The 57,671-nt window shown below is 63.4% G+C and carries 37 protein-coding genes and 2 pseudogenes (1 of these 39 running past the window's edge); 25 read left to right on the top strand and 14 right to left on the bottom strand.

Features of this window, described 5'->3' with window-relative positions; translation table 11 throughout:
* A protein-coding gene (locus tag DL86_RS06865) for an amidase (protein ID WP_036259701.1) crosses the window boundary here: on the bottom strand, positions 1 to 504 show its 5' end (the start). The gene continues 873 nt to the left of window position 1, outside the view; the window shows 504 of its 1,377 coding nt (coding positions 1-504); its start codon is at positions 502 to 504; its stop codon lies off the left edge, out of view.
* Between the two features lie 109 nt (positions 505 to 613).
* Complete coding sequence (locus DL86_RS06860; protein WP_036259908.1) at positions 614 to 2,980, bottom strand: arylsulfatase; 2,367 nt, start codon at positions 2,978 to 2,980, stop codon at positions 614 to 616.
* A 338-nt stretch (positions 2,981 to 3,318) separates the two neighbouring features.
* On the opposite strand from DL86_RS06860, the gene DL86_RS06855 reads away from it, so the two are divergent.
* Positions 3,319 to 3,747, top strand: coding sequence for a hypothetical protein (locus DL86_RS06855; protein WP_342585856.1), 429 nt, complete (start codon positions 3,319 to 3,321; stop codon positions 3,745 to 3,747).
* Between the two features lie 597 nt (positions 3,748 to 4,344).
* Here the strand turns inward: DL86_RS06855 and DL86_RS19715 are convergent.
* The 3 genes and pseudogenes from DL86_RS19715 to DL86_RS06845 form a co-directional block, all read right to left on the bottom strand.
* A complete protein-coding gene (locus DL86_RS19715) occupies positions 4,345 to 4,662 on the bottom strand; it encodes a hypothetical protein (protein ID WP_156964517.1) in 318 nt (105 codons plus the stop codon).
* Between the two features lie 374 nt (positions 4,663 to 5,036).
* On the bottom strand, positions 5,037 to 5,972 hold the full coding sequence (locus DL86_RS06850) for a 1-phosphofructokinase family hexose kinase (RefSeq protein ID WP_036259699.1): 936 nt from the start codon (positions 5,970 to 5,972) through the stop codon (positions 5,037 to 5,039).
* A gap of 105 nt (positions 5,973 to 6,077) precedes the next feature.
* Positions 6,078 to 6,278, bottom strand: a pseudogene (locus tag DL86_RS06845) (ABC transporter ATP-binding protein/permease); the annotation flags it as partial.
* A gap of 1 nt (position 6,279) precedes the next feature.
* Between DL86_RS06845 and DL86_RS06840 the strand changes: the two are divergent.
* The 10 genes and pseudogenes from DL86_RS06840 to ssuD form a co-directional block, all read left to right on the top strand.
* Positions 6,280 to 6,915: pseudogene (locus DL86_RS06840) on the top strand (pyridoxal-phosphate dependent enzyme); the annotation flags it as partial.
* Positions 6,912 to 7,865 (top strand): serine O-acetyltransferase EpsC, encoded by a 954-nt coding sequence (gene epsC, locus DL86_RS06835; protein ID WP_036259696.1) that lies wholly within the window; start codon positions 6,912 to 6,914, stop codon positions 7,863 to 7,865. The pseudogene DL86_RS06840 and the gene epsC, both read left to right, overlap by 4 nt.
* A gap of 228 nt (positions 7,866 to 8,093) precedes the next feature.
* Entirely contained in the window at positions 8,094 to 9,176 is a 1,083-nt protein-coding gene (gene serC, locus DL86_RS06830; RefSeq protein WP_036259693.1) for a 3-phosphoserine/phosphohydroxythreonine transaminase, read from the top strand.
* 4 nt (positions 9,177 to 9,180) lie between these two features.
* The gene (locus DL86_RS06825) at positions 9,181 to 10,368 is read left to right on the top strand and encodes a 3-phosphoglycerate dehydrogenase family protein (protein WP_036259690.1); all 1,188 of its coding nucleotides are present in this window, start codon (positions 9,181 to 9,183) and stop codon (positions 10,366 to 10,368) included.
* 116 nt (positions 10,369 to 10,484) lie between these two features.
* Positions 10,485 to 11,441 carry a phosphoserine phosphatase SerB gene (gene serB / locus DL86_RS06820; RefSeq protein ID WP_245276280.1) on the top strand — a complete coding sequence of 319 codons (957 nt, stop codon included), beginning with the start codon at positions 10,485 to 10,487 and terminating at the stop codon, positions 11,439 to 11,441.
* 217 nt (positions 11,442 to 11,658) lie between these two features.
* Positions 11,659 to 11,796 (top strand): hypothetical protein, encoded by a 138-nt coding sequence (locus DL86_RS19710; RefSeq protein ID WP_156964516.1) that lies wholly within the window; start codon positions 11,659 to 11,661, stop codon positions 11,794 to 11,796.
* 95 nt (positions 11,797 to 11,891) lie between these two features.
* The gene (locus DL86_RS06815) at positions 11,892 to 12,839 is read left to right on the top strand and encodes an aliphatic sulfonate ABC transporter substrate-binding protein (protein WP_036259903.1); all 948 of its coding nucleotides are present in this window, start codon (positions 11,892 to 11,894) and stop codon (positions 12,837 to 12,839) included.
* A 136-nt stretch (positions 12,840 to 12,975) separates the two neighbouring features.
* Positions 12,976 to 13,812: an ABC transporter permease subunit gene (locus DL86_RS06810; RefSeq protein ID WP_051952892.1), complete on the top strand. Its 837-nt coding sequence runs from the start codon at positions 12,976 to 12,978 to the stop codon at positions 13,810 to 13,812.
* 9 nt (positions 13,813 to 13,821) lie between these two features.
* On the top strand, positions 13,822 to 14,679 hold the full coding sequence (locus DL86_RS06805) for an ATP-binding cassette domain-containing protein (protein WP_051952890.1): 858 nt from the start codon (positions 13,822 to 13,824) through the stop codon (positions 14,677 to 14,679).
* Between the two features lie 18 nt (positions 14,680 to 14,697).
* A complete protein-coding gene (gene ssuD / locus DL86_RS06800) occupies positions 14,698 to 15,888 on the top strand; it encodes an FMNH2-dependent alkanesulfonate monooxygenase (RefSeq protein WP_051952888.1) in 1,191 nt (396 codons plus the stop codon).
* Between the two features lie 207 nt (positions 15,889 to 16,095).
* Here the strand turns inward: ssuD and DL86_RS06795 are convergent, their stop codons facing one another.
* Entirely contained in the window at positions 16,096 to 16,725 is a 630-nt protein-coding gene (locus DL86_RS06795) for an FMN-dependent NADH-azoreductase (protein WP_036259685.1), read from the bottom strand.
* A 178-nt stretch (positions 16,726 to 16,903) separates the two neighbouring features.
* Here DL86_RS06795 and DL86_RS19705 point away from each other — a divergent pair, with 178 nt between their 5' ends.
* Positions 16,904 to 17,893: an AraC family transcriptional regulator gene (locus tag DL86_RS19705; RefSeq protein ID WP_036259684.1), complete on the top strand. Its 990-nt coding sequence runs from the start codon at positions 16,904 to 16,906 to the stop codon at positions 17,891 to 17,893.
* Here the strand turns inward: DL86_RS19705 and DL86_RS06785 are convergent.
* The gene (locus tag DL86_RS06785; protein WP_156964514.1) at positions 17,856 to 18,824 is read right to left on the bottom strand and encodes a LysR substrate-binding domain-containing protein; all 969 of its coding nucleotides are present in this window, start codon (positions 18,822 to 18,824) and stop codon (positions 17,856 to 17,858) included. The genes DL86_RS19705 and DL86_RS06785 overlap by 38 nt on opposite strands.
* Before the next feature lie 354 nt (positions 18,825 to 19,178).
* On the opposite strand from DL86_RS06785, the gene DL86_RS06780 reads away from it, so the two are divergent.
* The 10 genes from DL86_RS06780 (at position 19,179) to DL86_RS19700 (ending at position 32,342) form a co-directional block, all read left to right on the top strand.
* Positions 19,179 to 21,347 carry a TonB-dependent receptor family protein gene (locus DL86_RS06780; protein ID WP_036259683.1) on the top strand — a complete coding sequence of 723 codons (2,169 nt, stop codon included), beginning with the start codon at positions 19,179 to 19,181 and terminating at the stop codon, positions 21,345 to 21,347.
* Between the two features lie 124 nt (positions 21,348 to 21,471).
* Positions 21,472 to 23,247 (top strand): FAD-dependent monooxygenase, encoded by a 1,776-nt coding sequence (locus DL86_RS06775; protein ID WP_084572774.1) that lies wholly within the window; start codon positions 21,472 to 21,474, stop codon positions 23,245 to 23,247.
* A 202-nt stretch (positions 23,248 to 23,449) separates the two neighbouring features.
* Positions 23,450 to 26,248 (top strand): non-ribosomal peptide synthetase, encoded by a 2,799-nt coding sequence (locus DL86_RS06770; RefSeq protein ID WP_051952882.1) that lies wholly within the window; start codon positions 23,450 to 23,452, stop codon positions 26,246 to 26,248.
* A 39-nt stretch (positions 26,249 to 26,287) separates the two neighbouring features.
* The gene (locus DL86_RS06765; RefSeq protein WP_036259681.1) at positions 26,288 to 27,229 is read left to right on the top strand and encodes an NAD-dependent epimerase/dehydratase family protein; all 942 of its coding nucleotides are present in this window, start codon (positions 26,288 to 26,290) and stop codon (positions 27,227 to 27,229) included.
* A gap of 43 nt (positions 27,230 to 27,272) precedes the next feature.
* Positions 27,273 to 27,674, top strand: a complete 402-nt coding sequence (locus DL86_RS06760; protein WP_036259679.1) for a nuclear transport factor 2 family protein — start codon at positions 27,273 to 27,275, stop codon at positions 27,672 to 27,674.
* Positions 27,674 to 28,513: a prephenate dehydratase gene (pheA, locus tag DL86_RS06755; RefSeq protein ID WP_084572759.1), complete on the top strand. Its 840-nt coding sequence runs from the start codon at positions 27,674 to 27,676 to the stop codon at positions 28,511 to 28,513. Before DL86_RS06760 ends, pheA begins: the two co-directional genes overlap by 1 nt.
* A 46-nt stretch (positions 28,514 to 28,559) precedes the next feature.
* A complete protein-coding gene (locus tag DL86_RS06750; protein WP_036259891.1) occupies positions 28,560 to 29,606 on the top strand; it encodes a methyltransferase in 1,047 nt (348 codons plus the stop codon).
* Positions 29,603 to 30,667, top strand: a complete 1,065-nt coding sequence (locus DL86_RS06745; protein ID WP_156964513.1) for a glutathione S-transferase C-terminal domain-containing protein — start codon at positions 29,603 to 29,605, stop codon at positions 30,665 to 30,667. The genes DL86_RS06750 and DL86_RS06745 overlap by 4 nt, the downstream gene beginning before the upstream one ends.
* Positions 30,668 to 30,750: 83 nt before the next feature.
* Positions 30,751 to 32,082 carry an MFS transporter gene (locus DL86_RS06740; RefSeq protein WP_051952880.1) on the top strand — a complete coding sequence of 444 codons (1,332 nt, stop codon included), beginning with the start codon at positions 30,751 to 30,753 and terminating at the stop codon, positions 32,080 to 32,082.
* A gap of 101 nt (positions 32,083 to 32,183) precedes the next feature.
* Entirely contained in the window at positions 32,184 to 32,342 is a 159-nt protein-coding gene (locus tag DL86_RS19700) for a hypothetical protein (RefSeq protein WP_156964512.1), read from the top strand.
* A gap of 138 nt (positions 32,343 to 32,480) precedes the next feature.
* Here DL86_RS19700 and DL86_RS06735 read toward each other — a convergent pair whose 3' ends face one another.
* The 7 genes from DL86_RS06735 to DL86_RS06705 all read right to left on the bottom strand — a co-directional run bounded on the left by DL86_RS06735 (position 32,481) and on the right by DL86_RS06705 (position 39,565).
* Positions 32,481 to 33,059, bottom strand: a complete 579-nt coding sequence (locus tag DL86_RS06735; RefSeq protein ID WP_036259677.1) for a Uma2 family endonuclease — start codon at positions 33,057 to 33,059, stop codon at positions 32,481 to 32,483.
* Between the two features lie 195 nt (positions 33,060 to 33,254).
* Positions 33,255 to 34,691: a DUF3526 domain-containing protein gene (locus DL86_RS06730; RefSeq protein WP_051952878.1), complete on the bottom strand. Its 1,437-nt coding sequence runs from the start codon at positions 34,689 to 34,691 to the stop codon at positions 33,255 to 33,257.
* Between the two features lie 16 nt (positions 34,692 to 34,707).
* Positions 34,708 to 36,120 carry an ABC transporter permease subunit gene (locus DL86_RS06725; RefSeq protein ID WP_036259676.1) on the bottom strand — a complete coding sequence of 471 codons (1,413 nt, stop codon included), beginning with the start codon at positions 36,118 to 36,120 and terminating at the stop codon, positions 34,708 to 34,710.
* Positions 36,117 to 36,845 carry an ABC transporter ATP-binding protein gene (locus DL86_RS06720; protein WP_036259675.1) on the bottom strand — a complete coding sequence of 243 codons (729 nt, stop codon included), beginning with the start codon at positions 36,843 to 36,845 and terminating at the stop codon, positions 36,117 to 36,119. The genes DL86_RS06725 and DL86_RS06720 overlap by 4 nt, the downstream gene beginning before the upstream one ends.
* Before the next feature lie 335 nt (positions 36,846 to 37,180).
* On the bottom strand, positions 37,181 to 37,720 hold the full coding sequence (locus tag DL86_RS06715; RefSeq protein ID WP_156964511.1) for a hypothetical protein: 540 nt from the start codon (positions 37,718 to 37,720) through the stop codon (positions 37,181 to 37,183).
* Positions 37,721 to 37,799: 79 nt separating this feature from the next.
* Entirely contained in the window at positions 37,800 to 38,036 is a 237-nt protein-coding gene (locus DL86_RS06710; RefSeq protein WP_036259672.1) for an MbtH family protein, read from the bottom strand.
* A 77-nt stretch (positions 38,037 to 38,113) separates the two neighbouring features.
* Positions 38,114 to 39,565 carry a diaminobutyrate--2-oxoglutarate transaminase gene (locus tag DL86_RS06705; RefSeq protein WP_084572758.1) on the bottom strand — a complete coding sequence of 484 codons (1,452 nt, stop codon included), beginning with the start codon at positions 39,563 to 39,565 and terminating at the stop codon, positions 38,114 to 38,116.
* A gap of 473 nt (positions 39,566 to 40,038) precedes the next feature.
* Between DL86_RS06705 and DL86_RS06695 the strand changes: the two genes are divergently transcribed.
* The 3 genes from DL86_RS06695 to DL86_RS06685 form a co-directional block, all read left to right on the top strand.
* A complete protein-coding gene (locus DL86_RS06695) occupies positions 40,039 to 50,127 on the top strand; it encodes a non-ribosomal peptide synthetase (protein ID WP_156964510.1) in 10,089 nt (3,362 codons plus the stop codon).
* Positions 50,128 to 50,251: 124 nt separating this feature from the next.
* Entirely contained in the window at positions 50,252 to 51,238 is a 987-nt protein-coding gene (locus DL86_RS06690; protein WP_202899175.1) for a TauD/TfdA family dioxygenase, read from the top strand.
* On the top strand, positions 51,235 to 57,671 hold a 6,437-nt coding region (locus DL86_RS06685; RefSeq protein WP_156964509.1), incomplete at its 3' end, for a non-ribosomal peptide synthetase. The genes DL86_RS06690 and DL86_RS06685, both read left to right, overlap by 4 nt.

Below are 57,671 nucleotides of genomic sequence, written 5' to 3'. Positions count from 1 at the left end.
AAGACCGAGTGCCGCCGCCACCGCCGCGCCGCCACTGCTCCCCCCGCTGGCGTATTGGCGGTCCCATGCGTTGGGCGTAATCCCCGCCAACCTTGTTTCAGTCAACCCCTTCAGGCCGAACTCGGCGGTTTGAGTCTTGCCAACGATAATCGCCCCCGACTCCCGCAGGCGAGCGGCGGGAGGCGAATCCTCCGCAAGGACTTTGTCCGGCGTCGCCAGACTGCCCTTGCGGGTCGGGAACCCTTGTACGTTCAGTAGGTCCTTGAACCCGACCGGCACCCCATCGAGCTGACCCTGTGGCGCGCCGCGAGACCACCGCGCCTCGGAGGCCCGCGCCTGAGCCAATGCGGAGTGCGCGTCCACCACTCTATATGCATTGAAGTGCGGTTGAAGGAGCTCTATGCGCGCCAGAACCGCTTTGGTTACCTCAACGGGTGAAACCGCTTTGCTACGGTAGAGCGCGACAAGTTCACGGGCGCTGAGCTGGGTCAGGTCTTGCGTCACTTGGAACTCCCGTTTGAACGACGCGCCGCCACCTCTGCCGAGTGAACCCGGCGACGCCTTCTGGGCGATCGAGCCGATCCTCGGCCGAGCGCCTCCCTCACAATTCAGGTCACTTCAGATCGATCTCGACTTTTTCGACATTGCCTGTGAATGCGAATGGGCTCTCATAGGCATTGGAAACGGGAGACCCGCTGTCCTTGCCGAGGTCGAACGGCTCTGTGATTGAGCTGCCGAAACTCCCGAACTGGCTGAAATGCGCGCGCGCGACTTCGACGCCGTCGATCGACAGCGTCGCGGTCCCCGGCCGGCTCTTCGACACCAAAGCTGGGGAAAGCGAGCCCTTTGCGCTTTCTGTCAACGACCGATCGACGTCGAATTCAAAAGCGATATGCGACTTGCCTTTCGGCAGCGGCCTCGACGATGCCAAAGTCTCGTGAACTTTACCGAAAGTATTGCTCTCATAGACAAGCTTTCCGTCTTTGACGAAGAGACTGTAACCTCCGTAACGACCGCCCCTGGCGACGATCACGCCTTCTGCGGAGCCGTTGGAAGTGTCGACATCTGCGGTAAGGCGGTGCGAACGCGCGCCGACCTCCGGGATGGCGTAGGCCGGCAGTCGCTCGACGCCGGAGAGATAGGCGAAATGCGTCTTTCCCACCACCGGCGACGGCGTCGCGGCCGGCGCGGGGATCGGCACGAGCGGATAGACGCCGTTGCGGCGCGCCTCCTTATCGAACTCGCCTTTCAGCTCTTGCAGCTTCTCCGGGAGTTTACCGGCTAGATCATGCGCCTCGCTGAAATCATCGGCGACGTTGTAGAGCTCCCAACGATCGCCTTCAAATCCACCGCGAAACACTTTGGTTATGTCCGAAAACAACTCCCATGGCGCGTAGCGGCGCGCGCCCGCGACCCAGCCGTCCTTGTAGATCGCGCGATTGCCGAAAATCTCGAAATATTGCGTCGTGTGCTGGCTCTTGACCGTAGGGTCGGCGAAGCTCGCCACCAGGCTCTTGCCCTCGAGCGGCGTTTGAGCGACGCCATCGACCTTCTCGGGAAAGCCGATGCCGGCGGCTTCGTAAATCGTCGGCGCGATGTCGTTGACATGGCTGAACTGGGCGCGCACGGACTCGGGCTTCTGAACATGTCCCGTCCAGGAGACGACGAGCGGGTTGCGCGTTCCGCCGAAATGCGACGCGACCTGCTTCATCCACGGAAAGGGAGCCGTCGTCGCCCAGGACCAGCCTGCGGCATAGTGATTGTCATAGAGCGGGCTGCCGAGGTCCGAGAGATGCGATAACATTTCCGGCACGTCATCCTTCGCGCCTTGGAGCGTAGCGAAATTCGATTCGGATCCGGTCAGGCCGCCTTCCGCACTGCCTCCATTATCTCCTACAACGTAGAGCACCAGCGTATTCTCCGCTTTGCCTGCGTCCCGAATCGATTTCAGAAGTCGCCCAATCTCATCGTCGGTATGCGAAAGAAAGGCTGCGTAGACTTCCATCTGCCGCGCATACAGCTTCTTTTGTTCCGCGCTGAGCGAGTCCCAAGCTGGCAGTCCGTCGGGGCGCGGCGTGAGTTCCGCGTTGGCGGGCACGACGCCGAGCGCTTTCTGACGCCGGAAGGATTCCTCCCGCAGCTTGTCCCAGCCCTGACCGAACTTCCCCTCGTATTTAGCGATCCAATCCTTCGGCACATGCAGTGGGGCGTGGGTCGCTCCCGGCGCGAAATACAGGAAGAACGGTTTTTCAGAAGCGACCGCGTCGTGCTGATGCAGCCAATGTATCGCGTCGTCGACGAGGTCGGTCGTCAGATGATAGCCTTGTTCGGGCTTCTTGAGCGGCTCCACGGCGACGGTGTTGCGATAGAGTTGCGGCTCCCATTGGCTGGTCTCGCCGAACATGAAGCCGTAATAATATTCGAAGCCTAGCCCCGTCGGCCAACGATCGAACGGCCCGGCCGGGGTAATCTCCCAGGACGGCGTATTGTGCCATTTTCCGAAGGCGGCCGTGCTGTATCCATTGAGGCGCAAAATTTGCGCGATCGATGCCGTTTCCTTGGGCCAGACCGAATTATAGGCGGGATAGCCGGTCGCGACGTCCGCGAGATTCCCGAACCCGGTCTGGTGGTGATTGCGGCCGGTGAGCAACGCCGCGCGCGTCGGTGAGCAGATGGCTGTCGTATGGAACTGGTTGTAACGCAGCCCATCTGCGGCGAGCCTGTCGAGTTGCGGCGTCGACGCCGGGCCACCGAAGGTCGCGGACGCCGCGAAGCCGACATCGTCGAGCAGGATGAGCACGACGTTCGGCGCACCCTTGGGCGCCTGTGGCGGCGTTGGGAACGCGGCGACCGATTGCTCGCGCGTGTCGGCGATCTTGCCTCGAAACGGCGCAGTCGGCTTGGGCAATTCGTCCGCGATCGCCGGTCCAGCACTGAGAGACGCGATCCAAAGAGCAAGGAAGGTTTCGGGTAGTGACATCTTCCGCATATCCCGCCCACCTCCACGACAAGATTTCACGATGCCGCCTGAGGCGTTTCGCGATCTCGCGACCGAATCCTTAGATCCGGAGCCTATGACCCCGTTGCGCATTTGTCTATAGAAGTTATATACTTTTGGCGCAGAGCCGTGGTCGGCCTCACGAATGCGTCGCAAGGAGATGTTTCTTAAGCTTGTTGCCATCTGTGCGCCCGCGATCGCTCGTCCGCGTCGGATTGCAATAGTCCGACGCTCTCGGTCTGTTGCCTTTCGATGCGCGCTCCTGCGGCGCCAAGCAGAGAGCGCGCGTCCCCCAAATCACTATGCGAACCCTGGAGTCGATGATGAGCGATAATTGGGAGTATCAACTGCGGATCAAGCTCGGCGACAAATATGCGGACATTGCGCGGAGCGATCCCGGCAACGAGGCGATCAGGCCAATCGTCGAAATATTGATCAAACATAACGCGGCGTTGAAAAGCCAATACGACGCTTTTGCGGACTATGTTTCCGAGGCCGAGAAACAAGGCGTAGAGCATTTTCCGCTCTACAAATGGACCAAGGCGACGATCGAGGACCCGGCCAAGAAGGCAAAGCACATTGCCTCCTTTGCGGTATACGTCGATGGCAGTGAAGTCTATGCCAAGGCGATCGCCGACGCTCTTGAAGAAGACCTACGGCCTCTTATCAGCCGTGGCCTGGTCTTGAACTTGTCCAAACACGACACCAACCCGGCAAATAATCCGCAACCGCCGTCGCACCTTGCCTGATGCGTCGGTCGAAGTTTTTCTCGGGCGTGCGTACCTCCCGAAGTCGATTTTAAGGCGATTATGTCCTTTGTGAACCATGCGAATCGGGCAGGTTGTCAGTATTGTTGATAACCTTAGGAGTTTGCGGTGGGCCTTTTATTCCATCATTTGGATGACACGACACGCCCGTTCATGCGGGACGAGATCGAGGCGCCCCGGGGCGGCTTCGTTCGTCCGCCCGCTCGAGTCGGGCTCTGTCAGCTCCAGCAAATCGCGCCGCTTCATCTCATGCCCCGGGCTAATAACGACCCAAAATCCATTTCACCCGCAGGTTTGAGACGGTCTTATCGCCAAATACCGATTCGCGATGCATGCTGGCATTGAGGCGGGCGCCGCGAAGCGATCGCGACATTCGCGTGTCTGGGCGTGATCTTCTATTGGGGTCGTATGTGGTCCACACCGGCTCCGCGCGAATACATCCCGACGATCTGCGGGATCCCGTATTCATGACCAGAACTCCAGCTGGCGTAGCAACACCGCGTCGCTGCAATGTTGCGAATCGACGAGGCCATCGTCCCCGCCATCAACCTGTGGCGCCGCATGAGTCTTTCGAGACAATCACCCCTCACTGCGGTATTTTTCCTTCGCCTGCTTTAGTTGGACTGCCTTCCAAGCGTCATAATTGTTAAAAGAACTCGAAACGCCTTGAACGTGTCCATCTGGCGATTCAACAGCAGTCGATTCGTCCCAATAAGCGCCCCCTACCGTAATCGGCTCAATACCGTCACCCAGACATATAGCTGTCGACTCGGTGTGAGTAATCCGCCATCCAATAATCAACTCTCGGCAAAATGCAGACTCTAGATCAAAACCAGTCCCATTATCCAAAAACCGCACAAGCCACCAACCGGGTGAAGCAGAGATGATAGTTGTCATCGGATCCTCCATTTTGCTATCGTGCCGAAGCGCTCAAAAGCATCCTTGATAACCGGCCGCCGACCTTCCTCAAAATAACAGAACTCCGGCTGGGTTTCCCAGAGGCGCCGGCACCCGAACGTATTTGTTGGCTTATGGCGCAATCGGCCTACTTACTCGCTGGATCCGTATTCGCTTGGTTTATCGTGTAGTACCGTATTGACTGGCGCGGCTGCGATCGGCGTTGCCGCGCATTATGCAGGCGTGATCAGCTCCAAGGACCAACTTGCGGCGGTATGGTGTGATCTGGGGTTTCCGTGACCGAGATCAAACGCGGGGGATGGGAAGCTTTTTTCGCGAAGCGCGGCGCAGGCGGCTGCATTCATGGAGCGCCTTCAGCGCTCCTCTATGCGCACTTGAGCCATCAGGCGTTCGATATCTTTTCGCAAGCAAAGTCCTGTTCCGGGGCCAAGAAGGGCACTGGAGCCCGCGGCGACGGCCATACGTAAAGCCTCAGTAATTGAGAGGCTTTTCGCGAGGCTCCAAACCAGCGCGGCGAGAAAGCTGTCGCCGGCCCCGATGGTGGTCGCCTCGTGGATCGGCGGCGCCTCGGCCCGCAGCGTGATCTCGCGCGTCACCAGCAAAGCGCCGCGGTCCCCGAGCGTCAGGGCGATGATGCGCGCGGCGTCCGCAGCGACGAGCTTTTGGCAGACCTCAATCCAGGACGCCTCGGTGTTCAATTTTTGGCCGGTCAACTGACGAAGCTCTCTTAGGCTTTGCTTGACAAAATACACGCCTTCGTCCAGCGCCGCGCGAAGGGCTGGTCCCGAGCTGTCCACCACAAGCTGGGCGCCCGTTCGCTTCCCGTGCTTGGCTAGGCGAGCATAGGCATTCTCAGGCGCGCCTGGCGGCAAACTGCCGCTACAGACGATATATCTCGGGGGTGATCCCCGGATGACGGCGTCGCGGCAGCGTCGCCAGGCCGACTCGCTGAGCGAAGGCCCAGGCATCACGAACCGATACTGCTGCTTCGTTTCTTTTTCGAACACGTGAAGATTTTCGCGCGTGTCCTGGCGGGTGAGGACGACGTGGCTCGCGACCTTTTCGTGTCGCAGAAGGTGCTGCAGCATCGCGCCGGAGGGGCCTCCAGCAGGAAAGACGGCGGTCACGTCGCCCCCCAAGCGGCTGATCACGCGGGCGACGTTCACGCCCCCGCCGCCTGGATCGCGCCGGAGTTCCCCGCAGCGCAGCTTGTGGCCAGGGATCAGCCGGTCTATCGACGTGGAGAGATCCAGCGCGGGGTTGAGCGTCAAGGTGACGATGTTGGTCATGCTGGCCTTGGGGCGCACTCCGTGATGACTTACAGATGCTCGATGAGGCCAACCGCTCACGGAAACTTCTTACACAAAATAGCTGCTCCCGGTCGTCTCGTCGCTGAGCGCGTCCATCTCGATGAGCGCCAGGCGGAAGCTTGCGACACGTAAGAGCGTAGCGCGCCAGTCCGCGATGACGCTGAAGTTGTCGACGAACCAGCGCAGCGCCTGCTGCACCTGATTAAAGGCGCCGACCGCCATCATCAGCGAGCCCAGAGACAGATCGCCGCTGAAATAACCCGGGGCCGCGACGACGATCGGAGCGGTCCTCACCGAGGGGCCGGCGGGGATGAGCGGAGCCGTTGCGAAAAGCGAGGAAATCGCGGCCTCCGACCCCGACCGATATGTTCTTCTTCAGCAATTCAAGAACCCGGCAAATCCCGCAATTCATCAGGAGACCACCGGTCCGGAAATCTGGAACGACACCGAAGGCGCCGTCGACATCTTCGTAGCCGGGGTGGGTACGGGCGGGACCATCACCGGTGTCTCGCGCTACATCAAACTTACACGAGGAAAGTCAATCGTCTCGGTCGCCGTTGAGCCATCCGCAAGTCCCGTGCTTACACAGCGCCAGGCGGGTCAGCCGCTGAAGCCCGGTCCTCACAAGATCCAAGGGATCGGCGCGGGATTTGTGCCGGACGTTCTCGATCTCTCGCTAGTGGACGAGATCGAGCAAGTCACCAACGAGGAGTCGATCGAGTACGCCCACCGTTTGACACGCGAAGAAGGGATCCTCTCCGGCATTTCGAGCGGAGCTGCCGTTGCTGCGGCCGTGCGCATCGCTAAGCGGCCCGAGAACGCCGGCAAGACCATTGTCGCCATTCTTCCGGACTCCGGCGAGCGCTACCTCAGCACGGCGCTCTTCGAAGGAATCTTCGATGCGAAAGGCCTCGCGGCATGACCACGCTCGTCAAGCAAAGCGATGACGTCATCGCAGCGCGCGGCTCGGACCTCGGCCATATCGTGGCCGATCTGAACGGCCAGCGCGCCGCCTCGGAGCATAGCGGGCGCCGCTACGGCCCGAGGCCTTTGCTCCCATCTCGGGAAGCGGTGATCGGCATCATCGATGGGCTGGTCGCGGCGCTTTTTCCAAGACATTTCGGACCGCCGGGTCTGACCGACGAGGGCGCTGATGGTTTCGTGGGTTACGCTGTGGACGCGGCGCTGCAGTCGCTAGAGGAACAGGCGCGCCGCGAACTTCAGCTGGAATCCGAGGAAGCTGACAAGGGCGCCGCCGATCAGGCGCAGCGGGCGAGCGAGATCAGAAACGGGTTCGCCGCAGCGCTGCCGAAAGTGCGGACGCTGCTAGAGAGCGACATTCGCGCGGCCTTCGAAGGGGACCCCGCGGCCAAGAGCCTCGACGAGGTGGTGTTCTGCTACCCTGGCGTCACCGCGATCATCCGCCACCGGGTCGCACATGAGTTGTATCTCCTGGGCGCCCCTTTGCTCGCCCGCATCGTCTCCGAGATCGCGCATTCCGAGACTGGCATAGACATCCATCCCGGGGCTGAAATCGGCGAAAGTTTCTTCATCGATCACGGGACTGGCGTCGTCATCGGCGAAACGTCGATCATCGGCCGGCATGTGCGGCTTTACCAGGCCGTTACGCTCGGGGCGAAACGGTTTGAAGTGGATGAGCACGGCGCCCTGATCAAGAACTACGCCCGGCATCCCATCGTCGAGGACGACGTCGTGATTTATGCAGGCGCGACAATCCTCGGCCGGATCACCATCGGCCGCGGCTCGGCCATCGGCGGCAATGTCTGGCTCACTCAAAGCGTGCCGCCGGGCAGCAATATCACCCAGGCCAAGCTGCGCAGCGAGGCCTTCGATGAGGGTGGGGGAATCTGAATCAAAGAACATCGCGCTCAGGCGCACAACCAGAATCTGGCCAATTGGCGGCCGTCGCGGCGGAGAGACCGTTGTCCGCCTCTTGCTTAGCAGCATATGCAGACGCGGCGGCGCTGAGCCTGCCCTCGAATAGTTTGCTGCGCTCCATCACGACGGAGTTCCGGACCACGGAGACCGAACTCTTATCGGAGGTGGAGATAGTCCGCAGCCCTGATCAAGGAGAAGTCGATGGCGCAAATCTATAATTTCAGTCCGGGGCCCGCCATGCTTCCTGCTCCGGTGTTGGAGAGGGCGCGTGAGGATTTGAGAGGGTGGCGCTCCACCGGGATCACCGTGATGGAGATGAGTCATCGCGGCAAGGATTTCATCGGCATCGCCGAAAAGGCGACTGCCGATCTCCGCGAATTGTTGGCGATCCCCCAAAACTACAAGGTTCTATTCCTGGCGGGAGGAGCGAGTGCGCAATTCGCGGCCGTGCCGCTGAACCTGTGGCGCGGCAAGACGAAGGTTTCCTACGTCAGCACCGGTTATTGGTCGGAGAAAGCGATTGCCGAGGCGAGGCTCTTTGGCGAGGTGCAAGTCGCGGCAAGCGGCAAGGAAAGTAATTTCACCACGATCCCGCCGCGGCCGCAGTGGAGTGTCGATCCCAATGCGGCTTACCTGCATTACACCGCCAACGAAACCATCGGCGGAGTCGAGTTCCACAGTGCGCCCGAGGCGGGCGGATTGCCGCTGGTCGCGGACATGTCGTCGAACATTCTGTCCCGTCCGGTGGACGTCAGTCGATTCGGGGTCATCTACGCCAGCGCTCAAAAGAACATCGGCCTGCCCGGCTTGGCCGTGGTCATTGTGCGTGACGACTTGATTGGACAGGCCCTGCCGGGGACTCCCTCGACCTTCAATTACCGGCAACAGTCGGACCAAGGGTCGATGGTCAACACTCCGCCGACCTATAGTTGGTATGTAGCCGGCCTTATGGTGGACTGGCTAAAAGAGCAAGGCGGGCTCAAAGCCATAGAAGCCCGCAATATACGCAAGGCGGAAAAGCTATATTCGGCCATCGATGCCTTTCCGTTCTATTCGAATCCTGTGGACCCCGCCGTCCGCTCTCGCATGAACGTCCCCTTCCATTTGGCGGACGCCGCCCTGGAGACTCCGTTCCTGGCGGCCGCGAAGGAGGCGGGGCTCGCGTATCTCGAAGGGCACCGTTCCGTCGGCGGATTGCGAGCCAGCATCTACAACGCCATGCCGGAAGAAGGTGTGGACGCTTTGATCTCCTTCATGCGCGAATTCGAGAGAAAACGGGGGTAATCCCATGTTCAACGTTCTGACCTACGACAAAATTCCGGCGGACGGCCTGAGCTGGCTGCCGCGTGACAAATATTCGATCGCGCCGGAATGCTCCCATCCCGACGCCATCCTCTTGCGGTCCTTCGATTTGCACAGCGTGCCGATTCCCGAGTCGGTTCTGGCTGTGGCGCGCTCGGGGAGCGGCGTGAACAACATCCCGGTCGAGGCGTGCTCGAAGCGCGGGATTCCCGTTTTCAATGCGCCGGGCGCCAACGCCAATGCGGTAAAGGAGCTCACTCTCGCCGGCATGTTGCTCGCCGCTCGCAACGTTGCTGCGGCTTGGGATTTTGCCCGCAGTCTCAAGGGCGACGATACGGCTATTCAGCACCAGGTGGAAAAGGAGAAGAAGCGTTTCGACGGCTTCGAGCTCGCGGGAAAGGCGCTCGGCGTTCTGGGTTTGGGCGCAATCGGGGTGCAGGTGGCTAATTCGGCGATCGGTCTGGGGATGCACGTGTACGGTTTTGATCCGTCGCTGACGGTCAACCGGGCCTGGCAACTTTCGTCATCCGTCATCGGCGTGCCGAGCATCGACGATTTGTTGGCAAAGGCGGATCTGATCAGCCTCCACATCCCGCTCAACGATCAGACCAATCACGTCATTGACAAAAAGCATCTCGCACTGATGAAACAAGGAGCGATCCTGATCAACTTTGCGCGGGCTGGGGTGGTTGACGAGGCCGCGTTGGGCGCCGCCCTCGACTCAGGCAAGCTGCGCACCTATGTCACTGATTTCGCGACTCGCGCCTTCCTCGATCATCCGCATGCTATTGTGCTGCCCCATCTCGGCGCCTCCACCGCCGAGGCCGAGGTCAATTGCGCGACGGTGGCGGCCGAGTCCCTCGTCGATTTCCTCGAAAACGGCGAGATCCGCAATTCGGTGAATTTCCCGAAGGTAGTCATGCCGCGCAGCGGCCGCGCGCGGCTGGCGATTGCGAACGAAAACGTGCCCGGCATGGTGAGCCAGATTTCTGCCGCTTTAGCAGCGGCCAATCTCAACATCGACAATTTGCTCAACAAGTCGCTCAACAAATATGCCTATACATTGATCGACCTGAATACTGAAGCGCCTCCCGAAACGCTGCAGCTCATCCGCGCCATCAATGGCGTACTGTCCGCGCGCATCGTTCCAAAATCGGCAGGCGGCTTCGAGTGATATGAGTGCGAGTCATGCGTGATCATCGGCGCCGAGCATGCTGCGTCCCTCGCTCTCTCAATCTCCGGGGTGATGGCGCGTGTCCCCAAAAATGGGGTCTATTGGCTTTTCCCCACTTGCGCTCTATCGAGCGCGCGCCGGCGCCTGAAGGCGAAGCGATGCTCGATTGCGCCTTGACCCTGATCGCCGCAACGGACAGCGAAACGCTGATCGAGACCGCCGCCTCCGCCGCGCGCGAGGCGCTCACCAACCTCGGCGCGCGAGTGGGTCAGCCCGACTGGCTGGCCCCACGGAAAGCGCTTGACCTTTTCTTTGCTGACGTCACTCTCGACCAAGCCGATGTCGGGATGCGGGCGCTCCTCGCCAAACGGTTTCCCGGCGCGAAGCTGGACCTTGTGGTTCAGGAGGCCGCCGATCGGCGCAAGCGCCTTGTCGTCGCCGATCTGGAATCGACCCTCATCGAAAACGAGATGCTCGACGAGCTTGCCGAATTCATCGGCGTTCGGGACAAGGTTGCGGAAATCACGCGACGGGCGATGAACGGCGAGATCGACTTCGCTACAGCCCTCAAAACCCGGGTCGCGCTTTTCAAGGGCCTGCCGGAAGCGGCGCTGGGCGAGGCGGCCGCACGGATCCGCCTTATGCCGGGTGCTTCCGTCCTCATTGCGACGTCACACGCCCATGGCGCTCGTGTCGCGCTCGTCACCGGAGGATTCAGCGTCTTTGCCCGCCACGTGCAGAGGATGCTTGATTTCGACGTCGTGATCGCCAATGAACTCATCATTGAAAGCGGCAGGCTGACCGGAACGGTGCGCGAACCGATCGTGACGCGGGAGGGAAAGGAGGCGGCGTTGATCAGTCTCGCCGCGGAGCACGGCGTTCCAAGGCGTTTGACGCTCGCCATAGGCGACGGCGCCAATGATCTGCCAATGTTGGAGGCGGCCGGCCTTGGCGTCGCCTTCCACGCAAAACCTGCAGTTGCTGAACGGGCTCGCACCCGCCTCGACTATTGCGATTTGACCGCGCTTCTTTACGCCCAAGGTTACCGCGCGACGGAATTCGCGGCTGCTTAAGGTTTGAATAGCTTGAGGAAAGTGACCCTCAGGCTTTTGGAGGAGGCCTGCCGGCGCCATATCCGGCAGACGATGCTCTGCGACCGGCGCGTCAATCCTGGCGGCAAATGAAGGCTCGGTTGTCGGGAAAGAGAGCATGCAAAATCGTGGGGTCCGTCAGGCTGCGATCAGCGCAGAACGATTGTTATTCTCGGCCCGGAAGACAGGATATCGGCCATTGCCGGACGACGTCTCCGACGACGCTTTTGAACGCAAGCTTTTTGGCCGCGCCGGAATTGCGCCGGGCCAGAGGTGGCGGGTCGAGGCGGACTGGGCGGATTTGGCGCGCGAACTGAAGCACGCACCCGAGTTATAACTTGATTAAATCCATGGACTGAATATAATTTGATGCGCCCCGATGCTGGCTTGATTTTCGTCGGGAGCTCAGCGGAAATGCCCAGGAGTTCTCACATGCACCGCAGAACATTGCTGAGCGCCATGCTGAGCGCGGCCGTCGCCAGCGTTTTGACGCCAGGGGCGAAGGCGGCCGAGCCGACGGAGATTAGGGTCGGCTTTCAAAAATCGGGCGTCCTTTTCGCCGTCAAGCAACGCAAGACGCTGGAGTCCGCGTTCAGAGCGCAGAATATCGGCATCAGATGGGTTGAATTCCAGTTTGGGCCGCCGATCCTGGAGGCCATCGCCACCGGCAATGTCGATTTTGGTTATACCGGCGACGCCCCGCCGATTTTCGCTCAGGCAGCCGGCGCCAATCTTCTTTACGTAGCTGCGCTTCCTAACCATTCGAGCGAAGGCATCCTCGTCCATGAGGACTCGCCGATCCGGACAATCGCCGACCTCAAGGGCAAGACGGTCGGTCTCGCAAAGGCCTCGAGCGCTCACGCCACGGCTGTCGCCGCCTTGGAAAAGGCGGGCCTGAGCTTCAATGACATCAAAGCGGTCTATCTTCCGCCAGCCGACGGAGTCGCGGCCTTCTCGCGCGGCAGCATTGACGCATGGGTTGTCTGGGATCCTTATTTCGCCCTTGCTGAGAAGAACAAAGCCCGCGTCATAGCGTTGAATACCGAGGTCGAAAGGCCGCACGGCTTTTTCCTGGCGGCGAAAAGCTTTGCCCAGGACCATCCTGATCATGTGACGAAGCTCAATGACACATTGGCGAAGGAACTAGCTTGGGCGCGCGGCAATCGGCCCGAATTGGCGCAAGCGCTGCATCAGTCGAGCGGCGTCGATTACGAAGCCGTGCTCAAGGCGGTGCAACGCTCCGATCTGACCGTCGCGCCGCTGAATGACGAGACTATCGCCGATCAGCAATTGATCGCCGATCGGTTTTACAAGCTCGGGCTCATCCCAAAGCAGATCGCCGTCCGCGACATCGTCTGGAAATGGACGCCGAGTTCTTGAATGGCGTCGCGAGCCGCGCCCTCATCCTGGAGATGAATCATCCGAGGATCGCGTCTCGCTTGAGGAAGCTTGGCCTCGAGACGCCTCTCGCCTTGCCAGGGCGAGGCGGCGCGCCTACTCGGAAAGGCCGCAACCGATGAGCACCCCGACCTCGACGCTGGCGGCGCCGCGCCCTCGGCGGGTTTCGCTGCTTGCAGGCAAACTTTTCAAGAAGCTTCGGCGCGTCGGCGTCTTGAACTGGTCCCTCCCCATTTTGCTCCTTGTCGTTTGGCAAGCCTGTTCCTCGTTCGGCTATTTGACCAATAATATTCTGCCGTCCCCCGCGGCGGTTGCGCTCGCCGGATGGAAGCTTGCGCTCTCCGGCGCGCTCGTGGCCAATGTCTGGGTCAGTTTCTTGCGCGCGATGGCGGGCCTCATCATTGGCGGCGCGATCGGCTTCGCTTTCGGCTTCGCCAACGGCCTTTCCGATCTCAGCGAAAAGCTGACCGACACCACTTTGCAGATGGCGCGCAATATCCCGCATCTGGCGCTGATTCCGCTCGTCATCCTCTGGTTTGGCATCGACGAAGGCGCCAAGCTTTTCCTGGTCGCGCTCGGGGTCTTTTTTCCAATCTATCTGAATACGTTGCACGGCATACGCAATATCGATCCGCAACTTGTCGAAATGGGCCGCAGTTACGGTTTAACGCCGCGCGAACTTCTGCGCCGCGTCATTTTCCCTGGCGCATTGCCTTCGATCCTGGTTGGCCTGCGCTACGCGCTGGGCATCATGTGGCTGACCCTTATCGTCGCCGAAACGATCGCGGCGCAATCGGGCATCGGCTACATGGCGATGCAGGCGCGTGAATTCATGCAGACGGATATCGTGGTTTTTTCGATCCTTATCTATGCCGCATTGGGCAAAGTTGCCGATGCGACAGCTCGATTGATCGAAAAGACCACATTGGCCTGGCATCCGGCCTACAAGAGGTGACGAGGCGGCATGTCCTTTGTTGACCTTTGTCCCGCGTTCGAGAAAAACGCGGACCCATTTAGCGATGGCGTCTCCCTGACCATCCGAGGGCTGGCGCGATCTTTTGGATCGACCAAGGTGCTGAGCGGGCTCGACCTCGATGTGCCCACTGGTCAGTTTGTCGCCATCGTTGGGCGCAGCGGCTGCGGCAAGAGCACCCTGCTGCGGCTCATTGCCGGGCTCGACGAGCCGACCGAGGGACGTCTGCGCTTCGCCGGCAAGGCTTTGGCGCGATCTGGCCCAAGCTTCGGCGGCCCCAACCTCGCCGGCCATAGCCTCGTGCGCGTCATGTTTCAGGAGCCCCGGCTGCTGCCCTGGGCGCGCGTCATGGCGAATGTCGAAATCGGCCTTGGCGCGGTCGAGAGCTCGCCGCAGACACGCCAGCGGGTGATCGAGGCGCTCGAAGCCGTCGGGCTCGCGGAACGCGCCGGGGAATGGCCCTTCGTCCTTTCAGGCGGCCAGAAACAGCGTGTGGCGTTGGCGCGCGCCTTGATCAGCCGTCCGCAACTCCTTGCGTTCGACGAGCCTCTCGGCGCGCTCGACGCTCTCACCCGAATCGAAATGCAGCGCCTCCTGGAGCGGATTTGGCTTCGCGACCGATTCACCGCCATCCTTGTCACGCATGACGTCATGGAAGCTTTGACGCTGGCCGATCGCGTCCTGTTGATCGAGTCTGGCCGCGTGACGCTGGACCTCGCCGTCGATCTGCCACGCCCGCGACGGCGTGGGTCGGCGGAACTGGCGCAACTCGAGGAAGGCATCCTCGACCGCCTGCTCGGTGATGAACAATTTGAAAGCTGCGGTAGCGCGCGCTCGCCTCGACGATGAATTTGGAGAAAGACGCCCATGACCGAGATCAAGGAAGCCAAGCTTGACAAAGCCGCCAATGTCTTGTGGTTTTTGCCGACCCATGGCGATGGCCGCTATCTCGGCACCGCGCATGGCGCCCGCGACGTCTCGCTGCGGTATCTCGCACAAATTGCGCAAGCGGCGGATGAACTCGGCTATTTCGGCGTCCTGCTGCCGACGGGACGATCCTGCGAGGATTCATGGGTCGTCGCCTCCGCCCTGGCCCCATTGACCCGGCGCCTGCGCTTTCTGGTCGCGGTGCGGCCCGGCCTTCAATCGCCGACCCTCGCGGCGCGCATGACGGCGACGCTCGATCGCATTTCGGATGGCAGGTTGCTCATCAATGTCGTCACCGGCGGCGATCCGATCGAGAACAAAGGCGACGGAGTCTTTCTTGATCATGATGAACGCTACGCGGTTACGGACGAGTTTCTGCGGATCTATACGCGCCTCCTGGCAGGCGAGACGGTGACCTTCAAGGGCGCGCACTTGCATGTCGAGGATGGCCAACTGCTTTTTCCACCAGTGCAGCAAGGCGGCCCGCCGCTTTATTTCGGCGGCTCATCGACAGCCGGCCAGACGGTCGCCGCCCAAATTGTTCAGAAATATCTGACATGGGGAGAGCCGCCGGCGCAGGTGGCCGAAAAGGTCGCCGCGATGCGCGCCCGAGCCGCCGATTTCGGACGGACTTTGAGCTTTGGGATACGTCTCCATGTCATCGTCCGCGAAACCGCCGCCGAGGCCTGGGCCGCGGCTGAGAGGCTGATCGCGCATGTCGATGACGCGACCATAGCGGCGGCGCAAAAGGCGTTTGCGCGCATGGATTCCGTTGGCCAGCAGCGCATGTCCGCTCTGCATCAGGGGCGGCGCGACAAACTCGAGATCAGCCCAAATCTCTGGGCCGGCGTCGGCCTGGTGCGCGGCGGCGCGGGCACCGCGCTCGTCGGCGATCCCGACACGGTGGCGGAGCGGATGCGGGAATATATGGAAGCCGGGATCGACACCTTTATCCTGTCCGGCTATCCGCATCTCGAAGAGGCCTATCGTTTCGCCGAGCTCGTGCTGCCTCGTCTTCCGCTCGCTTCGACCACGCTCGCTCCTCGCGGCGCGGCGTCCCACCGCGGCCCATTCGGCGAAATGGTCGGCAACGCTTTCGCGCCAGACGATCGCCGCGCCGCTGCGTCCTGACCTGATCGCGTCTCCCGCGCTGGTTTTTTCCGGCTTTAAGCGAAGTATTCGCTTGGCGGCGAAACCCGGGATTTGAGTCGGTCTTCGAGGTTGCGGCCGGTGATTCTTTTGCGTGGAGTTTTGCGCCCTTCCGGTCGGAAGTCTCCGGACGCAGGCCATTGATAGGCAGACGATTTCAAGCTTCTTGCGCGTTGCGTCGGAAGGGGCTCACGCGGCGAGCGCGCCGGCCCAGCCGCTCTTCGCCAGCGCCGTCTCGGCCTGCGCAACCGCCGCCGCCGCCGCATCCGGGCCGAAGGCTACGCCCTCGATGTGGATGAATTCGGTCGCGACGCCGAGCACCCCGAAAACGCTGCGAAGGTAGGGCGACACGAAATCGAGCGAGGCCGCATGGCCTTCGCTGTAGACGCCTCCGGCGGAGGTCAGGATCAATGCGGATTTGCCGGTGAGCAAACCTTGCGGACGTCCCTCCGCGGAATAGCTGAAGGTGAGGCCCGCCCGCGCAATGTGATCGATATAGGCCTTCAGCGCCGACGGCACGCCGAAATTATGCATCGGCGCGCCAACGAGCAACCGATCCGCGCCGAGCACTTCGTCGGTCAAAAAATCGGACAGATCGAGCGCGGCCCGTTGGGCCTCGGTCAGATGAGGCCGCGGCGTTCGCATGGCGACGATGGTAGCCTCGCTGAGATGAGGGATCGGCTCCGCCGCAAGATCCCGGCGCACGATCTGCAGGTTGGGATCGGCCGAAAGAGCGAGATCGACGGCCGTGCGGGTCAGCTTCCGACTGAAGGAGTCAGCCGTCCGCGGGCTTGATTCAATGACGAGAAGACGAGACATTGTTGCGTGCTCCGGCTGCCTGTTGGACAAAAGCAGCTGCAACCCTAACCGCCGAGAGACCTCCTCCACAATCAGGCCGCGTCCACAGCAATCAACCGATCGTCCAACAGTGGCGCGGCCTCTTGCTTCTCTCGGCCGAAGGACGGACGATCAACTGCCAAGGCGCCAGGGACATTTCATGCTCGATCACCTTTCCGAGATGTTGCAGGCGATACGCATCGAAAGCAGCTTCTGCGGCCGCGCGGAGCTCACCGCGCCATGGAGCTTCCGGCATCCGGGTTCGGCCGATGCGCGATTTTATGTGTTTCTCGAAGGCGCGGCCGCGATTCTTCTCGGCGACCGCGCTGAAGCTGTGGCGATCGGCCCCGGAGATTATGTGATGTTGCCGCATGGAGCTGCGCATATTCTGCAGGACTCCGCGTTGAGCCGCATCGCGCCATTCGACGCCAGTTTTGCCCGGTCCGAGGGCGATCGGCGTCAAACGCTTCGCTTCGGCGGCGGCGGCCGCGCGACCGCCTTCATCAGCGGCTATTTGCGGATCGATCGTCTCCGCGGGAAGCAATTGTTGGATATTCTACCCCCCTTGTTGCACCTTCGCGCCGGCTCCTCCGCGCGTCATCGCGAGATTGGCGGCATTCTGGCTGAGGGCGCCGCTGAGATCGAATCCGCCGCGCCCGGATCGGTCGCCGTGCTGAACCGGTTGTCCGAATTGTTTTTCATCCGCGCCGTGCGGGGACATTTTTCGGAAGGCTCCGACAGCGCAGAGGCATACGACCGGATCCCAGGGTCGCCTCAGGTCGTGGCGGCGCTCCGCCTCATCGGCCATGACCCGGCGGCCCAATGGACGGTCGGCGGTCTCGCCCGGCGGGTGGGGATGTCGCGCTCGGGCTTCGCCGCCGCATTCTCCGAGGCGATGGGCCAGCCGCCGATGCGATATGTGGCCGATCAGAGAATGCTGCGTGCGGCCGAATTACTGAAAAGCCCCACCGTCGGCATCACGCAGATCGCGTCCGAGACCGGCTATGGTTCGGACATCGCATTCGGCCGCGTATTCAAGCGCCGGTTCGGCATCACCCCCGGCGCATACCGGCGCGCGGCGCTTACACAGGCCGAGGCCGAGGCCGCGGCGGTCACGGATCCTGCGCCTCCCGCGCGCCGCCTTCGATGAGCGCCAGCTCTGCTGTGGGATCGGCGCGCGGAAGTTCGGCCACCAGGAAATCCAGAAACGCGCGCGCGCCCGATGACAGGCCACGACGCGAAAGATAGGCGGCATGAATATCCGCGACCGGCCCTTCCCATTCGGGAAGAACGACGGCGAGGGAACCTTCTTCCAGCTGCGCTCTGCAAAAATGGGTCGGCAGCAGGGCGACGCCTGAGCCCGCCGCGGCGGCCGACCGCAGGATGGCCAGTTCGAAGGTGGCGAGGCGCGGGGTGAATGTGAGCGTGAAGGTCTGCCCGCGCCGATGATGCAGCAGCCATGTCGCTTTGCCATTCCCTGCCGGCAGAGCGACCAACGGAACGCGCTTGAGATCCTCGGGCGTCGCGACGGGGCCGTGCCTGTCGAAAAACGAAGGCGCGGCGACCAGAATATTGTGGCTGAGGCTGAGGCGCCGTTTGATCAGATCGGTATCGTCCAGTGGCATCGGCCGCACCCGGATCGCTAGATCGATGCGGTCGGCCATGACGTCAAGTGAGCGGTCGCGCGCGTCGACCTCGATCTGAATATCGGGGTGGAGCTCGAGAAAACTTGGAATGAGAGGCGCAAGCCAGAGGTTTGCGACCGGGGACGGCGCGCTGATTCGAAGCATGCCCGTCGGCTGTCCCTGCGCCTGAGCGATAAAGGCCAGCGCATCTTCGGATACATCGATCATCTCGCGGCAGCGATCGTAAAAGGACTGGCCGAGACTCGTCAGTGCGAAGCGGCGGGGCGACCGGTGTGCGAGTTGCACGCCGTAGCGCTTCTCAAGCGCCGCAAGCCTGCGGCTGAGACGGCTTTTGGTGAGTCCAAGCGCCCGGCCCGCGGGCGCCACGCCCCCCCGCTCCACGATCGCCGCAAAGATGTAGAAGTCGGAGAGATCGTCAATGCTCAATGCGGGCAAGCGGGTGGCTCCTGGCGGCGCATCTGTTGCTGCATTGCAACGCTCGTGACGTTGCTTCAATGCGCCGGAGGTTGTGAACTCGCGCGGCCGCCTATCGTCTCGGGAAAAGGCGCCATTTCCTGACGGACCCTCAACAACCGACGCATAACGCAACGCAGCGTTGCAGTGCGAGATCTTTACAATAAGTCATAAAATCTGTCGACTGTATAGACAATAAAAATTTCAAAGAGAATTCAGTCTCCTATTTCGCGCCGGAAAACATCCACATGGTCGGGCGCGGATGGCCGGAGCCGGGACAGACAGCGCGGATCCGACGCGTTCGGATCCGTAGAGCAAGCGAGCGGGGACAGTCACATGCGAGCACGAAATTCAAGATCTTGGGCGCTCGGACGGGCGGCGCCTTTTCTGGTCGGCGCCTTCGCGACGGCCTCGGCGAGCGCGCAAACCGCTCCTCCTGAGCCGGACCAGCCGGCTACGGTCACCACGACGATCGCGGATGTCGTGGTTTCCGCGGCGCCGGCTGAAGCGACGGTCGTCGCCAATACGCCCGGCGGCGCCGGCCTCATCACGGCGGAAAGTTACGAACAGGGCCGCGTCTCGACCATATCCGATGTGTTCGCATTCGAGCCGGGGGTCTACGCCCAATCGACGTCGGGCAGCGACGCCACCGTAAAATTTTCGATTCGCGGCTCAGGCCTGCAAAGAAGCCCGAACAACTTCGGCGCCGGCGTTCTCATCCAGCTCGACGGATTGCCGCTGCTGACATCGACGGGCCTGCCCGTCGAATTGATCGAGCCGCTCGCCGCGCGGTCCGTCGAGGTCTTTCGCGGCGGGAACGCCTTCGACCTAGGCGCCCTGACGCTGGGCGGCGCCATTAACTACATTTCCTACACCGGATATAACGCGTCGCCGGCGCAGGCGCGGTTCGAAGCGGGCAGTTTCGGTTATCTGAGGGAGCAGGTGAGTTCGGGGCTCGTCGCCGGACCATTCGACTATTATATCAGCGCGACCGGCTTCCAGCAGGACGGCTTCCGCGTGCAGTCGCAGGCGAGCAGCGAGAAGGTCGTCGCGAATTTCGGATATAAGATCAACCCCGATCTGGAGACGCGCTTCTACTTCCGCTACGCGCATGACGTCTTTCAGGTTCCCTCGACCATCACGCAGGCCCAGCTTCAGCGGAATCCACAACAGGCGAACGCCGCCGCTGTGGCTTTCAACTGGTACAAGGTCATTCCGGGGAGCGCGTTTATTGGCAACAAGACGACGCTCACGATCGACCAAAATTCAAAGGTCGAATTCGGCGCCGCGTTCAAGAGCTTTCCAAATCACGGCCCGGGCGGCCCCTATGTGCAATGGGAGGCGAGCGACATCAGCACGTCGGTCAAATATTCTCGCAGCGACGCGATCCTCGGACATCAGAGCAATTTGGCGATCTCGCTGCTTAATTCGACGGCCCTCAATCCGAGCTTTCAGCTGTTCAGCCACTCCGCCGCGGTGAACAAGGGCGTTCTCCTCCAGAACGTCAAGCTCGGCGGCGGCGACACCGTCCTGCTTGCGACCGACGACCTTGAGACCATCAAGGACCTCTGGCTGACGACTGGATTAGCCCTGAGCTATGTGGATCGCCAGAGCAATATCATTTACCCGGTGCAGAACAATTTTGGCCGCACCTACCTCAATTATGCGCCGCGCGTCGGGTTGCGCTACAACATCAATCCCGAGGCGCAGGTCTACGCCAATGTGACCCGGACCGTCGAGCCGGCGACGAACTGGTCCTATCCGCTGCTGCTGCTGCCGGCAAGTTCGCTGCGAAGCCTTGATCTTGAAGAGCAGACCGCGACGACGGCCGAGGTTGGAACGCGCGGCAAGGCGGGCATTTTTCGGTGGAGCGCGTCTTACTATTATTCATGGGTCAACAATGAGCTGCTGACCGTCGCGCTTCCGGGATCGACCCTGACGGCGACCTCCAACGCGTCGCCGACGCGCCATCAAGGCGTCGAGCTCGGCCTGGACACAGTCTTGTGGCAGTCGGCGGCAGGGAGGCAGACATTTTTCGGGGCGGATTTAGGCGGCGACAATTTAGTGCAGCGCACGCTCGAAGATCCGCAGCACCAGCTTATCCTGCGGCAGGTCTACACCTGGAACGATTTCCATTTTGCCGGCGACCCGACATTCGGCGCAAACAGGCTGCCGGGTCTGCCTGAGCACCTGTATCGCGCGGAGCTGCAATACAGGAACGCCGAAGGCTTCTATGCCGGCGTCAATGTAGAGTCCGTCTTCAACGCCTATCCGATCGACTACGCGAATTCGTTCTACGCGAAGCCCTACGCCATTGTGGGCGCGAAGATCGGCTTCGCTCAACCCAAGCAGGGGTGGGAAGCCTATGTGGAGGCCCGCAACCTGGCGAATGTGAAATATACATCGGCTGTGACGCCGATCTTCAACGCTCGGGGGAGGGACGCCGCCGTCTTCTATCCGGGCGATGGCGTCGGCGTGTATGGCGGGGCCTCGTACCGCTTCTGACCGGCGTAGGCGAGGCGAAGTTCACGACGGGACCGCTTCGCTCCGCTCTTTCACCCGACCGGCCGCGGGCGCGGCCGGGATCGTCGACAACTATCGCCGCCAGTCGGCGTAAAGGATGAAACGCATGACACATGAAGCGCCTGTAGAGACGCCGCCGCAAACTGGAGACTTTGAGGTGTTAATTATCGGCGCCGGTCCGGTCGGGCTTTCGTCGGCGCTCCAACTCGGCCGTCTCGGCGTCAACACGTTGCTTGTCGAAAGGCGCGGGGGTCTGTCGCGTCATCCCAAGGCCGGCGGCATTCACGCCCGCACCATGGAGATATTCCGGCGGTGGGACATATCCGATGAGATCCGCTCTGTCGGTCGAGGCGACCTTCCGCCAGGCGTTGGCCCGTCCGGCTTCGCCTGGGTGACGCGGCTGAGCGGGATCGAACTTGGTCGGATCGAGTTCGGGTTGTCGCCGGAAGACCAAAAGAAATGGGCGTCATATTCGCCCGAGCCGCCAGGCTTCTGCGGTCAGGATCTCTATGAGCCGATTCTTTTTCGGGAGGTCTCGCGATATCCGAGCGTCCGCGTCGAATTGGCGCGGCGCGCCAGCGTCGTCGGCCAGGATGACGAGGGGGTTTCGATCGTCATCGAGGATGAAGCGTCGGGCCGCAGCGAATTGGTTCGCGCCCGCTATGTGATCGCCTGCGACGGCGTGCGCAGCCCGACGCGAGGCGCGCTCGGGATCGGCGAGAGCGGATATGGCGCGTTCGGCGATTCGATCAGCGTGCAGTTCCGCGCCGACCTTGAAAAGCATCGACGCGGCCGCAATTTTGGGCTCTTCTGGGTGGCCAACCCCGACACGCAGGGCGCCTTCACCTGGCGCCGGCGCTCGGACAGCTGGCTGTATAATTTCGACCCCAAGCCGGGGGAGGACGCGGAAAGCTATACCGCCGACCGCTGCCGCGACATCATCCGCAAAGCCGTCGGCGACAGCGACGTCGGCATCGAGATCGAAAGCATTTTGCCCTGGAAGCATGACCAGGCGGTTTCCGACGCTTGGCGCGCGGGGCGAGTATTTCTGGCGGGTGACGCCGCCCACCGCTTTCCGCCGCACGGCGGATTCGGAATGAATTCGGGCGTGCAGGACAGCGTCAACCTCGTGTGGAAGCTTGTTCTGGTGCTGCGCGGGCAGGCCGGCGACGCCTTGCTCGACACCTATGAGGCCGAGCGCAAGCCGGTGGCGGAGTTTAACGGCCGGCAGTGTCTCGAGAACACGCATCGCATGGAGGAAACCGGATGGCTGCTGCGCGATCCAGGCAGCCTCGCGGACATCGAAAAGCCGGGGCTGGAAGGACAGGCCGCACGCGACCGCGTCGCCGCGGCCATTCCGCGCCAGCGGGAGCAGTTCTATTCGCATGGCCAACAATTCGGCTCAATCTATGAGTCGGCGGCGGTCATCCCCGATGGAACCGAACCGGAACGCTCCACCATCAGCGATTATTATATGACGGCGCACCCTGGCGCGCGAGCGCCGCATCTGTGGCTGACGTCTCCCGGCGGCGGCGAGCTTTCGACGTTGGATCTCTTTGGCGACGGCTTCGTCGTCTTGGCGGGTCGGGAGGGGCGAGCCTGGCGCGATGCGGCGAGGTCCATCGGAGAAGGCGGAGCTATTCCGCTCACGGGCTACACGGTTGGGCTCGGCGGGGATTTCATCGAACGTTCCGAGGAGAAGACGTTGATCGCGCTCTATGGCCTCGCTCCGGACGGGGCCGTGCTGGTGCGGCCCGACGGCCATGTGGCGTTCCGGTCAAAAACGTCTGTCGCCGATGCGGCGCGCGCACTGCAGGACGCGCTGGAGGCGCTGCTCGGCGTCCGCGCCTCTGGTCATGGCCGCCTGGCCCATGCCGGATGAAGTTCAAGGTTTTGAAGAGCGAGCCGCGAAAAAGGAAAGTTATACTTTATAAAAGGCGATAAAAAGCAACAATTACTATAAAAACTGTCGTATAATATTATTTATATACGCAATAAGGTAGTTATGTATAGCCAAAACACATGCCGAAAGCGCTGTTGATGCTTGCCATGAACGCGCGCTGTCACCTGTCTGAGGGTCCGGAATGACAATAGCTCTCGCTCATCCCCCGCTTGCGTTGTCCGAGCTGGAGGCCCGCGCTGGACGGCCGGCCACGCTGGCGCAGCTTTTGTTGCGCGCGGCGCAATGGCGCCCGGAGTCAGGCCTGCGGCTGATCTCCGCGGATATCGAGGGCGCCGACGTCGCCCGCTCATATCCCGAGCTGCTCGACGAGGCGCAGCGCATCTCTGCGGGCCTGTCGGCGCTGGGCCGCCGTCCCGGCGACCGGATCGTTCTTCTACTCGAAGGCGCGGGCGATTTCATCCCGGCCTTCTGGGCGTCGATCCTTGGCGGCTACATACCTTGTCCGCTTGCGCCAATCCACGGAGACCCGGGGCGTTGGGCGACGCAGCTTTCACATATTCAGAGCCTGCTCGCGGGTCCGCTTGTCGTCGTGAGCGAGAGGCTCCGCGAAGGCCTGCCGGATATCGCCGGCCTTGAGGTCGCCGAACTCGACTCCCTGCGGGCATCCGCCGCGGAGGAGCGCGCGCACAAGGCCGAGCCGGAGGATATTGCGGTCCTCATGCTGACCTCCGGCTCCACCGGCAATTCAAAGGCGGTCGGACTGACCCACGCCAATATTCTGGCGTCGCTGGCCGGCAAGACGGAACGCCAGAACCTCACTGCGGCCGACGTCACGCTCAACTGGATCTCTTTCGATCACGTGGCCGCGCTTCTGGAGGCGCATCTGCTGCCCCTCTATGTCGGCGCGACGCAGCTTCACGCCGACGCCGCAACGATCCTCGCCGACCCGACCTCGTTTCTGCGGCTCATCGATCGTCGCCGCGTCACCATGACCTTCACGCCGAATTTTCTCTTGGGGCAGATCGTCGCGGCGCTGGAATCGCCGCGCGCCAAACCCTTGTCGCTCGATTTGTCCAGCCTCCGGCATATCGTCTCCGGCGGCGAGGCCGTGGTGACCGAAACCGCCCGGCGTTTTCTCAGCTTGCTTGCGCCCTATGGGCTCGCTCGCACGGCGATCTGGCCCGCTTTCGGAATGACCGAGACCTGCGCCGGCTCCGTCTATTCCCGCGAATTCCCGGACGCGGACGCGGGGCGGGAATTCGCCTCTCTTGGCTTGCCGATCACGGGACTCGAGATCCGGATCGCCGACGATCAGGACGTCCCCGCGCGCGCCGGCGAGCCCGGCGAATTGCAGCTGCGCGGGCCAATGATTTTCCGCGGCTATTACAACAACGAGGAGGCGACCCGCGCCGCTTTCACGAGCGACGGATGGTTCCGCAGCGGCGATCTTGGCCGCCTCGAGAATGGCCGGCTGAGCCTCGTTGGACGAAGCAAGGACAGCATCATCGTCAGCGGCGTCAACTATTTCAGTCATGAGCTCGAGACCGCGCTGGAGCAACTCGACGGCGTCGAACGCTCCTTTGCGGCAGCCTTTCCGACGCGTCCCCCCGGCGCCGACACGGAGCAACTCGCGGTCGCTTTCGCGCCGGCCTTCCCGCTGAGCGACGAGCCGGAGCTGCATCGTTTGATCATCGCGATTCGCAACACCGCAATTGCGCTTTGGGGCTTTCGCCCGACGCTGATTCTGCCCTTGCCGAAGGATGCTTTTCCGAAGACCAGTCTTGGCAAGATCCAGCGCTCCGTCCTGCGCAAGCGTCTGGAGGCAGGCGAACTTGCCGCGCATGAAGCCCACGCGGCCGAGGCGACAAGCCGGCAGCTCGGTGGATTTTCTCCAGCCGAAACAGAGACCGAGATCGTCATCGCCGAAATCTATGCGGAGATGTTCAACGCCGCGCCCGAGAGCATCAGCGCCACGGCGAGCTTCTTCGATCTCGGCGGCACATCGCTCGATATTTTAAAGCTCAAGCGTCATCTCGAACAGCGCCTGCGCGTTGCCGGCCTGCCGATCGTCGCCATCCTGCAAAATCCATCCGTCCGCGCGCTCGCCGCCCGGATCGCGTCGGGCGACGGCGCGGAGGGCGCCTATGATCCAATCGTGCCCCTACAGCTCGCGGGCGACAAGACGCCACTGTTCTGCGTGCATCCGGGCGTCGGCGAGGTTCTAGTTTTCGTCAATCTGGCCAAATATTTCGTCAACGAGCGGCCGTTCTACGCCCTGCGCGCGAGGGGCTTCAATGAGGGGGAGGCGTTCTTCACGCGCTTCGACGAAATGGTGGGCGTCTACGTCGAAGCGATTCGCCGGCGTCAGCCCAACGGACCCTATGCGATCGCGGGGTATTCCTATGGCGGCGCGGTCGCTTTCGAGATCGCCAAGGTTCTGGAGGCGCAGGGCGAGCGCGTCGATTTCATCGGCGTCTTCAACCTCCCGCCTCATATCAAATATCGGATGGACGAACTCGATCCGATCGAGGGCGCCGTAAATCTCGCCTTCTTTCTCTCGCTGATCGACAAGAAGCAGTCGGAGGAGCTGCCCGCAAAGCTGCGCGCCGAGTCGCCGCAGCGGGACGTCAGCGAATATCTCGTCGGCGTCGCGCCCCCGGCGCGGTTGATCGAACTCGATATCGACGTCGCCAAGTTTCGCGCATGGGCGGGGCTCGCGCAGTCGCTGTTAACCATGGGCCGCTCCTACGTTCCCTCCGGCGCGGTGGAGTCGCTTGTCGTTTTCTACGCGATTCCGCTGCGGGGAACCAAGGAGGACTGGCTGAACAACGAGCTTCGGCGCTGGGACGATTTTTCGCGCTCGCCCAATCGCTACGTTGAGACGGCGGGCGAGCACTACACACTCATGGGCTCAAACCACGTAGCCTCCTTCCAGGCTCTCCTGCGCGCCGAACTCGACCGCGCGCTCGGCGGGAAATAGACGCGCGATCAATCAGAATCGTAACCGGAAGACAATGCTATGACCGGAACTGGCGCGAAGCCGAGGAAAATACTGATAACCGGCGCGACGGGGCAGGTTGCGCGGCCGATCGCCGAAGTGCTGGCGGCTGACAACGAGGTGTGGGCCATCGGCCGCTTCGGCGACGCTCGCGCGGAGGAGGAGCTTCGCGCCAAAGGCGTCAGGACCTGGCGCTGGAGCATGGGCCACGACAGCCTCGACGGCCTGCCGGATGATTTCACCCATGTGCTGCATTCCGCCGTGCATCGCGGAGAGGATGGCGACTTCAACAAAGCGATCGAGATCAACACGGTCGCCGTCGGCCAGATCGCGACTCACTGCAGGCGAGCCGAGGCGTTTATCTATGTCTCGACGGGCGCTCTTTACGCCCGGCAGACGCTGGATCACGCCTATACCGAGTCGGATCCGATCGACGGCGTCGCGCAATGGCTGCCAGCCTATCCGATCGTCAAGATCTCCGCGGAGGGCGCCGTGCGGGCCTTCGCGGCGACGCTCGGCCTGCCGACCGTCATCGCCCGCCTCAACGTCGCCTACGGACCCTACGGGCATGGCGGCGTACCGGTCCTTCTCTACCGCCAGCTTCTTGCGGGCAAGGCGATTCCTATCCCGCTGGAGGGGCAGAACTGGGCTTCGCTGATCCACACGGACGATCTGGCGCGTCAGGTTCCGCTGCTCTGGGACGTCGCCTCGACGCCGGCGCTCATCGTGAACTGGGGTGGCGACGAGGCTGTCAGCATCAAGGAATGTCTGGAATATATCTCGGAAATCACCGGGGTTGAGGCGCGCTTCGATCGGAGCGCCGTCACGCGCGAGACCTACGCCTTCGACAACGCCAAGCGTCGGGCCCTGATCGGCGATTGCGCGGTTGGCTGGAAGGATGGCGTACGGCGGACGATCGAGGCTCATTTTCCAGGAGCCGTCCTGCAATCCTCCGCCGCCTAGGACGTAAATTTGCCGGAAAACCTATCGAAGGAGCGCTCATCGCATGCCGACGAATATCGAAACCGTACGCGCGTCGTATGAAGCGTTCCACCGGCGCGACCTCCCTGGGGTTCTCGCCGCGCTTGCCGATGACGTGGCCTGGACTCATCCGGACGGAATGAATGTGTTGGGCCTCGGCGGGACCAAGAGAGGTCATGACGAAGTCGTCGCCTTTATCCGGCATGTGCCGACGCACTACGCCGAGATAAGGCTTAGTCCGGAGGAGTTCATAGAATCCGGGGACCGCATCGTCGTCTTCGGCTCGCGCAGGGTCACGGGGGTCAGTGGCGCTAGCGCGGTCCTGCGCTTCGTGCATTCCTGGACGTTCTCCGGCGGCAAGGCTGCGACGTTCGAGGATTATTTCGACACTGTTGAAATGATCCGTCTCGTCACGGGGGATGGCTGATGCGCCCGCGCTATGGCTATCTTGGCCCCGAAGCCACATTCACGGAAGCTGCCTTACGCAGCCTTCCGGAGACGGCGGGCGCGGAATACGTAGCTTATCCGAGCGCGTCCGCCGCGCTCGGAGCCGTCCGCAGCGGCGCCGTCGACGCCGCGATGCTGCCGCTTGAAAACTCGGTTGAGGGCGGCGTGCCTGCGACCCTGCGGGAGTTCGTCTCGGACGATCCCCTGCAAATCGTGGCGGAAGCCAATCTGAAGGTGGAGTTCGCGCTCATGGGCAACCCCGGCGCGCGCGTCCACACCATCAAACAGGTCTTCACCCATTCCCATGCCCATGGGCAATGCCGGCGCTGGCAGCGGGAATGGCTGCCGGCGGCCCAGTTCGAGAGTACTCCCTCCACGGCGGCGGCGGCGCTCGAGATCGCGCAAAGGGGCGGCCGCGACATCGCCGCGATCGCCGCCGTGGTCGCCGCGGAGCGCTACGGCCTCGAGGTGCTCGCCTCCGACATCGGCGATCGCGCCAATGTGGTGACGCGCTTCGTTCTTTTGCGGCGTCCAGGGCCGTTGGCGCCGCGCACCGGCGCGGATCGGACCTCGATCGTCGCCATGGCCAGCGGCGATCGTCCGGGCTGGCTCGTCCATGTCCTTGACGAATTCGCCAGCCGCGAAGTGCCGGTGACGCGAGTCGAATCGCGGCCGAGCGGGGAGGGCCTCGGGCGCTATCATTTCCTGATCGATTGCGAGGGCCATGCCGTCGATCCGCAGGTGAGGGACGCGCTTGTCAGCCTCGCGCTGCATTGCCGAGCGGTGCGCTTTCTCGGCAGCTATCCGCGCGGGCCGTGACGACGCCTTGCGCGCAACGCCACGAATGAAGACGACGAGGGATCTGATGAGCGAAGCAAACGCCGAAGCGAAAATAATCGAGTCCGGCTCGCCGCCGGCGGTCGCTGTATTTCAGTTGTTGACAGGCAAATGGGTGTCCCAGGCGATCTACGCCGCCGCTGAACTCGGCGTCGCGGATTATGTCGGAGAGCGAGAGCGGACGGTCGATGAACTGGCGAGAGAAGTCAACGCGGATCCCGATTCGCTTTACAGGCTGCTGCGAGGCCTGACCAGCGTCGGCATATTCGTGGAAGGCGAGGGGCGGCGATTCCGCAATAACGCCTATAGCGAGACCCTGCGCCGCAACGAGCCGGGCTCGATCCGCGGCTTCGCGCGTCTGATGGGCGTCGACATCTCGTGGCGGGCCTGGGGCGACATCGTCCACAGCGTAAGAACCGGCCAAAGCGCGTTCGAACATGTCGCGGGAGAGACGGCGTTCGAATATATCAGCACGCGCTCGTTCGAGGCCGAGGTCGTCAATGAGGCGATGACGAGCCTGAGCGAGCTTGCGGCGCAGGCGGTGGTCGACGCTTATGATTTCTCCGGCGCGCGGACGATCGTCGACGTCGGCGGCGGCCATGGCCTGTTGCTGAGCGCCATCTTGAAAGCCAATCCGGACGCGAAAGGCGTTCTGTTCGAACTTCCCCACGCCATCGAGGGGGCGAGGCAGCTGCTTGCCGACACAGGCATTCTCCAGCGAACGGAAGTCGTCGCCGGCGACGGCCTTGAGTCGGTGGTCCCGGGCGGCGACGTCTATATTCTGAAGCATATCATTCATGACTGGGACGACGAGCGATCCATCCGGTTCATCAGGAACGCGGCGGCGGCGCTGCCTTCGGGCGGGAAACTGTTGCTGATCGAGGCTGTGCTGACGCCGCCCAACGTTCCTCATTTCGCCAAGCTGCTCGATCTGGAAATGCTGGTGATGAGCCAAGGAGGCCGCGAGCGCACCCTTGAGGACTATGAGCGCCTCTACGCCGCGGCCGGGCTCAAAATCTCCAACGTCTATCCGACGAAAGCCGTGCAAAGCATCATCGAAGGCGTCAAGCCGTGAGCGCGGAAGGATCGGCGGCTTCCCGGTTGGAGCTCATCGACGCGAATGGCGAGCGCGGCGCCTATGCGAGCGCGGTCGATTACGAGGTCTTCGGCCGCTATGCAAGCGCCGACAAGCTCAAAAAGATGCAGCGCGCGAATTCGCAGGACGCCGTCGCGGCGTTCAATTCGCTGACTAGTTTCAGAAACAGAATCGGCTCAGCTGACTCGGCGGCGTTTGCGCCGGAGCCCGGGCGGTATCATCTCTATCTCGGCAAAGGCTGCCCCTTTTGCCACCGCGTTCTAATCGCTTTGAATGTCCTCGACCTTGCGAAAATCATCACCTTTTCATTCGTCGACGACGAGCGCGACGGACGCGGCTGGGCGTTTCGCGCAAGGCGCGGCGCCGATCCGGTGAATGGATTTCTGCTGCTGCGTGAGGCCTACGAAGCGACGGACGCCGATTTTGACGGACATGTCAGCGTCCCGGTTCTATGGGACCGCCGGACAGGGACGATTGTCAGCAATAATTCCGGCGACATACTCGTCGACGTTGCGACACAGTTTCGCGCCCACGCGAATTCGCGGTTCGACCTCTATCCCGCGTCGCTGCGCGAGGAGATCGAAGATCTCGACGCCAGCCTTCACGCAGACGTCAATTTCGGCGTCTACGCTGTGGGTCTTTCGAAAAGTCAGGCGGAATATGAGTCGGCCGCGACGCGGCTGTTCGACAGGCTGGCGTTTCTGGACGAACGCCTGGCGAGCCGGCGTTTCCTTTTCGGCGCCGATCTGACGCAGAGCGATATCCGCCTATGGGTGACGCTGGCGCGCTTCGACGTCGCCTACAATCCCATCTTCAGAGCCAATTTGAAGCGCCTCGTGGACTATCCGCATCTATGGGGCTATGCGCGCGATCTGTACCAGATTCCAGCCTTTCGCGATTCCACTGACTTCGCGCAGCACAAGCTCGACTACATCCGCAATTTTCCCGAGCTGACGCCGTCGGGGATTGTCCCGATTGGCCCAATCGTGGATTGGAGCGAGCCGTCCGGGCGCGAGCCCCTGGCTGGCGCCTCGGCGTGAATTTCACAGCCTCGGAGCGACGCGCCATCGCATCTTCCGTGCGAAGAACGCGCGCTTCATAGAACGCCAGGCAAGGAGAGCCAATGAACGTGACTGTCGCCATCGAGAGTCTGATCGACCGCAGCCGTATAGGCGTTCGCCAATATTTCATCGTCGCCATTTGCGGCTTCCTCGCAATGATCGACGGCTTCGACAGTCAGATGATGGCTTTTGCCGCTCCCGACGTCGCGCGCGAATTCGGCATTCCGATCGCGCAGTTCGGCGTCGTCTTCGGCGCGGGGTCGTTTGGCTCGCTGGCCGGCGTCCTCCTGCAAGGCCCGCTCGGCGATCTTTACGGTCGCAAGACGGTCATGCTCGGCGCTTTCGCCGTGGTGAGCGCCGCCTCTCTCCTCACCATCGCCTCCGGAACGCTAAACCAGCTGATCGTGCTGCGGTTCGTCGCGGGCGTGGGTCTTGGGGCGGCCTTGCCGAATCTCTTCGCGATCGTCTCCGAATATATGCCCAAACGCCGGCGCTCGACCTTTGTGACGGCGATGTTTTGCGGCGTGCCGCTTGGTTCGGTCCTCGGCGGCATGGCGACGGCGCAACTGCTGCCACATTATGGCTGGCGCACGATCTTTTACCTCGGCGGCCTGCTGCCTCTCGTCGTCCTACCGATCGCCTGGGCGTTTGTGCCGGAGTCCTTCTCCTATCTCGTGACCCGGCCGTCGTCGGGCGCGCGGGTCGGCAGAAACCTGTCCCAGATCAACATCGAAGCCCCTTCGGTCGAGACCTATGACTTCAAGCGGCGCGATCGTGGAATCATAGGCCTTTCGGTGGGACAGCTGTTTGCGGAGGGGCGCACGGCGGGCACGATCCTGTTGTGGCTCATCAGCTTTCTCAGTCTGGTCACGTCCATATTCCTTACGAGCTGGCTGCCGCTGATCCTCAATCAGGCTGGAGTCACCATCAGCATGGCCGTCATGGGTGGCGTGGTGTTGAGCGGCGGCGGCATGCTCGGCGCTCTGCTGTTCTCGTCGCTGACGGATAAATTCGACATCTACAAGGTGCTCGCGCCAGCCTATGTCATCGCCGCGGTTTCCGTTGGGCTGATCGGCGTCGCGCCGCCGTCCGGAGCTGTGGTGACCGGCGTGATCTTTCTGGCGGGGTTCTTCTGCATAGGAGCGCAGATGTGCTTGCCGCCCCTGGTCGCGTACTATTATCCGAGCGCTCTGCGCGCCTCGGGGCTCGGATGGACGATGGCTGTAGGGCGCGTTGGCGCCATCGTCGGCCCGGCGCTCGCCGGCCTGTTGCTGGCCTGGGAGTTTACGCCGAGGGCCGTCCTGTTCCTTGCGGGAGGGGTGACATTGCTGGCGGCGATCTCGGTGCTGCTGTTAGGCTACGCCCACAAGGGTCAACTTCGAACAAGCCGCTGATTGAACCGCGTCGGCGTTGCAGGATTGCAGCGACGCGGAGCCGGCCGGGCCGACCATGCATCATCGCCAATTATGTCCGCGTCCTCGCTCAAAGGACGGTCATGATGAAAATACGCCGCCGCCTGTTGCGGCTCGCCTCGATCATCGTTCTCGGCGCACTGTCGGCCGCTGAAGCGGCCTCCGCCCAGGGCGCCGCCGCGAAGCTGAAGGTCGACGCCCTCGCGCTGCCGGAGGACCAGGGCGCGGCGGGCCTCTCCTAGGCGATCCGGCGGCTGTCGACGAGGGCGAGCCTGATCGCCGTCGTCGCCATCCGGACGATGAAGACGGCGAATTGCCTGCCTATGAGAGCCGCGGCCGCGGCGCTAGGTGTATAGTCCCAAGGTAAGCTGGGTCGGGTCTCACGCGAGCAGCGCGGCGACGTCGATCGCGACGCTGGGGACGAGCAGCGGCGCCAGCGCCCCGCCAGACCGCCGCTCGCGCGAAGAATAGGCGCCCTCCTTCAGCTGGCGGAAAACCTCGACCGCCGCGCCGGCAAGATCGACGATCCAGACCTCGGGCACGCCAAATTGTGCGTAGAGCGCGAGCTTGCGGCCGCGGTCATAGGTCAGCGAACTGTCGGAGATTTCCACCAGAAGGAGGACATCGGCCGCACTTGGATGGCTCGCCCGATAATCGTCGGCGCGCGGCCGCAGCAGCATGAGATCGGGTTGAGGTTCGTTATAGGCGTCGAGCCGCAGCGGGTCCTGCACGCTGACGAGGACGATTCCGTCGGCGGCAGCGCGGGCGACGAGCCGGTTTAGCCGCTTCACGATTGCGGCATGTGGGCTGCCGATCGGGTTCATGTCGATGATTTCCCCGTCGATCAGCTCGACGCGCTCCTCGCGGTTGAGGATGCCAGCCTCGGCCATCTTATAATAGGCGTCGACATCGAGCCTATGGCGCGCGGGTCGTTGCGGACGCTCAAGAGTTTCGCCCATGGATTTTTCTCCGATGCGCCATCCTACGCTTGAGTCGCCTCGAACGGCAACTTATCCCGTAAGTGTGGCTTTTGCTTTAGAACTTTAATTCTATCCGGCGCGATGAGAAGGGAATCTGGCTTCATGGACAAAAATGCGTGGGCCGAATTTCGCGCCGCGCTATTCGCAATTCTTGAGCTCCGGGTTGGGCTGCGCTCAGCGCTCCAATAAAGGCCGTCGCAAGCGCCGCCAGCCCCAGGCGGCGAGAAGGGCGCTTGGCGTTAGCAAGAGAAGAAGCGCCCCGAGCGCGCCCTGCGCATTATTCTGCAAGTTGGTCCGTTGCTCGTATGCAAAAGCCGGGACGCCGTCATAGTCTGTGAACGGCGCCTCGCTCGCAAAACTCGGATCGAGAAAGCGCTTGACCTCATCCCGATGCGCCTCGACCGCGTCGATGAAGCGCATGTGGCGGGTCTGATCATTTCCGCTCAGGGCATTGGCCGCTCGTTGAAAGACGATGGCGGGCGACAGGGCGCTCAGCCGCTCGATCGCCTCCACCTGCCGATTGTTCTGGTCCCGAAATCGGCGCTTCGCGGGGTCGAGGAGTCGCTCGGTCTCCGCATTGACGGCGATCAGCGTCTCGATGAATTGATTTTCATTCTCTTTCTTGTCGCCGGGGGCAAGATCGGGATGGTCGTGCAGATATTTCTGAAGCAGGCTGCTCCCCATTTTCTCGGCCTGCGCGGAGGCGGCGCGCAAGGTATCGATGAATTCGACGCGAGAGGGCAGCGGATAAATCTGCTTCAGCGCGAGATTGAGGCCGGCCGGAAGGAGAATCACCAGCGCAAGCCAGCAACCGACCAGAATCAGAGCATTTGTTTCCGAGCTCCGGCCGCCGGCGTTGACGGCAAAGGCGAGCGCGAACCAAAATCCGCCATAGGCGAGGATGATGGCCAGCCAGAACAGCAAATCGCTCGTCGCGCCAGGGGCGGAGGCGGCGAACCCGGCGATGAACAGCTCCGCCGTCAGCGCCGCGAGCACGACGCCAAGAAAGACCGTCGCGCGCAGCAGAAAACACACGGCGAGCCAAAGCCGCGCCGAGACGGGATAAGAGAGCAGCAAGGGAAGCGTCCCCTGTTCGCGCTCCCGCGAGAAGAGATTGAACGAGACAAGCAAGGCCAGCAGGGGAAGCAAATAGATGATCGCGAAGGCGCAGTCGAAGCGTCCAAGCAGGAGCCGGACCGGGTTTTCCCATTCGTCGCTTTGATCGAAATTGGGCCAGGGTCCGGTTTTCACCTGGACGCAATAGGGCAGAAGATCGCTTTGACCAACTGCGAGCGCGGCAAGGGGAGCCGGAGATAAACAATCGTAGAGCCGCAGATAGGCGCCTTCAAACCCGATCCCAGAGCGCGGGTCGCCCCAGAAATCGATCTGCTTCGAAGCATCGGCGTTAAGCTCGGCGGCCTTGGCTTTGGCCGTGGCGATCCCCTCGGCACCAATGGCGGCGGCGCGTCTTATGCCGTCCTGTTGAAACTGCCGCCAGGCGAGGCCGTTGCTCAGCCCATACCAAAGCCCGCCGACGCAAAGGCAGAGCGCGATCCAGTATAAGGTTTCGCGGCGCAGCCGGCGCCATTCCAGGGCAATCAGATTCGGCATCTTTGGTCTTGTCCGCTTACGCTATTTTCATCCGGGCGACCGCCTGGAAGGCGGCGGCGATCGAGCCGAGCAGCCATGCCGCGAGCAGGCCAAGGCCGAGCCCATAGTCCGGCAGGGCGCTTGGCCAGCGCGGCGGCTGGTAGTCGAAGGCGGGTATGCGCTCCCACAAGTCGCGCCCGGCCTGCGACCGCCACTCGCCCGCGTCATTCTTGGCGCTGTGGCGAACGATATATTCATTGATCATGGTATGGATGACCCGCCGGTTCGCCTCAGCCTGGAGGATAAAATCTTGATGCTGGCCGAGATCATTGCCGGCCAGCGCCATCGAACTGAGCTGGACGCCGGCCAGTGGCGAGAGCAGCGCGCCAAGTTGGAAGAATGCGTTCTGTTGGCGCAAGGTCGCGAAGAAGCGGCCATAGTGCTGTTGGAATAGGGCGTAGGCCGATTCTTCGTCCGCCTGGAGCGCGGCTCCGTCGAAAGCGAAGGGCAGATCCTCCACCTTGTCGGCGTGAAATTGTTCGAGCAACTCCGCGCGGGTCTTTTCCCAGCTTTGCGTCTGAGCCTGGCCAAGCGAGCGATCGAGCCCATGCTTAAGCTCGATTGAGGAAGCGGTCGGGTAGAGAATTTTCGCCCAATCGGATAAGGCGCGCGGCGCCGCGAGCACGCTCAAGGCCCAAAAACTCAACAGGATGGCGAGCGCCGTCGCCGAGGACCTGCGCCAGGCCGAAACGGCCAGGGACAGGAATAGGAAGAGGGCGAAATAGGCGGCGTAGATCAGGGCGAGGAGGCCGGCGCGGGCCAACTCGTCGAAGAGCAGCCCCGTGGGAGTCAGCGCCGCGATCGCGACAATCAAAAGAAGGAAGGCCGGCAGCAGGATCGGCAAGAAGGCGCATGCGATGCCCGCCGCCTTTCCCAGCAGCAGATCGGACGGACGCACTCCAAGACTCGCCAATTGCGGCAAGGTTCCCTGTTCGCGTTCGCGGGTGAAGGCGCCATAGGCGACGAAAATGATCAGCAGCGGGATGAGGCTCTGGCCCACCGCCGCCGGGGTGAGATCGCCAAAGCGCTGAAGCGCGGTTGCGTCCTCGGCCGGGCGATACAGCATCTCGTTCTGCTTATGCGCCTCCAGCCAGACGAGGGCGCCGACATAGGGTTGAATGCCGCTGTCCATAATCGCGAGCGGCCGCGGCGATTTGAATGCAAAGACGCCGTAATGGGCCGCCGCATGGGGATATTTGTCGCCCTGGCTGAGCCAGCGTTCGCGCTCGTCCTGGCCGGCCGTCTGGGCTTGGCGCCGCAGGTCGAGGAAATTGGCCCAGCCAAAGGCGCCGCCGACCAGCAGCGTCAAAGACAGGATAAGGGCGGCGATGCGAAAACGATGGTCGCGCCAAAGCTCCAGTAGTTCCTTGCGGGCGATGACGCCGATCATGCCGCGATCTCCGACGCCCCGGCCTGCGCCGCCATATGCTCGAGATAAAGCCGCTCCAGATCCGCCGCGTGCAGGTCCGCAGTGTTGACTGCGGCGACGAGCCGGCCTTGGCGCATGATTCCGGCCCGCGTCCCTGATTCCTTGACGCGAAAGAGATCATGCGTCGCCATCAGGACCGCCATCCCGGAGCCTGCGAGATCGGTCAATATCCCGGAGAATTCATGCGAGGCCTGGGGATCGAGCCCGGAGGTTGGCTCGTCGAGGAGAAGCGCCTTGGCCTGCTTGGCGAGGGCGGTCGCAAGGCCAACCTTCTGGCGCATGCCCTTCGAAAAGCTCGACAGGCGATTGTCGATCGCGGCGGACTGCAAGCCGCATTGTTGCAGGAACGTTCGCAATTTTGGCGCGCTATAGCGATGGCCGGCGAGGCGGCTGAAATAGTCCAGATTTTCCGCCGCCGTCAGCTTGGGATAGAGCATGACCTGCTCAGGCAGATAAGCGACCAGGCGGCGCGCCTGCATCGGGTTCTCCGCGACATCTATATTGTCGACGAGGGCGACGCCGGATGTCGGCGCGATGAAGTTCAAAAAGAGGTTCAGGGTTGTCGTTTTGCCGGCGCCATTGGCCCCCAGCAGACAGAAGACTTCGCCGGCTTGAACCTCCAGGTTGAGCGCATCAAGCGCCAGCGTTGCATCGTAGCGTTTGGTGAGATTGATCGCCTGAAGCATGGATAATCTGTCCGCGATTGTAGAGATTTGGGCGACGGAAATCCGCCATCGTTCTGGCGCCCGTTAAAGAATTGTGAGCCGCCGGGCTGGATATGCTCAAACGCGCTGCAAAGCCAAGCCGGCGGCCGGTAGAGCGGCGACTAGGAAGGCCTGCAGCAAGCACGCATAAATCGCGATGCGCTTTGATCTCGAGCCTTTGCGAATGCTCTCCATCAGGCAAGCTCAATGGGTCGCGGCATTGTATAAATTCATGGTGGTCATTTCCAAAAATTCATGTGGTGGAGAGCTTGGAGAGTTTGTGGATTGGGCATCGATGGAGCGCGTCCGCTACGGCGCTATTCGATTGGGCGCCGCCGTCCGCCAAATGCGGCCGCCTTCATCCTCGATCCTGACATTGCGTCGCGCCGTCCGTGTCCGCGACTTTTGTGCGGCGGCGAATGAAGGCGCGTCGCCGAAAGGAATTTCCCCATGGACGGATTGACGATCCCGGAGCCGCCGGCTGGAGACCCGTACACGGAGAGGGTGATCCCCGTCTCCGATGTTTCCATCGCGAAATCATATCCTCGCAGCAAGCGCGCGACCACATGTTGAATCGATCCGGTATAAGCGCCAGAGATCCCCCGCTTGAGATCGGCCGAAGTCCGGTAGCGCAGATCAAATGTTTCGCCGAGCGCGTTCAGCGCTTCCTCGACCGAAGCCTCGCGCGCTTCCAGCCGAACCGCATCCGGCTCGCCGGCGACAAGGGTTTCGGACCGGGCCGACCCGGCATGCCCATGAATGAGCATCGCGGCCAGGACCGAAAGCAGGACCGGAAGAATGCGGGCTGCCAGCCTTGGAGCGCAAGGCCGGGATGACGTCAACAGTCCTAAACTCATCTTGCTCGATCCCGGGAGAAAAAGCGGCCAAGCGCCGTCGGAGATCGCCTTCCTCAAACGACACGGAACGGACGCTCCATCACGCGTCGTTCGAAGGCGTCGTCCGCGCCGCTTCCTCCATCTGCCGCCGAAGGCTCAAGGGCCGCATGTCGGTCCAGACCTCGTTGATGAAGGTAAGGCACTCCGCCCTTGGGCCGGTCTTTCCAGCCGCGCGCCAGCCGGCCGGGATCTCCTTATAGTCGGGCCAGATCGAATATTGTTCCTCGTTATTGACGACGACAGTGTAGATCGCTGATTCGTCTTCTTCCCAGGCCATGGTCCGGTTTCCTTCCCTTCGCGGCGGATGATTTCAGCATGTGACAAGAGCATCGTCTATCGTGCCCGTTCTTTCGTTCATTTATTTGGCGATCGCGAAGCCTCGACCGCCTCATGGAAGCGGGCGGCGATTTCATCGATCTCACCGGCCTCGATAATCAGCGGCGGCAGAAACCGGACGACGCTGCCGGACCTGCCGCCCAACTCGACGATCAGGCCGCGCCGCAAGCAATTTAGCTGGATCTCGCGCGCCAGGACAGGGTCGCAGGGTGGCGGTCCAGATCCGCGGACCTCGCCCTCCGGATCAATGATTTCGACTCCGATCATGAGGCCGCGCCCGCGCACGTCCCCGATCGCAGCCGCTTTCTCGCGCCGCAGTTCGCGCATAAGGCGCTGGCCCATTTCCCGCGCATGATGATCCAACCGATTGACGCGAATATGTCGAAGCGTCGCCGCGCCCGCGGCGAATCCCAATTGGTCGCCGCGAAACGTGCCGGCATGCGCCCCCGATTTCCATAGGTCGAGGTCGCGATGATAGACGATGACGGCTAGCGGCAAGCCTCCGCCGATCGCTTTGGAGAGGACGACGACGTCCGGCGTTATCCCGGCCTGTTCGAATGCGAACAAGCGGCCGGTGCGGCCGACCCCGGTTTGCACTTCGTCGACGATCAAGGGGATGCCCCGCCGACGGGTGATGTCGCGGATTTTCCGCAGCCACTCGTCAGGGGCGGGGTTGATGCCGCCCTCGCCCTGAACCACTTCGAGAATCATTGCTGCGGGAGCGCAGATCCCGCTGTTGGGATCGTCGAGCAGGGTCTCGATATAAGTCGCGCCGACATCCTGTCCCGCCCGGCCGCCGACGCCAAAAGGGCAGCGGTAATCGGAAGGGTAGGGAAGGAACTGGACCTCTGGGGACAATCCTGCGATGGCGGCTTTCGCGGCGATGGCGCCGGTCAGGCCGAGCGCTCCGGAGGTCATTCCGTGATAGGAGCCGTGGAAGCAGAGGAGGCTGCGCCGTCCGGTGGCGGTCTTGACGAGTTTGAGGGCCGCCTCGACGGCGTCGGCGCCTGACGGGCCGCAGAAATGGATCCTCGCCTCCGCGGCGAAATCGGCGGGAAGGGTTTCAAACAATTCCTCGATGAAGCGCTCTTTGAGCGGAGTTGGAAAGTCGAGCGTTTGCAGCGGCGCTCCTTCATCCAGCGCGGCGCGAATCGCCTCGACGACGACAGGATGGTTGTGCCCGAGCGCGAGCGCGCCGGCGCCGGCGAGGCAATCGAAATATTCCCGGCCGTCGGTATCGATGACCCGCGCGCCGGCACCGGATTTCAAGGCGACCGGCAGCCGTCGGGGGTAGGCTCTTGCATTGGATTCGATCGCGTCCTGGCGCGCCAGGAAGGCGTTGCCGAAGGAGGCATAGAAGGGAGTTGGCCCTCGCCTTGCTCCCTCGCACACCGATTGGTCGTCGAGTCTGGCCTCGATTTCGGCTTCCACTTGGGGCGGCGATTGCGCCAGAAACCTCGACGCAACCATTACCCTCGCCCTCGGCTCATTTGGCTTCCGAGCCCGGCCTTGCGGCATGGCGACAGAGTCAGATGGCGCGAGATGCGATTCGATAAAGCCCGCATTGGACCAAGCATCCTGTCCGCTCCCCAGACGGGCGCCTTTCTGAAGGAACCCTATGCCTTTAACGCGCGGGCCGCGAGAATGCGTCATGATTTTTTCGGGGGGCGACCGGAGAATCGTCCCCCAACGCAAAGCGCCTCCGCGCCGCCAAAAATCGCAACGAACGCCCCGTTCAATTTCTTGAAAAATAATTGGCGGGTTTCGTCGGCCTCATCCGTTTCAGTCAGATGGGCGATTGGAGTCTGACGCCCGCTGCGGCGCTAAATGGATGACGGGGCCATTGTCCTATTTCGATACATTATGTGCTTTGCGCGCCGGCCGCGCACCGAAAGCGCGCGACCCGCGAGAGCCCTCTCGTGACGTGTGAGCGGGACGGACCCGTGGCTCTTGAGCCACAGGGAAACGAGCACGACACTCTGATCGGATTGCTGCAGGCGCGGGCGGCCACAGACGAGGCGCTCGCGGAAGCTCGGCCCGCCTATGTCTTTCTGAACGATGGCGAAACGGAATCCGCCCGCCTGACATTCGCCGAACTCGATTGCTGCGCGCAGGCGATCGCGGTTCGCTTGCTGCAGGCGGCGGACGCGCGGGCGCGCGCGCTTCTCCTGTTTCCGCCGGGTCTTGACTTCATCAAGGCCTTTTTCGGCTGCCTTTATGCCGGCGTTGCAGCGGTCCCCGCCTATCCGCCCTCGCGTCATCGCCTCCACCGTCTGCGCTCCATCGTTGGAGACGCCGCGCCGGCCGTCATCCTGACGACAACGGACTTGCGCGACGCGTTGGAGCCGCAATCGGCGCAATCCCTTGGCCGGGGCGACCTCGCTTGGCTCGCAACCGATGGGCTCGATCTCGAGGCCGCGCGGCGCTGGCGCGCGCCCATCATCGGCCCGGACAGTCTCGCCTTTCTTCAATATACCTCGGGTTCGACCGGTGCGCCCAAGGGCGTCATGGTCAGCCATAGGAATCTGCTGGCGAATGAGGCGGCGATCCAAGCGGCCTTCGGCCATGGCGCGGACGCCAATGTGGTCGGCTGGCTGCCGCTCTACCACGACATGGGGCTGATCGGGAACGTTCTTCAGCCTTTGCACATCGGCTCCAGCGCGATTCTCATGCCGCCGCTCGCCTTTCTCGAAAAGCCGCTGCGCTGGCTGAAGGCGATCGCCAAATATCGGGCGCGCACCAGCGGCGGACCGAATTTCGCCTATGAGGCCTGCGTGCGCCATATCGGCGAGGCCGACAAGAAAGGCCTCGATCTCAGCGGCTGGACTCTCGCCTTCAACGGATCGGAGACGGTGCGGGCCTCGACGGTCGAGCGTTTCGCCGCCGCCTTCGCCGAATGCGGATTTCGGCGCGAGGCCTTCTATCCTTGCTACGGGCTGGCCGAAGCTACTTTGTTCGTCAGCGGGCCGGCTCGGGGGCGCGCGCCGCGCATCCAAACCTTCGACAAGGGCGCGCTATCGCAAGGCGCCGCAATCGCCGCGACTGATCCGCTTGGCGAGATGGAGGGGGCCGTCGGCTGCGGCGCCGCCTGGCCGGGCCACGAGGTGGCGATCGTCGATCCGGAAACGCTTGGCGCCTGCGCAGATGGGCGGATTGGAGAAATCTGGTTCGCGGGTCCAAGCGTCGCGCGAGGCTATTGGAATCAGGGCCAGCTGAGCGAGCAGGTTTTCCGCGCGCGAACCGCGGAGGGCGCCGGCCCCTATCTTCGGACCGGCGATCTCGGCTTCATGGAGGGCGGCGCGCTTTTCATCGCCGGACGGATCAAGGATCTGATCATCATCCGGGGCGAGAATTACTACGCCTCCGATTTCGAACGCGCGCTCGATCAAGTCGCGGGCCTTCGGCCCGGCTGCAGCGCCGCCTTTTCAGTTTTGCGCGATGAAGCGGAGACCCTCATCCTCGTCGCCGAAGCGCAGCGCGACGATCTGCGCGCGCAGGGTCCGGCGGCGATGTTCGCGGCGATCCGGGAGGCGATCGCCCGCGAGGGCGGCCTCGCCATCGGCGAAATCGTTCTTCTGCGCCCGGGAGCCATTCCCAAAACCACCAGCGGCAAGGTTCAAAGGCATGCCTGCCGTCGCGCCTACCTCGACGGCTCTCTGCGCATGCTCGCCCGAAGCGGCGCGGAAGCCGCGGATGTCTCGCAGGGCGTCGCCGAAGGCCCCGGGGCTCTGCCAGGCGCTCGAATTTCGGCGGAAAGAGCCGACATCGAAGGCTTCCTGCGCAAGGAGGCCGCGCGAATCCTGCGTTGCGCGCCAACCGAGATTTCAGCGGCGAAGTCCCTCATCGAATTGGGGTTTGATTCGCTGCGGACGCTGGAATTGAAACATGCGGCGGATGCTTTTCTTAGCGTCGATCTTCCGCTTGAAAGTCTCTTGTTTGAGCAAAGTCTCGCCGCCCTGGCGGGCGAGATCGCGGCGCTGCCTGCGAGGGATCGGGAAGCGCGCCTTCCCGCGCCCGATCCGTCCCTGGCGGCTGCGGCGGACCTCTCTTATACGCAGCGGGCGCTTGCGACGGTGCATCGCCTCGATCACGGCAGCATCTCTTACAATTTGCATCTGGCGCTCGACATTGCGGGCGATTTTGACGCCGAACGTTTGAGACTTGCGCTCATTGACGTCATGGAGCGCCATGAACAGCTGCGCACCGTCTTTCGCATCGAGGGAGATCGGCTTAGCCAGCTCGCCGAGCCGCTCGCGAAGCTGACCGGCTGGTTTTCGCTCGTCGATGCAAGCGGATGGGACGAAGAGTCCTTGCGGTCCGAGATGGGACGGCAGGCGCGGCGGCCCTTCGATCTCGAGCGCGGCCCGCCCTTGCGGCTCGCCGTCTATCGGCAGGGGCTAGCGCGCTGCACGCTGCTGTTTTGCGCGCATCATATCGCGGTCGATTTCTGGGCGCTTTTGCTTCTCGTCCGCGATCTCGATAGGACCTATCGCGCGCTAAAGCGCTTCCCGATCGGACGGCATCATCCGATCGAACAGGAATCGCTCAGACTCCAGATGGTTGGAGCAAGTTCCGATCGAAAAAGTCGGTCAACTTTTTGCGAACATGCTCTAGCCTCTGATCCGGCTTGCGCGCCGCCTCGGGGTCCGGGCTATGGCGATTTCGTCCTCTGGCAGCAGGATTATCTGCAATCATCGCTTGCCGCCCGCGATTGGGACTATTGGCGCCGGAGGCTCGGGCGACCGCTTCCCGTCCTGGCGCTGCCGCTCGACTTCCCGCGCCCGCTGACGTCCGATTATCGCGGCGGCGCTCATATGCTCCGGCTAGATGCCGATCTCGCGAAAGCCTTGAAGGCCCTGGCGGCGCGCCAGGGAGTGAGCCTTTTTGCCCTGCTGCTCGCCTGCTATCAGGCTCTGTTGCATCGCTATGGCGGACAGGAGGAGATCGTCGTTGGCGTTCCGACCAGCGGCCGGCTGCAAGGCCGCTTCGCGGAACTAGTCGGCAATTGCGTCAATCCATTGCCGATTGTCGGCCGTCTCAATGCGGCGCTTCCTTTCGTCGACTTCCTGCGCGATCTTGGCGAAGACCTGCGCAACGATTTGGCCCATCAGAATTTCCCTTTTCCAATTCTGGTCGAGCGGCTGCGGCCGGAGCGCCAGGGCGACCAATGGCCGATCTACCAGACCTCCTTCGTTCTGCAACAGGCGCAATCGGACCTTCCGCCGAATCTGGCGCTGCTCGCCCTGGGGGAGAAGGGCGATCCGTTCGACTGGTGCGGCGCCGCCGCCAAGACGCACCCGCTGCGCGAGCGGGTCGAGAATTTCGATCTGAAGCTGATGGCGGCGGATTTGGAGGTGGGGCTTGCCCTCTCCTTCCAATACCGGACCGAGCTTTTCTGGCCGGTGACAATCGCCCGCATGGCCGAACATTTCGCAGTTCTGCTGGAAGGCGTCGTCGCTACGCCGGAGGCGCGCATCGGCGACCTGCCCCTGCTGACTGCGGGAGAACGGACGAAGGCGCTGGGGGAGTGGAGCGCCACGGCGGCTGACTATCCACGCCGCTCCACTCTCCATGATCTTTTCGCGGCGCAGGCGGCGCGCACGCCAGACGCCATAGCGGTTTGCTTCGGCGGCGAGAGCCTCAGTTACGACGCGCTCAATCGGCGGTCGAACCAGCTCGCGCATTTCCTGCGCGACGAAGGCGCCGGCCCCGACCGGCTGGTTGGCCTTTGCCTCGAGCGCTCGATCGAAATGGTCGTCGCAATTCTCGGCATATTGAAAGCCGGCGCGGCCTATCTGCCGCTCGACCCGGACTATCCCATGGAGCGGCTGGCCTACATGGCGGCGGATGCCGGGGTCTTGCTGATATTGACGCAAAAGCGCCTCATCCCCTTCTTGCCCGAAGGCGTCCGCTGCTTTTGTCTCGATGCGGAATGGGACAGGGTTTCCGAGGCGAGCGAGGCAACCCCCCGGGAGGCGGCCTCGCCCCTCAATCTCGCCTATGTCATTTACACGTCGGGCTCGACGGGGCGGCCCAAGGGCGTCGCGCTCGCCCATGGCGGGGTGGTGAACCGGTTGGCCTGGATGCAGGCGAGATACGAGCTGACCGCCGCCGATGCGGTGCTGCAAAAGACCCCCTATGGCTTCGACGTATCGGTCTGGGAGTTTTTCCTGCCGCTGCTGTCGGGCGCGCGCCTCGTGATGGCGCGGCCGGGAGACCATGGCGACCCGGCCCGTCTCGTCGAGATCATCGCCCGCGAGCGGGTGACGATTATACATTTCGTGCCCTCGATGCTGCAGGCGTTCCTCGATGTTCCTGATCTCCCCGCGCTGACGAGCCTGCGCTGCGTGATATGCAGCGGCGAGGCGCTTGCCGCGTCCTTGCGCGATCGGTTTTACGCCAGCCAGCCGGCGGAATTGCATAATCTCTACGGACCGACCGAGGCCTCGATCGACGTCGCCGAATATGCCTGCGCCCGGCGGGACGCGGAGCCGAGCGTCCCGATCGGGCGTCCGATCTGGAACACGGTGATCTATCTCCTCGATAGGGAGCGCAACCTCGTCCCGGTTGGCGTTCCGGGCGAACTCTATATTGGCGGCGTCGGTCTGGCGCGGGGCTATCTCGGGCGTCCCGATCTCACCGCCGAGCGGTTCATTCCAAATCCCTTCGCCAAGTTTTCGGGCGAGGAGGGCGGTCGGCTGTACCGGACCGGCGACCTTGCGCGCTGGCGGCCCGATGGCGCGATCGAATATCTCGGGCGCATCGATCATCAGGTGAAGCTGCGCGGCCACCGCATCGAACTCGGCGAGATCGAGGCGGCCATGACCGCCTTGGATGGGGTCCGGCAAGCGGTCGTCGCCATGCGGGAGGATGCGCCTTCGCGCAAGCGGCTCGTTGCTTATTTCACCGGCGAGGCGGCGATCGACGCATTGAACGAAAGCTTGCGCCGCAGCCTGCCGGACTTCATGGCTCCCTCGGCCATTGTTCGGCTGGAGGCTCTGCCGCTGACCGTCAATGGGAAGATCGACCGCAGGGCGCTGCCTGCGCCCTCGATTGGCGCGCAGGCGCCGGATTATGAGCCTCCGAAAAATCGCGAAGAGGAACTGCTCGCCGCCCTGTGGAGCGAGGTCTTGGGCGTCGCTCGGGTCGGAGCCGGCGACAATTTCTTTGCGCTTGGCGGCGATTCGATTTTGAGCATTCAGGTCGCCAGCCGCCTCCGCGCCGCTGGATATGAACTCGCGCCTCGGCAGCTATTTCTGTATCCGACGATTGGCGCGCTTGCCCCGCTTTTGCGCCCGATCGTCGAGGACGCTCGCCCCCCGGCGGGGGCCAGTGAAGCCTTTGCGCTGGCCGAATTGCCGTCCGAGCGGATCGAACGGCTGAAGGAGGAATTCGCCGACCTCGTCGACCTCTATCCCTTGACGCCGATGCAGGAGGGAATGCTGTTTCATTGCCTCCTCAATCCCGGCGCGGGGGTCTATGTGATGCAGGATCAATATGAGATCCGCGGCGACGTGGACATCGGCGCCTTCCAAGCCGCCTGGCAAAGCAGCGTCGACCGGCAGGAGGTTCTGCGCACGGCGATGCTGTGGCGGCAGGTTGAAAAGCCGCATCAGCGGGTTCAGCGCCAAGCGGTCTTGCCCTTCGCCTTCGAGGATTGGCGCTCCCTTTCGGGAGCCGCCCAGGAGGCGGGGCTGGCCGAAATCCTGGCCGCCGAGCAGCGGGACGGTATCGATCTCGAACAGCCGCCCTTGATGCGGATACGCCTGTTCCGGCTAGGCGAGGATCGCTGGCGCTGCGTCCGCAGCCATCACCACATCCTCACCGACGAATGGTGCGTGTCTCCGCTCTTGCTCGAGTTCCGGGAAGCCTATGCGGCGCTGCGCGCCGGCCAGCCTTCGAACGAGCGTCCCGCGCACCGTTTCCGCGATTATCTCGCCTGGCTGAAGCGCCAGGACCTTAGCGCTCAAGAGGCGTTCTGGCGGACCTATCTCGGCGGCTTTCGCGAACCGACTCCCCTGACCGTCGACCGCCGCCTTCGCGATCCGAGCGCCGGCGAGGTGCGCGACGGACATGCGGCGCTTAGCCGCGAATCGACCCTGGCGCTCCATAGGACCGCCAAGCAATATGGGCTCACGCCCAACACCCTGATCCAGGCGGCCTTCGCGCTGCTCATCGGACGCTACGCCAATCGGCGCGACGTCGTCTTCGGGATCACGGTCTCGGGACGGCCGGCCGAGCTTCCCGGCATCGAAGAAACGCTCGGGCTTTTCATCAATACCTTGCCGCTTCGCCTGAGCCCGCCCGAGGGTGGACGGGTTTGCGACTGGTCGGGAGAAATCCAGGCGGCCAATCTCGCGCTGCGCGAGTTCGAGCATACGCCATTGGTCCAGATCCAGGCGTGGAGCGAGCTCCCGCGCGGCGCCGATCTGATCCAGCATCTTCTCGTCTATGAGAACGCCCCGATCGATCAAAGCCTGCTGACTGACCGCTCCGTCCTCGATATGCGCTTCGTCGGCAATCGCGTTCACACCAATTACCCGATCACGGCGACGGTCATTCCTGGCGAGCAGCTCGCGGTCAGGATCACCTATCAGGCGGAGCGCTTCGATCCTTTGGCGATCGACCGCTTGCTTTCTCACTTTCTAGGCTTGTTGGAGAGCATGGCCGCGCGGCCGGAGGCGCGCCTTGGCGACCTCAGCCTGCTTTCTCCGGCCGAGCGGCGCCAAGCTTTGCTCGATTGGAACGACACCTGCCAGCCCTACCGCCCGCCGGCCGATTTCGCGGCGGCTTTCGAGGCGCGGGCGCAAGAGAGCCCACATTCCCCGGCGGCGCGTTGCGGCGACGTCCAGCTCAGCTATGCCGAATTGAACCGCCGCGCCAATAGAATTGCGCACGGCCTTATCGCTCGCGGCGTCGGGCCGGAATCCATCGTCGCGGTCATCGACGAACGCCGCGTCGATTATCTGGCGACGATCATTGCGGTACTCAAAGCGGGCGGCGTCTATCTGCCCCTCGACCCGCGCCATCCAAGACTGCGCCATCTGACGATTCTGAAGGAGAGCGGCGTTCACTTGGCAGTTGCCGGCGCCGCCTGGCGTGACGCATTCAAGGCGCAGGACGAATGTCGGGCGTTGGTCGCGACGCTTGAGGAGATCGAGGAATTCGGGCCGGATTCCAACCCGCTTCGCCGCGCTTTGCCGCGCAATCTCGCCTATATCATCCACACCTCGGGTTCGACGGGAGCGCCAAAGGGCGCGATGGTCGATCGTCTCGGGATGTTCAACAATCTGATGACGAAAATCCCGGCGCTCGATCTTGGGCCGGGCGACGTCATCGCCCAGACCGCTTCGCAAGCCTTCGATATTTCCGTCTGGCAGTTTCTCACCGCCTCTCTCTGCGGCGCCTGCGTCGATATTCTGCCCGACGCTGTTGCGCAGGATCCGGCGGCGCTGCTCAAAGCCTTGCGCGAGCGCGGCGTCACCATTCTTGAAGCCGTTCCTTCGATGATCGCCGCCATGCTCGATTGTGCGGGGCAGGCGGCGCCGTTGGAGAGCTTGCGCTGGCTGCTGCCGACGGGCGAGGCGCTGCCGCCGGACCTCTGCCGCCGTTGGTTCGAGCGCTATCCGCAGATTCCGATGCTGAACGCCTATGGCCCGGCTGAATGCGCCGATGACGTCGCTTATCATCGGATCGAAGCGGCGCCTTGCGCGTCGGCGCTGGCGACGCCGATCGGCCGGCCGGTGGCCAATCTCCGGCTCTATGTCCTCGACCGGCTCCTGGAGCCGGCGCCCATCGGCGTCCCAGGCGAAATCTGCGTCGCCGGGATGGGGGTCGGCCGAGGCTATGTCAACCGTCCCGATCTGACGGCGGCCGCCTTCGCGCCGGACCCTTTCGGGCCTCCCGGCGAGCGGCTCTACCGGACCGGTGATCTGGCCCGCCGCCTCGACGATGGAACTCTGGAATTCCTCGGCCGCATCGACCATCAGGTGAAGATCCGCGGCCATCGGATCGAAATCGGCGAGATCGAGGCGCGGCTGGGGCGCTGCCCCGATCTCAAGGAAGCCGCCGTCATGGCCTGGCCGGATGGCCGTCTCGGACTCCGGCTTGTTGGCTATTTCACGCCGCGAACGTCAGGCGGTGTTGTGAAGCCCGAAGCCTTGAGCCGGTTCCTGCGCGACTGGCTGCCGGACTATATGATTCCGACGGTCTGGATCGAACTGCCCGCCTTGCCGCTGAACGCAAATGGCAAGCTGGACCGCAACGCGCTGGCGGCTCCGGCCGAGCCGGATCTCTCCGCTGGTTTCGAGGCGCCAAAGACGCCGGCGGAGGCGATCCTGGCCGCGATCTGGGCGGGGTTGCTCGGCCGCGATCGCGTCGGCAGGCGGGACAATTTTTTTGAACTCGGCGGCCATTCCCTGCTCGCGACGCAGGCGATCGCCCGCGTCAACCAGACGTTCGGCATCGAGGCGCCGCTCCGCGCCTTGTTCGAGGCCCCAACCGTTGCTGAGCTCGCGGTTTGCATCGACGCCGCCCGAACAAGCTTCGCCGCGCTCCCTTTGCCGCTGTTAGCCGCCGCGCCGCGCGACAAGCCGCTGCCGCTGTCCCATGCGCAGCAGCGGCTTTGGTTCATGCAGCAGCTCAACCCCGGCAATCCGCTTTACCATTTCGCGGCGGCGGTCAGGATCGCTGGGCCATTTGACGCCGACGCCTTGGAAGCGAGCCTGAACGCCATCGTGCGGCGCCATGAATCGCTTCGCACGCTGTTCCGGGAGGATGCCGGTCAACTTGCCCAGCAAATCCTTCCAGCGCTGCGCCTGACGCTCGATCGCGAGGAGATCGAGACGGGCGCGGGGGAAAGCTTCGAAGCCGCGCTAGATCGACGACTGCGGGAGGACGTCGCGGCGCCTTTCGACCTGGAGCGCGGCCCACTCGCAAGAGCCCGGCTCTACTGGCCACGGCCAACGCAAGGCGCGGCTCCCCCGGTCTGCGCGGTCCTCCTCTGTTTTCACCATATCGTTTTCGACGGCTGGTCGTTTGGCGCGTTCTTGAAGGAATTTTCGGCGCTCTATCCCGCCATCTTGGAGGGACGCGAGCCGGCGCTGGCGCCGCTTCCTCTCCAATATGCCGACTATGCGATCGTGCAGCGCGACCTGTTGAAAGGCGAAAGGCTGGCGCGGCTGCTGGATTATTGGACCGCGCAGCTGCGGGGCGCGCCGCCTGTGCTGGCATTGCCGCTGGACCGGCAAAGGACGCTTGAGACCGGGGACGCGGCCGCGACCCACGAACTCGATCTCAGCGCGCTTGGGACGGAGCTTGACGAGTTCAACCGCGCCCATGCCGTCACGCCCTTCATGACTATGCTGGCGGCCTTCTGCGGATTGCTGCATGGGCTCGGCGGCGCGTCCGATCTTGTCGTCGGCGCCGATGTGGCGAACCGGCGGCGCGCCGAATTTGAGCCCTTGATCGGGTTCTTCATCAATCTAGTCGCCTTGCGCATAAAGCTGGAAGGCGATCTAAGCGTCAGCGCTTTCCTGGCCCGCCTTCGCGAACTCACGCTCGCCGCCTATGAGCATCAAGAGCTCCCCTTCGAAAAGCTCGTCGAGGCGCTCCGGCCCGAGCGCAGCGCCCTTCACGCCCCAATCTTCCAGGTCAAGCTGGTGTTCCACAACGCGCCGCTGACCGAGCTGGATCTGAAGGATCTGTCCTTCGAGGAGATCCCACTCGCGGCCCCCCGCACCGAACTCGATCTGGTGCTTCATATCTATGAGGGGCGGCGCGGGCTTCGCGCTGTTTTCGAATATCGGACCGGGCTGTTCGACGCCGCGACCATCGCGCGATTCGCAGAAATGTTCGCGCGGCTGTTGCGGCGCGTAATGGCGGAGCCGGGCATGTCCTTGAGCGATTTGGCGGGTTTTGTGATGGAGAATGATCAGGCGATCCGCAGCGCCGCCCGGGCGAGCCAGCTTGCCGTCCGCCGCGACATGCTGCACTCGGCCAAGCGCAGAATCATAGGAGCGGCTGGAGAATGACCGGATCGACAGTGCCGTTTTGCCCAAATCCTCGCAAGCAGGGCAGGCCATGAAGGCGCCGCTCAATGCGCCCCCGCTCGGAGCGGCGCGTCGCCGTCCCGTAGCCCTCCCTTCAGGTGAGCCCGTGAGCTTCAGCTCCCTGCCGGATTGCGGCGCGTTTCCGCTGGTGATCGCGGCGCAAGTCGGCGGGCTGGCGCTGTCGGCCTGGGCCGCGGGACGGCGCGCCGAGCTTGAGGAACTGGCGACCCGGCATGGCGCCGTCTTGCTGCGCGGCTTCGCGGTGGCGGGCGCGTCCGATTTCGAGCGCTGCGTGGAGGGCATGAGCGGCGGGGCGCTGGAATATCGCTTTCGCGCCTCGCCGCGCACCGAAGTCGGCCGCCACGTCTATACCGCCACCGACTATCCGGCCGATCAGGTCATCTTTCCGCATAATGAGCATTCCTATTCGCCGGTCTGTCCGCAATATCTCATCTTCTACGCCGAGACTCCCGCTGGCGAGGGAGGCGAGACGCCGATCGGCGACAATCGCGAGATCACCCAGCGCATCGATCCCGCCGTCAAGGAGCGTTTCTTGCGCCGCGGCGTCCTGTATGTGCGCAATTACGGTGCCGGTTTCGGCCTGCCATGGCAGACCGTGTTTCAGACCTCCGATCGCGCCGAGGTCGAGCGCTATTGCGCCAGCCTCGGCATCGATTTCGAATGGAAATCGAATGGCCGGCTATGCACTCGCCAGATCGGCCCGGCGATGATCCGCCACCCGCGCAGCGGCGAGGACATCTGGTTCAATCACGCGACTTTCTTCCACGTGACCACTTTGCCGGCGCCGCTGAGGCAGGCCTTGCTCGCCGAGTTCGGCGAGGAGGATTTGCCCCCCCAGCCCTATTACGGCGACGGCGCGCCGATGGAGGCCGCAACCCTGGAGCATCTGCGCGCGCTTTATCGCCAAGCGCTCCGCGCATTTGCTTGGCGGACGAATGACGTCCTGCTGGTCGATAATGTTCTGACCGTTCATGGCAGAAATCCGTATTCCGGCTTTCGCAGGATTCTTGTCGCCATGGCGCAGACCTTTCAACCGAAGGACTTGGCCGTCGGCGCCGGAGAATTGAGATGACGTCGACGCGAGAGACGGTCGGGTTCGCCCTGTCGCAGCAGCAGGAGCGCTTGTGGCGCCTGCGCCAGGATGCGGGAGCGCGATTGGCGCCGCTGCGCGGGCGGCTGCGCCTCGAGGGACCGCTTGACGCCGCGCTTCTGCAGGAAAGTCTGCGCAAGGTGGTCTTGCGCCACGAGGCTCTGCGCACGCGATTTGACCGCCTGCCCAGCATGATCCTGCCGATTCAAGTGATCGATGAAGCGGTTGGCGAAGCGGCGCTCCTCACGCTCCATGATTTGAGCGGGGAGCCGCCGGAGAAACGCTTGGCCGCCCTCGCCGCCATCGAAGCCGAAGCCGGATTCCAGGATCCTTGCGGCGCCGCGCTCCGCGTGGAGCTGGTCTGTCTTTCTCCCAATTTGCATTGCCTGCTGATCGCCGCCTCGCCGCTTTGCGTCGACCCGGTTAGTTTGCAAAACCTCTTCGGCGACCTTGCCGCCTTCTATGCGCGGCCCGCCGCCACGCTTGAGAATGAGCCGCTGCAATATGCGGACTACGCCGCTTGGCAGGAAGATGTTCCCGCCAATGACCCGGGAGAGGGCGCGCGTTTCTGGCGCGAGCGGCCGCGGCTTGACGCGCATTCGCTCCGCCTGCCTGTCGAGACCTGGCTTGATGAGGATCCGCGCTTCGGCCCCGCCCGCATGATCCTTTCGCCGCCGGCCGATCTCGCGCGCGCCGCAACCGGCCTTGCAGCGGCGCATCGAACCGAGCCAGAAACCATTTTGCTCGCCGCATGGGCGGCCTTTCTTCATCGTCACGCCGGCCTGCCGGAACTCGAACTCGCCTATTCATGCGACGGCCGGAGCGAACCCATAGCAACGGCGATAGGGGCCTATCTTCGGCCTTTGCCGCTGCATTGCGGCTTTCGCGCCGGCGAGACCTTCAGTGATTTCCTGGGCCGCCTTCAAACGCAGCTCGACGCCTGCCGGGACTGGCAAGATTTCGCCGGCGCCGGCGCCGGAGAACCGGCTTCGCCCTTCGGTTTTGGCTATGCCTCCCTTCCGCCGCCGCAACAGGCGGGCGCCATCGCAATGTCATTCGAGCCGGATGGCGCGCCTGTGGAGACGTTCCGGCTGCATCTGCAATGTCTGGCGACGCCGGATGGACTCGGGCTCGAGATCCACTACGACCGCGCCCGGCTTTCTTCGGCCGCCATCGAATGCTTGGCGGGGCAATTCTTGACCTTGCTTGCGCATGTCTTACGCACGCCCGATGCGCCGGTGGAGCGCCTCGACTTGTTGAGCGCCGCGGAGCGCGAGCGGGTGATCGGCTGCGGCAATCCTGCTGCGCCTTCGGCGGGACTCGAGGCTGCCGGCCTCCATGAATTGCTTGAGCGGCAGGCCGAACGCACGCCGCGGGGTCTCGCGCTCCGGCGCGGGGAGACCGCCTGGACCTATGCGGAGCTGAACAGCCGCGCCAATATTTTGGCCGCCCGCCTGGTGGCGCAGGGCTTGCGCGCCGAAGACCGGGTCGGCCTCCTGATCGAGCAACCGCCCTTGATGATCGCCGCGATCTTCGCCGTCTTGAAAGCGGGCGGCGCCTATGTCCCGCTGGACCCCGGCTACCCAAGCGAGCGTCTGGATTGGATCGCGCGGGACGCGGCGCTCGCGCTCGTTTTGACCGAAGTGTCCTGCGCCGGCCGGGCAGATGCTTTCATGCTGCCGACCATGCGCCTCGATGCCGCACCGCAAGAGGGGCCGAGCGGGCCGATCGACGATCTTGCGATTGCCTGCCGGCCGGACCAACTCGCCTATTTGATCTATACGTCCGGTTCGACCGGGCGTCCGAAAGGAGTCGCCGTCAGCCATGGCGCCGCGCTGCATTCGACGCTCGCCCGCCACCGGCATTATCTTGCGCCGGTTCGCGGATTCCTGCTGCTCTCCTCATTCAGTTTCGACAGCTCGGTCGCCGGATTGTTCTGGACCCTGAGCCAGGGCGGCTGCCTCTGCCTGCCGCTGGCCGAGGAAGTTCAGGATCCCGCCGCGCTGGCGCAGCTGATCGAGCGCCACGATCTATCCCATCTGCTTTGCTTGCCCTCGCTCTACGCCGTGCTGCTCGAGCAGGATAGCGCCCGCCTGCGCCGCCTCGAGGCGGCGATCGTCGCCGGCGAAAGCTGTCCGCCAAGCCTGCCGCCGCTGCATCATGAGCGTCTGCCTGACGCGCGCCTCTACAACGAATATGGTCCGACCGAAGCCACGGTTTGGAGCACGGTGTTGGAGGTCGCCCCGCGCCAAACGCGCCAGCCGGTGAGCCTTGGCCGGCCGATCGAGGGCGCTCGCATCCTAGTGCTGGATACACGCGGGGAGCCAACTCCGCGCGGCGTCGCCGGCGAGGTTTTTATTGGCGGGCCAGGCTTGGCGCGCGGCTATTTTGCCCGGCCGGATCTCACCGCCGAGCGTTTTCTTCCCGATCCTTATGGGCCTTCGGGCGCCCGCCTCTACCGCACCGGGGATCTCGCCCGCTGGCGCCTCGATGGCGAACTCGAATTCCTTGGCCGGGCTGATCATCAAGCCAAAATTCGCGGCTATCGCATTGAGCTTGGCGAGATCGAGGCTGCTCTATTGGCCCTCCCGGAAGTGCGTGACTGCGCCGTCATGGCGCGAGAAGACAATCCTGGCGACAAGCGCCTCGTCGCCTATGTGGTCGGACAAACCCAGGAACTGGATCCCGCGCAACTGCGGACGAAGCTGCGCCAGACCTTGCCGGAATTCATGGTTCCGACAGTCTGGGTGGGCCTCGACGCCTTGCCGAAAAACGCCAATGGCAAGCAGGACCGCGCCCGCCTCCCGACGCCGGAGCAGGGTGCGGCGAAGCGGCGCGAGACAATGGCGCCGCGCAACGAGGTGGAGCGGACCCTTGTCGAGATCTGGCGGGAATTGCTGCCGGTCGAGGCGCTCGGCGTCGAAGACAATTTCTTCGAACTTGGCGGCGATTCCATCCTGAGCATTCAGATGGTCGGACGGGCGCGCCAGCGGGGCCTTCTCGTGAGCGCGCGCCAGCTCTTCGACCGCCAGACGATCGCCGCTCTCGCCGCCGTGACGCTCGCCGTGGAGCCGGTCGCGCAGTCTCGCCCAGCGGCCGGGGCCGATATTCCGCTGACGCCGATCCAGCACTGGTTCTTCGAGCTCGATTACGCCCATCCCGAGCGCTGGACCCACGCTCTTGTGCTGGCCCTGCGCGAACCGTTGGATCCGGCGGCGATGGATCGCGCCTATGGCGCCGTCCTGCGCCATCATGACGCGCTGCGGATGCAATTTTTGTTGGAGAACAAGGACTGGCGCCAGCGGGTCGCGGAAGAGGTCCAAGGCGCGGCGATAGAGCGGATCTTGCTCCCCGATTTGCCGGAAGCCGAGGCGCTGGCCGAGGTCAGGCGCATCGCCTCCGAGCGCATGGAGATCGACCTTCAATCGGGGCGGATGCTGAACATCGCCTCCGCGGCGAGCCGAGGCGAAGAACCCGGCTATCTCCTGGTCGTCATGCATCATCTCATCGCCGACGGCCTTTCCTGGCGCATCCTGCTCGAGGATCTGACCCATGCCTATCGCCAGGCGCTCGCCGGATCGCCAGCTGATCTGCCGCCGGCCGGCTCCTTCGCGCAATGGTCGGAGCGCCTGTGCGCCTATGCCCAAACCGGGCCGGTTCTGGCCGAGGCCGGCTATTGGAAAGCGCTGCTTGAAGCGCCGCGGTCGGCGCTGCCGCTCGACGATCCGGCGGGTGACCGGCGCGTCGAGATGAGCGCCGCGCATCAGTGCGTGTTGGATGAAGCCGCGACGCTGGCGCTGTTGCAACGCGCCCCTTCCGTCTACCGGGCTGGCGTCGAGGACTTGCTGCTGACCGCGCTGGTCCTGACGCTGAGCCGCTGGAGCGGCGGCGGAAATGTGCTCATCGATCTCGATCGGCACGGCCGCGAGGAGCTGTTCTCGGACGTTGATCTGACGCGGACCCTCGGCTGGTTCACCAGCGTCGCCCCCTGTCTCTTCAGCGTCGATCCCGCGGCGCCTTTGGCCGATAGCCTGAAATCGGTCAAGGAGGAGCTGCGGCAGGCCCCCCATCGCGGGCTGCACTATGGATTGCTCCGCTATCTTGCGGCATCGGGCGAAAGCGCCGAAGCCCCGCGGCGCGCGCCGCAGGCCGAAATTCTCTTCAACTACATGGGACAGCTGGATGCGTCCTTCGGCGCGGGCGCGCTGTTTTCCCTTGTCGATGGGCAGGTGCGCAGCGGCGCCGATCCGCAATGGATCCGGCCTTACGAACTCGCCATCAACGCCGATGTCCTCGACGGACGATTGCGCATGGCTTGGGACTTTAGCGCGGCCCGCATCGGGCGCGGCGCGGTCGAACGCATTGCGGAGGAGTGCCTTGAAACCCTGCGGGCGCTGATCGCCCATTGCCTGTCGCCGGGAGCAGGCGGCTATACGCCCTCTGATTTTCCGCTTGCGCGTTTGACCCAAGCGCAACTCGATCGGCTGCTGGGAGCGGCCCATGGCGTCGAAGATCTCTATCCTTTGACGCCGTTGCAGCAGGGCATCCTGTTCCACGCGCTTTATGCGCCGCGATCGGGCGTGTATGTCGTGCAGCTGAGCTGCGCGCTGCGGGGACCACTCGAGCCGGCCGCTTTCGCGGCGGCGTGGCGGCGGGTCGCGGCGGCCCATCCGATCTTGCGCAGCTCTTTTCTATGGGAAGGGCTCGAAGCGCCGTTGCAGGCGGTCCATGCAAGGGCGGAGCCGCCGCTCGTCGAGGAGGACTGGCGCGGCCTGACCGAGGCCGAGCAGGGGCGACGCTGGGAAGCCTATAAGGCGGCGGACCGGCGGGCGGGGTTCGACTTTGCGATGGCGCCGTTGATGCGGCTCGCCTTGATGCGCTGCGGCGAAGACGAATGGTTGTTCCTGTGGAGCCATCATCACATTCTGCTCGATGGCTGGAGCGGTCCGCTGGTCCTCAAGGACGCCTTCGCCGCCTATCGATCCTTGACCCAGGGCGAGTGCGCCCCTTTCGCGCCGCGCCGGCCATACCGGGACTATCTCGAATGGCTGGCGGGACAGGACCCGAAGGCGGCGGAAGCCTATTGGCGCCGCTCGCTGGCCGGTTTCCTCGCGCCGACGCCGCTGCCGGGCGATGCTTCCCCCGGAGCAGATCCGCTGCATTCAGGCGGCCACTATGGGGATGCCCGCCTTACTCTTTCGGCGGCGATGACGGCTGCCCTGGAAGCTTTCGCCCGCCAGCATCAGCTTACCGTGAACACCTTGGCGCAAGGCGCGTGGGCCCTTCTTCTCAGCCGGATCAGCGGAGAACAGGACATCCTCTTCGGGGTGACGGTGTCGGGGCGTCCGGCCGAACTTGCCGGCGTCGAGGACATGGTGGGATTGTTCATCAACGCCACACCGCTGCGCGTGAAGGTTCCGCCGCAAGCTCGAGTCGCGGATTGGCTGCGCGAGCTGCTCGCGCAGAATATGGAGCTGCGCGAATATGACTACGCGCCGCTCGCCGAGGTCCAGGGCTGGAGCGATGCGCCGCGCGGCGCTCCGCTGTTCGAGAGCCTGCTCGCCTTCGAAAATTATCCCATGGACGCCGCATTGCGCGAGCAGGAGGGAAAGATTTCGGCGCAGGACGTTCGCTTTGCCGAACAGACGCATTATCCGCTGACCATCGTCGTTTTTCCAGGCCCCCAACTCAGCGTGAAGGTCTCCTACGACAGCGACCGTTTCGAACCGGGCGCGATGGCCCGGCTGCTTGGACACTTCGAGACGCTGCTTGCGGGCATTATCGCTTCTCCGCGCGCGCGGCTTGGTGATTTGCCATTGCTTCGGGGGTCGGAGCTTGATCTGGTTCTGGGGAGGTGGAGCGGGGCGGCGGCGGAGCATTCTGGCGCAGGGGTTTCGGCCGAGGGGTCTTCGGCCGAGGGGTCTTCGGGCGAGGCCTGCATCCATGCGCTGTTCGAGGCGCGGGCGCGGCTTGCGCCGGAGGCTGTCGCGGTCGCGCATGAGGGCGCGTTTCTGAGCTATGGCGAGCTGAATCTTCGGGCGAACCGCCTGGCGCATCATCTGCGCGCTCTTGGGGTGGGGCCGGAGGTCTTGGTCGGCCTTTGCGTCGAGCGCTCGCTTGAGATGCTGGTCGGGGTTCTGGCGATCCTGAAGGCGGGGGGCGCCTATCTGCCGCTGGATCCGGCCTATCCGGGCGAGCGGCTCGGCTTCATGATTGAGGACGCCGGGATCGCGCTGCTGCTGACGCAGGAAAGCGTAATCAACCAAAGCGTGGAGGGCGGGCTTGGCGGTTTGGCGTCCGGCGCGGGCAAGGGCGGGGTGTCGATTTTGCGGCTTGACCGCGACGCCTTGCTTTGGGCGGGACAGCCGGCCTCCGATCCGCCGCCGCTCGCCGGCGCGGACAATCTCGCCTATGT

Origin of the sequence: Methylocapsa aurea, assembly GCF_000746085.1 — a bacterium.
In the GTDB taxonomy this organism is placed as follows: Bacteria; Pseudomonadota; Alphaproteobacteria; order Rhizobiales; family Beijerinckiaceae; genus Methylocapsa; species Methylocapsa aurea.
The sequence above is the reverse complement of the archived record's forward strand: the minus strand, read 5'-3'. Positions and strand labels throughout refer to the sequence as shown.

What these genes read in the sequence shown, in the direction of transcription:
- DL86_RS06860 (WP_036259908.1), bottom strand. Translation starts at nt 2,980, where the DNA reads ATGTCACTACCCGAAACCTTCCTTGCTCTTTGGATCGCGTCTCTCAGT.
- DL86_RS06855 (WP_342585856.1), top strand. Translation starts at nt 3,319, where the DNA reads ATGATGAGCGATAATTGGGAGTATCAACTGCGGATCAAGCTCGGCGAC.
- DL86_RS19715 (WP_156964517.1), bottom strand. Translation starts at nt 4,662, where the DNA reads ATGACAACTATCATCTCTGCTTCACCCGGTTGGTGGCTTGTGCGGTTT.
- DL86_RS06850 (WP_036259699.1), bottom strand. Translation starts at nt 5,972, where the DNA reads ATGACCAACATCGTCACCTTGACGCTCAACCCCGCGCTGGATCTCTCC.
- epsC (WP_036259696.1), top strand. Translation starts at nt 6,912, where the DNA reads ATGACCACGCTCGTCAAGCAAAGCGATGACGTCATCGCAGCGCGCGGC.
- serC (WP_036259693.1), top strand. Translation starts at nt 8,094, where the DNA reads ATGGCGCAAATCTATAATTTCAGTCCGGGGCCCGCCATGCTTCCTGCT.
- DL86_RS06825 (WP_036259690.1), top strand. Translation starts at nt 9,181, where the DNA reads ATGTTCAACGTTCTGACCTACGACAAAATTCCGGCGGACGGCCTGAGC.
- DL86_RS06815 (WP_036259903.1), top strand. Translation starts at nt 11,892, where the DNA reads ATGCACCGCAGAACATTGCTGAGCGCCATGCTGAGCGCGGCCGTCGCC.
- DL86_RS06810 (WP_051952892.1), top strand. Translation starts at nt 12,976, where the DNA reads ATGAGCACCCCGACCTCGACGCTGGCGGCGCCGCGCCCTCGGCGGGTT.
- DL86_RS06805 (WP_051952890.1), top strand. Translation starts at nt 13,822, where the DNA reads ATGTCCTTTGTTGACCTTTGTCCCGCGTTCGAGAAAAACGCGGACCCA.
- ssuD (WP_051952888.1), top strand. Translation starts at nt 14,698, where the DNA reads ATGACCGAGATCAAGGAAGCCAAGCTTGACAAAGCCGCCAATGTCTTG.
- DL86_RS06795 (WP_036259685.1), bottom strand. Translation starts at nt 16,725, where the DNA reads ATGTCTCGTCTTCTCGTCATTGAATCAAGCCCGCGGACGGCTGACTCC.
- DL86_RS19705 (WP_036259684.1), top strand. Translation starts at nt 16,904, where the DNA reads ATGCTCGATCACCTTTCCGAGATGTTGCAGGCGATACGCATCGAAAGC.
- DL86_RS06780 (WP_036259683.1), top strand. Translation starts at nt 19,179, where the DNA reads ATGCGAGCACGAAATTCAAGATCTTGGGCGCTCGGACGGGCGGCGCCT.
- DL86_RS06775 (WP_084572774.1), top strand. Translation starts at nt 21,472, where the DNA reads ATGACACATGAAGCGCCTGTAGAGACGCCGCCGCAAACTGGAGACTTT.
- DL86_RS06770 (WP_051952882.1), top strand. Translation starts at nt 23,450, where the DNA reads ATGACAATAGCTCTCGCTCATCCCCCGCTTGCGTTGTCCGAGCTGGAG.
- DL86_RS06765 (WP_036259681.1), top strand. Translation starts at nt 26,288, where the DNA reads ATGACCGGAACTGGCGCGAAGCCGAGGAAAATACTGATAACCGGCGCG.
- DL86_RS06760 (WP_036259679.1), top strand. Translation starts at nt 27,273, where the DNA reads ATGCCGACGAATATCGAAACCGTACGCGCGTCGTATGAAGCGTTCCAC.
- pheA (WP_084572759.1), top strand. Translation starts at nt 27,674, where the DNA reads ATGCGCCCGCGCTATGGCTATCTTGGCCCCGAAGCCACATTCACGGAA.
- DL86_RS06750 (WP_036259891.1), top strand. Translation starts at nt 28,560, where the DNA reads ATGAGCGAAGCAAACGCCGAAGCGAAAATAATCGAGTCCGGCTCGCCG.
- DL86_RS06740 (WP_051952880.1), top strand. Translation starts at nt 30,751, where the DNA reads ATGAACGTGACTGTCGCCATCGAGAGTCTGATCGACCGCAGCCGTATA.
- DL86_RS19700 (WP_156964512.1), top strand. Translation starts at nt 32,184, where the DNA reads ATGATGAAAATACGCCGCCGCCTGTTGCGGCTCGCCTCGATCATCGTT.
- DL86_RS06735 (WP_036259677.1), bottom strand. Translation starts at nt 33,059, where the DNA reads ATGGGCGAAACTCTTGAGCGTCCGCAACGACCCGCGCGCCATAGGCTC.
- DL86_RS06730 (WP_051952878.1), bottom strand. Translation starts at nt 34,691, where the DNA reads ATGCCGAATCTGATTGCCCTGGAATGGCGCCGGCTGCGCCGCGAAACC.
- DL86_RS06725 (WP_036259676.1), bottom strand. Translation starts at nt 36,120, where the DNA reads ATGATCGGCGTCATCGCCCGCAAGGAACTACTGGAGCTTTGGCGCGAC.
- DL86_RS06720 (WP_036259675.1), bottom strand. Translation starts at nt 36,845, where the DNA reads ATGCTTCAGGCGATCAATCTCACCAAACGCTACGATGCAACGCTGGCG.
- DL86_RS06715 (WP_156964511.1), bottom strand. Translation starts at nt 37,720, where the DNA reads ATGAGTTTAGGACTGTTGACGTCATCCCGGCCTTGCGCTCCAAGGCTG.
- DL86_RS06710 (WP_036259672.1), bottom strand. Translation starts at nt 38,036, where the DNA reads ATGGCCTGGGAAGAAGACGAATCAGCGATCTACACTGTCGTCGTCAAT.
- DL86_RS06705 (WP_084572758.1), bottom strand. Translation starts at nt 39,565, where the DNA reads ATGGTTGCGTCGAGGTTTCTGGCGCAATCGCCGCCCCAAGTGGAAGCC.